40 protein-coding genes and 4 pseudogenes (1 of these 44 running past the window's edge) are annotated in these 57,671 nt (G+C 67.1%); 30 read left to right on the top strand and 14 right to left on the bottom strand.

Annotated features, from left to right (window positions below):
* Window positions 1–2,051, bottom strand: partial view of a M64 family metallopeptidase gene (locus B9C43_RS51570; RefSeq protein WP_160097341.1) — the 5' portion only. It extends 481 nt beyond the left edge of the window; 2,051 of the gene's 2,532 nt are visible here — the first part of the coding sequence; its start codon is at window positions 2,049–2,051; the stop codon falls past the left edge of the window.
* Window positions 2,052–3,411: 1,360 nt separating this feature from the next.
* On the opposite strand from B9C43_RS51570, the gene B9C43_RS51565 reads away from it, so the two are divergent.
* Genes B9C43_RS51565 through B9C43_RS51520 form a run of 10 tightly spaced genes read left to right on the top strand, consistent with a single transcriptional unit; the run spans window position 3,412 to window position 26,940 of the window.
* Window positions 3,412–6,951 carry a non-ribosomal peptide synthetase gene (locus B9C43_RS51565; protein ID WP_084434570.1) on the top strand — a complete coding sequence of 1,180 codons (3,540 nt, stop codon included), beginning with the start codon at window positions 3,412–3,414 and terminating at the stop codon, window positions 6,949–6,951.
* Window positions 6,952–6,992: 41 nt separating this feature from the next.
* On the top strand, window positions 6,993–7,916 hold the full coding sequence (locus tag B9C43_RS51560; RefSeq protein ID WP_051898016.1) for a TauD/TfdA family dioxygenase: 924 nt from the start codon (window positions 6,993–6,995) through the stop codon (window positions 7,914–7,916).
* A gap of 18 nt (window positions 7,917–7,934) precedes the next feature.
* Window positions 7,935–10,196, top strand: a complete 2,262-nt coding sequence (locus B9C43_RS51555; RefSeq protein ID WP_084434568.1) for a non-ribosomal peptide synthetase — start codon at window positions 7,935–7,937, stop codon at window positions 10,194–10,196.
* Window positions 10,193–13,948 carry a beta-ketoacyl synthase N-terminal-like domain-containing protein gene (locus B9C43_RS51550; protein ID WP_143447205.1) on the top strand — a complete coding sequence of 1,252 codons (3,756 nt, stop codon included), beginning with the start codon at window positions 10,193–10,195 and terminating at the stop codon, window positions 13,946–13,948. The genes B9C43_RS51555 and B9C43_RS51550 overlap by 4 nt, the downstream gene beginning before the upstream one ends.
* 15 nt (window positions 13,949–13,963) lie before the next feature.
* On the top strand, window positions 13,964–19,018 hold the full coding sequence (locus tag B9C43_RS51545) for a non-ribosomal peptide synthetase (RefSeq protein ID WP_084434567.1): 5,055 nt from the start codon (window positions 13,964–13,966) through the stop codon (window positions 19,016–19,018).
* An 11-nt stretch (window positions 19,019–19,029) separates the two neighbouring features.
* Window positions 19,030–20,790 carry an ABC transporter ATP-binding protein gene (locus tag B9C43_RS51540; RefSeq protein ID WP_200826090.1) on the top strand — a complete coding sequence of 587 codons (1,761 nt, stop codon included), beginning with the start codon at window positions 19,030–19,032 and terminating at the stop codon, window positions 20,788–20,790.
* Complete coding sequence (locus tag B9C43_RS51535) at window positions 20,790–22,448, top strand: ATP-binding cassette domain-containing protein (protein WP_084434565.1); 1,659 nt, start codon at window positions 20,790–20,792, stop codon at window positions 22,446–22,448. Before B9C43_RS51540 ends, B9C43_RS51535 begins: the two co-directional genes overlap by 1 nt.
* 27 nt (window positions 22,449–22,475) lie before the next feature.
* Window positions 22,476–22,691, top strand: coding sequence for an MbtH family protein (locus tag B9C43_RS51530; protein ID WP_235039332.1), 216 nt, complete (start codon window positions 22,476–22,478; stop codon window positions 22,689–22,691).
* Window positions 22,688–23,920, top strand: coding sequence for a cytochrome P450 (locus tag B9C43_RS51525; protein WP_084434564.1), 1,233 nt, complete (start codon window positions 22,688–22,690; stop codon window positions 23,918–23,920). The genes B9C43_RS51530 and B9C43_RS51525 overlap by 4 nt, the downstream gene beginning before the upstream one ends.
* On the top strand, window positions 23,917–26,940 hold the full coding sequence (locus B9C43_RS51520; RefSeq protein WP_084434563.1) for a non-ribosomal peptide synthetase: 3,024 nt from the start codon (window positions 23,917–23,919) through the stop codon (window positions 26,938–26,940). The genes B9C43_RS51525 and B9C43_RS51520 overlap by 4 nt, the downstream gene beginning before the upstream one ends.
* 61 nt (window positions 26,941–27,001) lie before the next feature.
* Here the strand turns inward: B9C43_RS51520 and B9C43_RS51515 are convergent, their stop codons facing one another.
* From B9C43_RS51515 to B9C43_RS51505, 3 genes are all read right to left on the bottom strand, one after another.
* Window positions 27,002–28,048 (bottom strand): amino acid--tRNA ligase-related protein, encoded by a 1,047-nt coding sequence (locus B9C43_RS51515; RefSeq protein ID WP_200826089.1) that lies wholly within the window; start codon window positions 28,046–28,048, stop codon window positions 27,002–27,004.
* A gap of 35 nt (window positions 28,049–28,083) precedes the next feature.
* Window positions 28,084–29,442: an FAD-binding oxidoreductase gene (locus B9C43_RS51510; protein WP_200826088.1), complete on the bottom strand. Its 1,359-nt coding sequence runs from the start codon at window positions 29,440–29,442 to the stop codon at window positions 28,084–28,086.
* Between the two features lie 625 nt (window positions 29,443–30,067).
* A complete protein-coding gene (locus tag B9C43_RS51505; protein ID WP_084434562.1) occupies window positions 30,068–31,417 on the bottom strand; it encodes a dihydroorotase in 1,350 nt (449 codons plus the stop codon).
* Between the two features lie 328 nt (window positions 31,418–31,745).
* On the opposite strand from B9C43_RS51505, the gene B9C43_RS51500 reads away from it, so the two are divergent.
* Window positions 31,746–32,063 (top strand): hypothetical protein, encoded by a 318-nt coding sequence (locus tag B9C43_RS51500; RefSeq protein WP_143447204.1) that lies wholly within the window; start codon window positions 31,746–31,748, stop codon window positions 32,061–32,063.
* An 81-nt stretch (window positions 32,064–32,144) separates the two neighbouring features.
* On the opposite strand, the gene B9C43_RS51495 is transcribed toward B9C43_RS51500, so the two are convergent.
* The gene (locus B9C43_RS51495) at window positions 32,145–32,972 is read right to left on the bottom strand and encodes a trypsin-like serine protease (RefSeq protein ID WP_160097339.1); all 828 of its coding nucleotides are present in this window, start codon (window positions 32,970–32,972) and stop codon (window positions 32,145–32,147) included.
* A 218-nt stretch (window positions 32,973–33,190) separates the two neighbouring features.
* Here B9C43_RS51495 and B9C43_RS59235 point away from each other — a divergent pair, with 218 nt between their 5' ends.
* Both B9C43_RS59235 and B9C43_RS51490 read left to right on the top strand, forming a co-directional pair.
* On the top strand, window positions 33,191–33,358 hold the full coding sequence (locus tag B9C43_RS59235; protein WP_160097337.1) for a hypothetical protein: 168 nt from the start codon (window positions 33,191–33,193) through the stop codon (window positions 33,356–33,358).
* Window positions 33,359–33,376: 18 nt separating this feature from the next.
* Complete coding sequence (locus B9C43_RS51490; protein WP_084434559.1) at window positions 33,377–33,814, top strand: alpha/beta fold hydrolase; 438 nt, start codon at window positions 33,377–33,379, stop codon at window positions 33,812–33,814.
* 85 nt (window positions 33,815–33,899) lie between these two features.
* Here the strand turns inward: B9C43_RS51490 and B9C43_RS51485 are convergent, their stop codons facing one another.
* On the bottom strand, window positions 33,900–34,790 hold the full coding sequence (locus B9C43_RS51485; protein WP_084434558.1) for an AraC family transcriptional regulator: 891 nt from the start codon (window positions 34,788–34,790) through the stop codon (window positions 33,900–33,902).
* Between the two features lie 162 nt (window positions 34,791–34,952).
* Between B9C43_RS51485 and B9C43_RS51480 the strand changes: the two genes are divergently transcribed.
* The 5 genes from B9C43_RS51480 (at window position 34,953) to B9C43_RS51460 (ending at window position 39,919) form a co-directional block, all read left to right on the top strand.
* Window positions 34,953–36,026, top strand: coding sequence for an aldo/keto reductase (locus tag B9C43_RS51480; RefSeq protein WP_084434557.1), 1,074 nt, complete (start codon window positions 34,953–34,955; stop codon window positions 36,024–36,026).
* 18 nt (window positions 36,027–36,044) lie between these two features.
* Window positions 36,045–36,803, top strand: a complete 759-nt coding sequence (locus B9C43_RS51475; RefSeq protein WP_084434556.1) for a glucose 1-dehydrogenase — start codon at window positions 36,045–36,047, stop codon at window positions 36,801–36,803.
* Between the two features lie 44 nt (window positions 36,804–36,847).
* Window positions 36,848–38,500: a CocE/NonD family hydrolase gene (locus tag B9C43_RS51470; RefSeq protein WP_200826087.1), complete on the top strand. Its 1,653-nt coding sequence runs from the start codon at window positions 36,848–36,850 to the stop codon at window positions 38,498–38,500.
* A 137-nt stretch (window positions 38,501–38,637) separates the two neighbouring features.
* Entirely contained in the window at window positions 38,638–39,678 is a 1,041-nt protein-coding gene (locus B9C43_RS51465) for a 2-oxoglutarate and iron-dependent oxygenase domain-containing protein (protein WP_033392430.1), read from the top strand.
* Between the two features lie 34 nt (window positions 39,679–39,712).
* Window positions 39,713–39,919, top strand: a complete 207-nt coding sequence (locus tag B9C43_RS51460) for a hypothetical protein (protein WP_084434554.1) — start codon at window positions 39,713–39,715, stop codon at window positions 39,917–39,919.
* Between the two features lie 42 nt (window positions 39,920–39,961).
* Here the strand turns inward: B9C43_RS51460 and B9C43_RS51455 are convergent, their stop codons facing one another.
* Complete coding sequence (locus B9C43_RS51455) at window positions 39,962–40,510, bottom strand: hypothetical protein (protein WP_143447203.1); 549 nt, start codon at window positions 40,508–40,510, stop codon at window positions 39,962–39,964.
* Window positions 40,511–41,313: 803 nt separating this feature from the next.
* Here B9C43_RS51455 and B9C43_RS51450 point away from each other — a divergent pair.
* Genes B9C43_RS51450 through B9C43_RS51430 form a run of 5 tightly spaced genes read left to right on the top strand, consistent with a single transcriptional unit; the run spans window position 41,314 to window position 44,908 of the window.
* Window positions 41,314–41,526, top strand: a complete 213-nt coding sequence (locus B9C43_RS51450; protein WP_033392432.1) for a hypothetical protein — start codon at window positions 41,314–41,316, stop codon at window positions 41,524–41,526.
* Between the two features lie 7 nt (window positions 41,527–41,533).
* A complete protein-coding gene (locus tag B9C43_RS51445) occupies window positions 41,534–42,100 on the top strand; it encodes a MauE/DoxX family redox-associated membrane protein (protein ID WP_143447202.1) in 567 nt (188 codons plus the stop codon).
* A complete protein-coding gene (locus tag B9C43_RS51440; protein WP_084434551.1) occupies window positions 42,097–42,648 on the top strand; it encodes a TlpA disulfide reductase family protein in 552 nt (183 codons plus the stop codon). Before B9C43_RS51445 ends, B9C43_RS51440 begins: the two co-directional genes overlap by 4 nt.
* Window positions 42,645–44,447 (top strand): ABC transporter ATP-binding protein, encoded by a 1,803-nt coding sequence (locus tag B9C43_RS51435; RefSeq protein ID WP_084434550.1) that lies wholly within the window; start codon window positions 42,645–42,647, stop codon window positions 44,445–44,447. Before B9C43_RS51440 ends, B9C43_RS51435 begins: the two co-directional genes overlap by 4 nt.
* Window positions 44,444–44,908: a S26 family signal peptidase gene (locus tag B9C43_RS51430; protein WP_084434549.1), complete on the top strand. Its 465-nt coding sequence runs from the start codon at window positions 44,444–44,446 to the stop codon at window positions 44,906–44,908. Before B9C43_RS51435 ends, B9C43_RS51430 begins: the two co-directional genes overlap by 4 nt.
* A gap of 120 nt (window positions 44,909–45,028) precedes the next feature.
* Here B9C43_RS51430 and B9C43_RS51425 read toward each other — a convergent pair whose 3' ends face one another.
* The 4 genes from B9C43_RS51425 to B9C43_RS51410 form a co-directional block, all read right to left on the bottom strand.
* Window positions 45,029–46,414, bottom strand: a complete 1,386-nt coding sequence (locus B9C43_RS51425) for a CHAP domain-containing protein (RefSeq protein ID WP_160097335.1) — start codon at window positions 46,412–46,414, stop codon at window positions 45,029–45,031.
* Between the two features lie 22 nt (window positions 46,415–46,436).
* On the bottom strand, window positions 46,437–47,882 hold the full coding sequence (locus B9C43_RS51420; protein ID WP_084434547.1) for a glycoside hydrolase family 19 protein: 1,446 nt from the start codon (window positions 47,880–47,882) through the stop codon (window positions 46,437–46,439).
* Between the two features lie 39 nt (window positions 47,883–47,921).
* Window positions 47,922–48,806, bottom strand: a complete 885-nt coding sequence (locus B9C43_RS51415; RefSeq protein ID WP_084434546.1) for a hypothetical protein — start codon at window positions 48,804–48,806, stop codon at window positions 47,922–47,924.
* A 108-nt stretch (window positions 48,807–48,914) separates the two neighbouring features.
* Window positions 48,915–51,905, bottom strand: a complete 2,991-nt coding sequence (locus B9C43_RS51410) for an AfsR/SARP family transcriptional regulator (protein ID WP_235039330.1) — start codon at window positions 51,903–51,905, stop codon at window positions 48,915–48,917.
* 230 nt (window positions 51,906–52,135) lie between these two features.
* Here B9C43_RS51410 and B9C43_RS51405 point away from each other — a divergent pair.
* The 3 genes and pseudogenes from B9C43_RS51405 to B9C43_RS60320 form a co-directional block, all read left to right on the top strand.
* Window positions 52,136–52,293, top strand: a pseudogene (locus B9C43_RS51405) (glycosyl hydrolase family 18 protein); the annotation flags it as partial.
* A 21-nt stretch (window positions 52,294–52,314) separates the two neighbouring features.
* Window positions 52,315–52,893 carry a hypothetical protein gene (locus B9C43_RS51400; RefSeq protein ID WP_084434544.1) on the top strand — a complete coding sequence of 193 codons (579 nt, stop codon included), beginning with the start codon at window positions 52,315–52,317 and terminating at the stop codon, window positions 52,891–52,893.
* 89 nt (window positions 52,894–52,982) lie between these two features.
* A pseudogene (locus B9C43_RS60320) lies at window positions 52,983–53,027 on the top strand (hypothetical protein); the annotation flags it as partial.
* Window positions 53,028–53,422: 395 nt separating this feature from the next.
* Here B9C43_RS60320 and B9C43_RS51390 read toward each other — a convergent pair.
* On the bottom strand, window positions 53,423–54,010 hold the full coding sequence (locus B9C43_RS51390) for a helix-turn-helix domain-containing protein (RefSeq protein ID WP_084434543.1): 588 nt from the start codon (window positions 54,008–54,010) through the stop codon (window positions 53,423–53,425).
* 440 nt (window positions 54,011–54,450) lie between these two features.
* Here B9C43_RS51390 and B9C43_RS51380 point away from each other — a divergent pair.
* Window positions 54,451–54,606: pseudogene (locus B9C43_RS51380) on the top strand (MBL fold metallo-hydrolase); the annotation flags it as partial.
* Between the two features lie 103 nt (window positions 54,607–54,709).
* Here B9C43_RS51380 and B9C43_RS59225 read toward each other — a convergent pair.
* Complete coding sequence (locus B9C43_RS59225; protein WP_235039341.1) at window positions 54,710–54,913, bottom strand: hypothetical protein; 204 nt, start codon at window positions 54,911–54,913, stop codon at window positions 54,710–54,712.
* Between B9C43_RS59225 and B9C43_RS59220 the strand changes: the two are divergent.
* The 3 genes and pseudogenes from B9C43_RS59220 to B9C43_RS51370 form a co-directional block, all read left to right on the top strand.
* Window positions 54,821–55,033 (top strand): annotated as a pseudogene (locus B9C43_RS59220) (TSUP family transporter); the annotation flags it as partial. The gene B9C43_RS59225 and the pseudogene B9C43_RS59220 overlap by 93 nt on opposite strands.
* A gap of 180 nt (window positions 55,034–55,213) precedes the next feature.
* The gene (locus tag B9C43_RS51375) at window positions 55,214–56,041 is read left to right on the top strand and encodes a DUF1684 domain-containing protein (RefSeq protein WP_235039338.1); all 828 of its coding nucleotides are present in this window, start codon (window positions 55,214–55,216) and stop codon (window positions 56,039–56,041) included.
* A gap of 59 nt (window positions 56,042–56,100) precedes the next feature.
* The gene (locus tag B9C43_RS51370; RefSeq protein WP_084434540.1) at window positions 56,101–56,460 is read left to right on the top strand and encodes a nuclear transport factor 2 family protein; all 360 of its coding nucleotides are present in this window, start codon (window positions 56,101–56,103) and stop codon (window positions 56,458–56,460) included.
* A gap of 326 nt (window positions 56,461–56,786) precedes the next feature.
* On the opposite strand, the gene pip is transcribed toward B9C43_RS51370, so the two are convergent.
* Window positions 56,787–57,668, bottom strand: coding sequence for a prolyl aminopeptidase (gene pip / locus B9C43_RS51365; RefSeq protein ID WP_084434611.1), 882 nt, complete (start codon window positions 57,666–57,668; stop codon window positions 56,787–56,789).
* Window positions 57,669–57,671 lie beyond the last annotated feature (3 nt).

Genomic DNA, 57,671 nt, shown 5'->3' with positions numbered 1-57,671 from the left:
AGGTCGGCCGCGTACGTCGTCGGGTCGCCCTTCGTCAGCGGAAGTTGAACACCCTCAGATGTCGGCGCGAACCTCAGCAGGTTCGCCCGGACCCCGGCGGTCTTCAACATGTCCCACTCGGCGGCGCTGCTCGGCTTGATGAAGACCTTGATCGCGCTGCCATCAGCCGCCGAGGCTTTCACCAGCCGGGCGGAATGGGCGATCCGGGGCAGATCGATCCATTTGACCAGCCGCGGGTCGAACAATCTCTCGGTGGGGTTCGCTCGGATCTTGCCAAGCCTGGCCAGATTGTCGGACGCAAGGTCCTCGGCGCGTGCGGCATCGGGGTCGTCATTGGTTTTCCCCGCTTCTTCGTACTCGTCGCCCAGGTTGAAGGAGTGCCCGAACTCGTGCGCCACCGTGTCCGCGACCTGCGTGAAATCGATGATCGACGTGCCCGGTATGGCGCGGTGCATCACCGCCGGATCCAGATCCGGATCCGTGGTGTACTCGTAGCGAATCGATTTGTCCGAACCGGTCGTTTGCGCGGCGATTGTCTGCACGTTGATGTTCGTCCCGCCATGGAACGGGTCGAAAGCGACAACAGTGATCAGGCCACGACTACGCTTGAACTTGTCTTCCGGCACCCAGACGTTGCCGATGGCAGTGGTTGCATGCCGCAGGTTGCGGACATAGTCCATCAGCGACGTGTGCGGGTTCTCCGCAGAGGAGCCCGCGTACCGCTCAGGCGGATGCCGACGAGGATCAAGGGTCACGAAACGGGTGGCAACGGTGTCGTAGAAGCTGTACACGCGTTTGACGAAGGGTTTCAGCTTCGGATCGCTGGGGTCGTCAGCCCCGGGAGGCTCCACCCCGTCGGTGTCGGAATAACGCTCGGCCCAGCGCCGGCCGAGCTGAAAGCCGAAAAACGTGTCACGCGCAGCGAGAATGCCCGTGGAGCTGTGCGCCCGCCACGCCAGGAACAACCTGTCACTGACATTCGCTGGCGTGAAATCGTCGAGGCTCTGAGAACTCCACAGGTTCAGGAATGCTTGTTTGTCGCGCGTGTCACCGGGGATGGGCAGACCCACACGCTTCACGAGCTGATCCATGGTGTAGGTATTCGGCGGGTCACCGCCGGCGATCTTGCCGTTGAAGGGAATCGGCAGTCCGGTCACACCGGTGATCATCGTGTTGTCCGTGACACGGAAGCCAGGCGTGAGTGCCGTCTGGATGGAAGCCGCATAGCTGCGGAACACGTTGAACCGCGCCTTGAGCCGGCCATACGGCTCGTGCCGTCGCGTATTGAACATCTCGTCCACGACGACGTCCACGGTACGTTCGAACCTCTGTTTGTCGGCCTCGTGAAACCCCTCCGGCAGAAAAATAACGTTCTGCATGTCGTCGACGTTCGACAGATCATTGCGGCGCACCACATCGACGGCGCGCGGCTTGGCATAGTCGACCACGAACACCGTGAGTGATTTGTCCTTGTCCGGGGCGCCGGGAAGTTTTCCGTCGATGCTGGTCGCTTCCATCAGGTCGACCGTTTCGACAAGACCACGCACCCGGCCCTCGTCAGCGACAACGACTTTGCCCGGATCTCGCGACGACAGGGTGACGTAGCCGTGGCCGGTGATGTCCCCGACCTCGTCGACGCCCTCGTTCGCCTTGAACCGCGCGTAAATGGACGGCTGGGCGTGCGCGATTTTCGGGTCCAGCGCCGTGGTGATGCTGTCGTTGCCGAACCACCAGTTCAGCATTTCGGAGTGGACCTGCAGCCTGCCGACGATGGACTTGTCGGCGACCTGAACCTGGAAAAGGTACACGCCCACCTTTGTGGCGGTGATCGCGCCATCCAGATCGATCCTCGGCAGGCCGTTGCGACGTTGACCGACGAGATTGTTGGGCGCGAAGAACTCGAACATCGGGTTGTTGACCAGAGTCAGGAGATACTGCCCAGGCGCCGGCTCGGTGCGGACGTACACGCGCGGTTTGAGTTTGATCGGTCCCGACAGCAACATGTGCATATCGCAGTGCGGAAACAGCACCAGGTCGGAAAACTGTTGCATTGCCAGGACACCCCCGTCGGCAAGGACTTGATCTCCACCCTGACCATGCTCCGTTCGGCCGTCAACCATCCGGCTGATGGACTACCCCTACGGGCAGCCCACCTCTCACTAACAGCCCGGTCCCCCACGTGAGTGTTTGTCCAGAATCAACGGCTTGTCGCGACCGCCGTGATACGAACCTGCACGAGCGGCTTCATCCACAAAGGACCGTCCCGGCGGGACCAGTGAACACCGACGCCAAACCGGTTCCGTTCCAAGTACTTCAGCGCAGTTCATGACATCGCCTCCAGCTTGACGCGCAACTCAACCCGCCAGTCTCCCCCACGTTGTCGTCTGCAATGGACAGTGCAGGCAGCCTTGCCGCGGCCTCGGCACCACGGCGCCTTCCTGATTGCAGCAGACGATCAACCAGATCTCCGCAACGCCGTAGGTGCTGGACGTCATCAACAGAGATACTCGACGACTCGCTATGGCGTCGTACGAGCGACCTACTCCGCCAACACCACCCCGGGAGTCCTTGTTCGCCGCCTGCGGTAGCGGCGGTCTCGCCGATCTGGTACTCAGCCGGGCGTCCGATATGGGGTCATGCAGTCTACCCGCACCGAACCTCCATGTCATCGCTGTCGCACCGGGTTTCAATACCGCCCGAATTGGAAAAACTTACCGTTGCGACCGTCAGCGGCAGCGGTTAGCCTCAAAACGTGACGCACAGTGGCGCTACATTAGGTGCGCGTGATGCAAATCGACGTACCCCGCCACTGACCGCGACTCTAAGGAGGGGCTGGCCACTTCAGTAGATCTTGGTTCGGGTCGACCAGATTCCAGTGGCACAGCGAAGGGAGGGAGTGCGCGCATGCGCGAACAAGAACCGCCGAGGCGAACTGTCTCAGTCCGACTCGGCTGACCAGCTCATGGCGAAAAGGGTTCAGCTTCTATGGGCTTACGCATGTGAACTTCTTTCTCCCAGGTCCGACCGGGGTGGCCGGCCAGCACAGGGACCTGGGGACTGAGCACGGCCGATGATCGTTGCCGCGCACAGATGGGGATGCCGGCCACTGGGGGTAGGGCGGCTGGGCTACGCGCAGCCATGCCCTTGAGATCCGCATATCAGGGGGACACCGAAAATGCCTCGCCATTCTGTCGATCTTGACAGATCGCCGAATTCATCGCTGCCCGAAAAGGGCAATATCAGTATCCAGTTGCGACAGTCGCCGATTCGATCACTTCCACCCCGATTCGCCACGTCCGAAGCGCGGGAACGGGTGCCCGGTTCACGCCCGTGCCTTCGACGCACCGGCCGGGCAGCCTGAACTGTATCGATGAATTATTGAGCGGCGCTGGATCGACTGGGGATCATGTCATGTCACGCACTGGGTTCGACCATGCCACTTATTCCGGCGATGTCGTCACCGTTCCACTCGACGTCGAGGCGGTGACGCGATTCGCGGCAGTCCGCGGGATCGGGGCCGATGTCGTGGTGCTCGCGGCGCACGTCGCGGTGCTGTCGAGGTACTCCGTCCGTGCGGATGTGGCGATCACCTTGCGGGACACCGAGTGTGTGATCGTCATCGACCTGGCGGACGGACCGGATTTCGACGAGCTGGTCGGCCGGGTGCGATCCACGGTCGCGGGCAGCCGAGTCGCCGTCGTCGGGCATCCGGACGTGGATCTCCTGCTGACCGGGCCAGACCGGGCCGGGGTAAGGGGCCGGATCGCTCATCGGCATGCCGGACATCTCGCTCGGGCCGTCCTGGCGGCCGTTTCGGATTCCAAGGCAAGAGTTGCCGATCTCCCGCTGCTCACCGACGCAGAGCACGACCAGGTGACCCGCGTGTTCGCGCACGGGCCGCAGCCCACATGGAGCGACGCGACGATCCACGCTCTTGTCGGTGAGCAGGCACTTCTGCGGCCGGACGCGATCGCGCTCGAGCGCGGCGACGAGCGCATCACCTATGCCGACCTGGACACCCGATCGCGCCGAATGGCCATGCGGCTCGTCGATCACGGTGTGCGCCACGGTGATCTGGTCGGACTGTGCCTGCCGCGCAGTCCGGACATGGTGGTCGCGATGCTCGGCATAGTCAGGGCGGGCGGTGCTTATGTGCCGCTCGACCCGACGCACCCGCCCGGGCGCGTCGCCCATCTGCTCGCAGACGCCCGGCCCGCGATCGTCGTGACCAGTGCCGAGACACAAAAGGTGCTGCCAGGAACGGGTTTCGACCTCCTGCACGTCGAGTCGTCGCAGGCCTGTCCCGAGGTGCCGCTGCCGGAGGTATCTCCGCGCGACCTCGCCTACGTGATCTTCACGTCCGGATCGACCGGCAAACCAAAGGGAGTGCTCGTCGAGCACCGCGGCGTCGCGAACCTCATGCGTGCGGTCCGCGCGCCGTACGACTTTGGGCCGCACACCCGCATCCTGCAGTTCGCCGCCGCCACCTTCGACGCGTCGGTTCTGGAGATCTTCCCTCCCCTCAGCGTGGGCGGCACGGTGGTCTTCGCCGCCGCCGGGGACGCGGCAGCGGGGCTTGAACTGCTCGACTTCCTGCGCGCCAAGAGGATCAACAGCGTTCACCTGCCGCCGTCACTGCTCGCCGAGCTCCCCGAGCACGATTTGCCCGGCCTCACCCACCTCTACACCGGGGCGGAGACGTGCGGTGCGGACGTGGCCGTCAGGTGGAGCCGCGGCCGCCGTTTCGTGCATTGCTACGGCCCCACCGAGACCAGCGTGCTGGCAACGCTCACCACGACGGTTCGGGAGAACACCGCCCCACCGATCGGCACGCCACTGCCGGGCGTGGAAGTGCTGGTGCTCGACCGGAATCGGCAGCCGGTCCCGGTGGGCGTCATCGGCGAGATCCACATCGGCGGCGCCGGTGTGGCCAGGGGCTACCTGCACAACGAGGCGCTGACGGCCGAACGGTTCCAGCCGCACCCGCTGACCGGGAACGCGAGCGAACCGATGTACCGGACCGGGGACCTCGGCAGGTGGTCGCCCGACGGCGAACTGGAGTTCGTCGGCCGGGCGGACGGCCAGGTGAAGATCAGGGGGCACCGCGTCGAACCTGGCGAGGTGGAGGCCGTGCTGGCCGCCATGCCCGGTGTCCGATCCTGCGCCGTTGTATCCAAAGAGGACGGTTCCACCGCACGGCTCGTCGGGTTCGTGGTGCTGGACGGGAACACCACCGTCGAGCGGGTACGGGCCGACATCGAGCGCCGGCTGCCCGCGTATCTCGTGCCGTCCGACATCATCGCGCTGGCCACACTGCCCACGACTGTCCACCACAAGGTCGATCGCGCCGCGCTGCGCTCGTGGACCTCGACCGGGCGGCCGGCACATCTGCCCTACTCCCCGGCCAGCCCGGGAGCGGAGGCCACGCTCGCGGAGATCTGGGCAGAAGTGCTCGGCGTGACCCCGGTCGGGCGGCATGACAGCTTCATCGACCTCGGCGGGACGTCACTGCAGGCCGTGCGGGTCGCGGCGAGGCTCGCGCAGCGGTCTGGCGCCCGAGTGCCGGTCGCGGCCCTGCTTGGCGGCGCCGCGCTCACTGACGTGGTCGCCGCGATCACTGAGCAACCGGCAACCCCAGTCGCGGCCTCGCCGGCAGCAGAGATGACGGTGTCGCCGGGGCAGCGGCGGATCTGGTTCGTCAGCCAGTTCGAGCCGATGGCGAGTGTCGCCTACAACGAACCGGCGGCCGTGTGGGTGATGGGAAGTTTGGACACGACCGCGCTCACCCATGCGCTCAACGACGTCGTCGCCCGGCATCCCTCCCTGCGGACGACCTTCGTCCTGCGGTCAGGCGAACTGCAGGCGTCGATCGCCGACCAGATCACGATTCCCGTGCCGGTGGTCGACGTACCCGATCGGGAGGCGGCGATGCGCGAGGCTCGCCTTGTCGCGGGCACTGCCTTCGATCTCGCGACCGGCCCGCTGCTACGTGCGTCGGTCTTCCGGGTCGGCGCACACGAGCATCTGGTGACGTTGGTCTTCCATCACCTCGTGTGCGACGGCCTTTCGGTGGACGTCGTCGACCAGGATCTCGCCGAGGCCTACGCCGCGCGCCTGCAGGGCAAGCAGATGCACGGCCACGTCGAACCCGGTATGAACGCCTATCTCGCGTGGCACGCGACCCGCAGTAAGTCCGAAGTAGACAATGAGACGGCGGAGTGGCTGGCCACACTCGCCGGTGCGCCGACCGTCGTGGACCTTCCGACGGCTCGGCCGAGACCGCCGCGGATCACTTATCGGGGCGGCAAGCGATCGCGGCCCCTCCCGCCGCACGTGTGGCACGCCGCCGAGGAACTGGCCAAAGCGAACCGGGTCACGCCGTACGTCGTGCACCTGGCGGCCTTCGGGCTGACGCTGAGCGGCCTCACCGGCAGTGGCGACCTGGTGATCGGGTCCTCCGCGGCCGGGCGGCCGACCCCGGACACCGAGCGGACGGTGGGGTTCTTCGCCAACACGATGGTGCTGCGGCTGGACGTGAACCCCGCTCGCTCCGTGCCGGACTACATCGCCGGCACGGCACGCATGGCAGCTGACGCACTCGACCACCAGTACGTGCCGTTCGAACGACTCGTCGCCGGGCTCGTCACCGGCCGGGACGCCAGCAGACCACCGTTGGTCCAGGCCTTCTTCGCCTTCCACGGCAGGCAACGGGCACGAGCCGCCTTCACCGGGACGTCCGTGACACCGGTGCTGATCGACCGCGGCGCCGCGAAGCTCGAGTTCGTCGTCGAGGTCGAGGAGAACGCGGCAGGCGCCGCCGTGTCAGCCGAGTTCGCCAGCGACCTGTTCGACACCCCGACGATCGACGGCTGGCTCGACCAGTATGCCGACCGGCTGGCACGACTGACCGAGAACCCGGCCGGCCACGTTGCCGACCTCATCCGAGACTGAAGGGACGACGATTCGTGCAGCGCACACGCACACTCCCCCACGTGATCGACGCGCCGGACCGGCGTCCGCTCGACGAGTGGCTCACCGGCGCGTGGCCGGAGCTGCTCAGCCACTTGGACCGGACGGGAGCGGTGCTCTTGCGCGGGTTCGGTGTTCCCGACGTCGACGCGTTCCGCCGCGCCGTGACGAGTGCGACGCCGGACCTGCTCGACTACGAAGAGCCGTCCACGCCTCGCACCGAGCTTTCGGGGCGGGTGTTCACGTCGACGGAGTACCCAGCGGACCAGCAGATCCCGCTGCACAACGAGATGTCGTACCGGCGAAGCTGGCCGCAGTACCTGTGGTTCTGGTGCGGTGTGGCGGCCGAGACCGGCGGGGCGACCACACTCGCCGACTACCGGCGTGTGCTCGACCGCCTGTCCGACCCCGTGCGCGAGGCGTTCGCGAGCCGCAACGTGATGTACGAGCGCAACTACAACACGGGATTCGACCTGACCTGGCAGCACGTGTTCCGCACCGAGGACCGTGCCGAGCTCGCGGATCGGCTGCGCGAACAGGGAATCGAGTTCGAGTGGCTGGACGACGATCGCCTGCGCACCAGGGAGGTCGTGGAAGGCGTGCTGACTCACCCGCGCACGGGCGTGGCGAGCTGGTTCAACCAAGCCAATCTCTTCCACCCGTCCGCTCTGCCGCCGGATGTCCGTGCCGCGTTGCACGACGCCCTCGGCGAGGACGGCATGCCCAGGAACGCTCGTTTCGGTGATGGCACACCGATTCCTGACGACATGCTCGACGAGATCCGCGCGGCCATCGACGCGGAGACCGTCCGGCCACCGTGGTGTGCCGGGGACGTTCTGGTGGTCGACAACCAGTCCATCGCGCATGGCCGTGAGTCGTTCACCGGCCCGCGACAGGTGTGCGTGGCCATGTCCGGGATCGCCCGGTCACGCCTCGCCGAGCACTGAGCCGGGGGGAAGCGAGAAATGTCTGCACCCGATCCCATCGAGTGGCCGATTCCGCCGGTGCCGGACGGCACCGGCCACGGCGAACTCGTCCGTGATCTCACCGCCGCACAGCGTCTCAGCTCGGACGACGCGATGTGCCTTGTCGTCTGGCGCCTGGTGCTTGACCGGTTGTTCTCGTGGGCCGATGTGCCGGTGTCACTGGGCTCCGGGCAGTACTGGGACGTTCGGTTGCGGCCGGAGACGTCGATCTCCGCCCTCGTCGCCGAGGCACAGGCCGTACCGGACATCGCTGAGAACCGGCAACCCGGCCGGATCCGGTTCGCCGGTCCAACGGAAGGCGCAACTCTCACCCTGCGCGTGACAGAGCAAGCGGTTGTGCTCGGTTATGACCGCGCCCTCGTTCCGCAACACACCGCCGAAGAGCTCATCAGCTGCTTCGTGTCCCTTGTGGACAGTCTTGGGACACATGACACGGTGGCCGACGCACGGGTGCGGCTGCGCGGCATCATTGTCGGCCGCAGGCCTGAGCACGTGGACATCCCGCGTGATGATCGCAGCGGGGCAGACGCGTTCTCGGCGGCACTGCGGGCCGGTCCGGACCGGCCCGCAGTGCGACACCACGACACAGTGCTGTCCTACGCCGAACTGGCCGAACGGGCAGGCGGCGTGGCTGAATGGTTGCGAGCGCACGGGATCGGAGAATCCGGTGTCGTGGCCACCGTGCTGGAGGCGTCGGCGGCGCCGGTCATCGCCGCGCTGGGCAGCTGGGCGGTGGGAGCCGCGTACGCGCATCTGGCCCCAGGCGATCCGGATTCCCGCATCACCGATGCTCTCGCGCAGATCAACGCGGACGCTGTCATCTGTGACGAGTCCTCAGCGCCCAGACTCGCCAGAGTGGGCATTCCGCTGCTGCGGATCGCCGATGCCGGGCGGGCGCCGTACCGGCCGGTTCCTTGCCGGGCCGACGACCGCGCCTATCTGGTGTGCACATCGGGTTCGACCGGGAGACCGAAGGTCGTGGACGTCCCGCACCGTGCGCTTGTCGGATACGTCGACGCGCTGCTCGACCGGATCTCGTCGTCCACTGTGGAAAGTTTCGGGATCACCACGACGTTCGCCTCCGACCTCGGCAACACCAGCGTGTACGGAGCGCTGTTCGCAGGTGCTCGGCTGGATGTCTTCGACCGGGATGTCGTCCTCGACCCCGTCGCGCTGCGCACCGAACTGGACCGCTATCCGGTCGACTGTCTCAAGGTCACGCCGTCCCACCTGGCCGCACTGGCGACCGGCGGTGACCTGGCCGCGGTGCTGCCCCGGCGGGTCCTCATCGTCGGCGGCGAGTCGTTCCCGCCCACGCTGGCGCGCCACATCCTCACTGCCCGGCCGGATATCGCCCTGTACAACCATTACGGCCCCACGGAGACGACCATCGGCGCGCTGACCCATCACGTCCGGTCAACCGGTGGCGAGAGGATCCCTGTCGGTGCGCCGCTGAACGGTGTGCGTGCATCCCTTGTGGACGGAGTGGGCGAACCGGTGATCGACGGAGTGCCGGGGATGCTGTGGCTGGGCGGCCGGGGATTGGCGACGGGATACTTCGGCGACCCGGCGGCGACTGACACCGCGTTCACCCGCTCGACTGACGGCATCCGGTGGTACCGAACAGGTGACCGGATGCTGCGCAACGCCTCTGGCGAGCTGGAGTTCCTCGGCCGTGTCGACCGGCAGCTCAAGATCAGGGGGCATCGGGTCGAGCCGGGTGAGATCGAGGCCGCGCTGACAGCGTTGCCGGGCGTCGCGGACGCGGTCGTGACCGCGGACGAAGGTGAGCTGGTCGCCTACGTGGTCGCGTCGTCCGTCTCGGTCCTCGCGCCACTGCGGAACAAGCTGCCCGCCACCCTGATCCCGCAGACCGTGCACCTGGTGGCCGCGATCCCGTTGACCGCCAACGGGAAAGCCGACCTCGCCCGGCTGCGTGCACAGGTCCTTCCCACCGCCGCACGGGAAACCGACGCGCCGCGCACCGGCACCGAGCAACTGGTGGCCGAGATCTGGCAGACCGTGCTGAAGCGGTCCGGGATCGGGCGGCACGAGAAGTTCCTCGAAGCCGGCGGCGACTCGCTCAAGTCGCTCGTGGTGTACGGCAAGCTGCGCAAGCACTATCCGGCACTGACCATCGCGACGCTGTTCAAGCACCCGTCGATCGCCGGCCTCGCCGCCGCTCTCGACGACGCTACGCCCGCCGACGCCAGGATCGCCCCAGCCGTGGTGGAACTGTGAGCGCCCCGCCGCGCGCGGTCGCGGTCGTCGGGGTCGCCTTCGAGCTGCCCCAGGTCCAGGACTGGGCGGACATGGCGGATCTGCTGGCGTCGGGACGGGACACCGTCCGGCCGCTGCCGGAGTCGAGGGCCAAGGTCACCGGCGTGGTGCCCGGTCCGGCCGACCGGGAGGCCGGCTGGATCGAGGACGTCGCCGGTTTCGATCACCGCTATTTCGGCATGTCCCGCGCGGAGGCCGAGTTGACCGACCCCAGGCAGCGCCGCGCGTTGCAGTTGGCGGTCGCGGCGATCGGCAACGCCGGCTACTCGCCGCGGGAGCTGCGCGGCGGGCGGGTGGCCGTGTACGTCGCGGCCAACGGCGGGCCGCGGACCGATCTGTACGACCTGCTGCCGGCGGTGACCCAGGACAGTGGCCCGGCCTGGGTCGGCAATCTGCACGCCAACGCGGCGGGCCGCATCGCCTACGTGCTCGACCTGCGTGGCCCCGCGCTCGCGGTGGACACTGCGTGTTCGTCGTTCCTGGTCGCCCTGCACGAAGCGCGGATCAAGCTCGCGCTTGGCGAGGTGGATTTCGCGCTGGTCGGCGGATTCGCCCTGCACCTGGGTTCCCCGCCGCAGCGGATGGATGACGAGCACGGCCTCGGCGTCGAGTCACCGACTGACAGGTGCAGGCCTTTCGATCACCTCGCCGATGGTGCGGGCTACGGCGAAGGCGGCGGTTTCGTGCTGCTGAAAAGGTTGAAAGACGCACAGGAGGACGGCGACTTCATACACGCCGTCGTCCGTGGAACAGCAGTGAACTCCGACGGCGGACGCGGGAACGGTCTGACCGCTCCCAGCCCACACGCCCAGACCGAGGTGATCAAGGCGGCGTGGCGCGACGCCGAGACCGCCCCCGCCACAATCGGGTACATCGAGGCGCACGGCACCGGCACCAGGATCGGCGATCCACTGGAGATCGAGGGACTGGCCGACGCTTTCGCCGGCGCGTCACACCCGCACGGCTGTGAGATCTCCTCGGTGAAGGCGAACTTCGGGCACCTTGGCGCGATGTCGGGCTTCGCCGGTCTGGTCAGCGTCCTCACCCGCTTCAGGACGGCGACGTTCTTCCCGACCGCCGGGTTCACCGCACCGAATCCGTTGCTTCCGTTGGAAGGCACACCCATTCGCATCGCGCAGCGCGTCTCGCCCTGGGAGTCGCACGACACACCGAGGCGGGCGGGAATCAGTTCGTTCGGCCTGTCCGGGACCAACGCGCACGCCGTGGTCGAGCAGTACGTGACGCGGCCCTGGCCGGACACCACCGGCGCGAGGGTGGTGGTGCTGTCCGCGCCGACCCCGGAGTCGTTGCGAGAGCATGTCTCCGCGACACGCCGGGCCGTCGACGCCGTCGGCACCGACCTCGACGCGGTGAGCTGGGTGTCGACAACGGGCCGGGAACACTTCGCCTACCGCTGTGGCTGGCGTGTGTCGGACACCGCGGAACTCATGGCCCGGCTCGACGAGGTGACGGCGGGTGAGTTCACCGTGCCGGAGCCGGTGTCCGTGGTCTTCGCGTTCGGCTCCGGCGACGCCGATCAGTCCGATGTGGACGCACTTGCGCGCGCGTACCCCGGATTCCGCCGGGTGGCTGAACAGGCCGGGAAGCCCGTCGGCGCGAACGAGGTCGCCGTCCTGCGCATGGTCGGCGAGTACGAGGTACTCGGTGATCTCGCGATCCACCCGGACCTGGTCCTCGGCCACGGAATCGGGACGGCCACGGCCCGGTACGCCCGCGGCGAGGCGGGACTGCGCGAGACCATCAGTGCGGCAGGCGCCTTGGCGCACGCAGCGGCACCAGACCGGCAGCGGCTGACTCAGGCGCTCGCGGCGGTCAGTAATCCGCTGGTGGTCGACCTCGCTCCTGGCAGCGCGCTGTCGTGTGCGTTGTCGGAGTTGCTGCCTGCGGACCGGATCGTGCGAGTCGACCAGGCAGCAGGTCCACGGCAGTGGTTCGATCCGGTGCTGCTCGCACTGTTTCTCGCGGGCCGAACTCCACGGTGGGAGCAGAGCGACGACGTGCCCCGGCGTCGCGTCGAACTGCCGGTGGCGCCACCCGACCAAACGCCGTGCTGGCCGGGCACCGTCGCGGCGGAGTCCATTGCCGAAGGTGAGCGGCCGGTCGGGCCCGCTGACGTCGTGCTCACCGTGGTGCGCGAGGTTCTCAAGGAGCCAGGGCTCACCCTGCGGGACGATTTCCTGGGCGCGGGCGGCAACTCGGTGATCGGCGTCGAGGTCGTGACCCGGCTCAACGACTGGTTCGGCATCGACCTCGACGTGCTGGACCTGTTCGACAGCGCCGATCTCGCGGCGCTGGCCGACACGGTCCGCGACCAGACTCCAGCCGCTTCCCGCCCCGCGGCCGTGCTCACGGCACAACCGGCCGAGTCCGTGGAAGGCCCGCTGTCCGGCCAGCAGACCGCCATCTGGGCGGCCGGCCAACTGGCGGATGACAGCGCGACCTACGTCGTGCCGGGTGCGCTGCTGTTCGACGAAGAGGTCGACGCAGCGGCGCTCATCGGGCGGCTTGGGCGGATGATCGACCGCCACCCGATGCTGCGCGCCACGCTCGCAGACGGGCCGGACGGGCCTGTGCAACGTATCCTGCCGCGACTCGACGTTCCGGTGACAACGACAGAGCTCGACCTGCGAGACGTGCCCGCGGACGCGTTCAACGCCGTGCTGTGTGAGCGGCTGACGCCGCTGGCGTGCGCGCCTCTCGACCCGAACACCGCTCCCAGCGTGAAGTTCACCGTGGTCCAGGTCGACGCCGCGGACCGCCGCCGCACGGCGCTGCTGTTGTCCTTCCACCACCTGTTCTTCGACGGCTGGAGCTGGCGGCCCGTGTTCGCCGAGTTGTCCGGCACAGCGGTCTCCCCCGTACGCGCCTACCTCGACCACGTCCGCGAGCAACACTCCACAATGGACTCCGAGCGTGGCGGGGAACTGCGGGACTTCTGGTCGACGTACCTGAGCGGCGCTCCGGCCGAGATCGACCTGGGTTTCCTGGAGCGCGAGGGGGTGGACCAGGTCGACGACTCGATCACGGTGACCGTGCCACGACCGACTCATCAGAATCTGGTCCGGTTCGCGCGCGAACAACGGGTGACGCTGCACATGGTGTTGCTGTCAGCATGGGTGGCGTTGCTGTGGCGGCACAGCGGACAGCGAGATCTGCCGATAGCCACCCCGGTCGCGAACCGGACCCCGGCCGACGCGGACGTCATCGGCTGTTTCGTCAACACAGTGCTCACCAGGGTGCGTCTTCAGCCGGACCAGCCGGTACGAGCGCTGCTCGCCGAGGTCAGGGCAAGGACTCTGGCCGCGCTGGCGCACCACGAACTGCCGACCGACGCGCTCATCCGGGCCGCACGTCCCGCAGGCGACGGCGGGCCGATCTCCAACGTCATGTTCGACTACCAGAGCGGCGTGCAACCGCTGCGCAGGCTGGGCACCGACGGCCCCGCGGTGCAACTGCTCGACGTCGGGCCGGTTGGAGCGAAGTTTCCGCTGAACTTCAGCTGTATCGACTACGACAACCGCCTTGACGTGCGCCTGGAATACACCGACGCGGCCGCTCGCGACCTGGCGGCGGAGTATCTCGCCCTGCTTGACCGGATCACCGATCCGGACGCGGATCTCTTCCAGCTCTTCGGCGAGGACACCGGTACCGCGTCGGCTACCGAGCCGGCACTGCCGGACTTCCAGTTCTGAGCAGAAAGGCGCACGATGCACAGCACCACCGCGCTCGCTGCGGCCGCCCCTGCTCTGGCCGACCGCGAGTTCTGGCTGGAGCGTCGCGACGAGCTGCGGGCGGCAGCCGTCGCCACGGCCGATGCGGTCGGCGTGTCGGTCGCCGACACCGGCGAAGCACACGCCGAGCTACCCCCGCCGGTCGCCCGCAGGCTTGCCGAGGTCACCGGCGGCGAGCCGCTGCTGCGGTGGACGGTGGTCGCCGCCGCCGCCGCGCTGACCGCGCGCAGGTTCGGCATCGCGGGCCAGATGCTGTTGCTGGCAGGCGATCTGCCGGTGATCGCCCCACTTGCTCCACTGTGGACTTTCCGGGAGCTGCTCGGCGCGGTCCGGGCGGGGATCGGACGTGCCCGTGCCCACCCTGATCTGCCGAAGGCGATCGCCGAAGTGCTGGCCGCCCACCCGTTGGTCGCCGTACACGAGTCCGGACCGCGCCCCGCAGCCGCAGTGACCATCTCGTTGCGGGACAATGGGGTCGAGGTGTCCGGACGACTGTCGGCCGCCCGCGCCCGGCACCTTGCCGACAGCATCGCCGAGGTGATCGCACGCGGGCTCACCGCGCCGGACACCCGCGTGGCCCGAATCGGCGTCATGTCGCCCGAGCGCACCGCTGTTGTGATCGACGGCTTCAACGACACGCCCGGCCTGCCGCCCGCAGCGCCCTACCGGGAGCAGGTGATCGCCCATGCCCGCGCTCGACCGGACGCGATAGCGTTGCGCGACAAGGACACTGAGATCGACTATGCGCGGCTGTGCCGGTCCGCGGCGGGTGTCGCCGGCTGGCTCCACGCGGCCGGTGCTCGTACCGACGACGTCGTCGCGGTCGTCGGCAGCCGAAGCGCGTGGTTCGTGACCGCCGGGGTCGGCATCCTCTTCGCGGGCGCGGCCTATCTCCCCGTCGACGCGGCGACTCCGCCGGAACGGCTCAAGCGTGTCCTCGAGGGTGCGTGCGCTGTGATCGCCGACGATGGTCAGCAGCTACCGGACAACCTCACGCAACCGGTCCTGCGGCTCGGTGAGATCGAAGGCCTGCCGGTCACGGATCCGTCGATCATCGACCTACCGCACGGCCGCGCGCTGGCGTACCTGATCTTCACATCCGGCTCGACCGGTGTCCCCAAGGGCGCCGCGCTGGAGCACCGGTCGTTTCTGAACATGATGGCGATCCGGGTACAGAACTGTGATCTGCGGCCTGGCGTCGAACTCGCCCAGACCGTGCCGCTGACCTCCGACGTGTCGGTGTGGCAGATGTTCGCCGGTCTCACCGCGGGCGCCTGCGTGCACGTCGTCGACGACGACACGGTGCGTTCGCCGGAAGCACTCACCGCGCTGACCGCGGCGCGCGGATTCGAATATCTGGAAGTCGTACCCGCCCAGCTGGAGTTGCTGATCGACCACCTGCTCGACGATCCCGGCCGCGCCGCGGCGGTGCGGGCGGTGCTGCGAGGAATCATCTGCAACGGCGAGGTGCTCGGCACCGACCTCGCCCGCCGGTGGCACGAGTTGATGCCCGGGATCACCTTGTTCAACGCCTACGGTCCGGCCGAGTGCACCGACGACAACACCCAGGGCACGGTCCTCGAGACCGACGGCGCCACGGCCACCGTCGGCCGGCCGCTGTCCAACATCCGGGTCTACGTACTGGACCGGGACTGCCAGCCTGTCCCGCCAGGCGTGCTCGGCCAGATCCACATCGGCGGGCTCAGTGTCGGGCGGGGCTACTTCCGCGCGCCCGGCCTGACCGCCACATCCTTCGTACCGGACCCGTTCTCGCCCACCCCCGGGGGCCGTATGTACCGGACCGGCGACCTCGGCCGGTGGCGGCCGGACGGCGAGCTCGAGTGCCTCGGCCGGGCCGACGGCCAGGTCAAGGTGCGCGGCCGCCGGGTCGAACTCGGCGAGATCGAACACGTCGTCGAGTCCGGTCCCACGGTGGCCAGGGCGGTCGTCGAACTCGTCGGCGGCGACGGTGTGGCCCGGCTGGTCGCGTTCGTGACGCCGATGCCTGGCGCGACACCGTCCGCCCAGACGGTGCTCGAACACGCGCGGCAGCACCTTTCCGACTACATGGTTCCGTCCGAAGTGCTCGTCCGCGACCGGCTTCCGTTGAGCAGCAACGGCAAGGTCGACCGGAAGGCACTGCGTGAACTGGCCAGGCGGCACCTGGCCGACACGGCCGCGCGCGGCGATCAGGTCGCACCGCGCACCGAGGTCGAGCGGCTGCTGGCCGATCTGTGGGCCAGGCACCTGAAGCTGCCGTCGGTCGGGGTGCACGACGACTTCTTCGCCCTCGGCGGCGACTCCATCATCAACATCCGAATCCTGCAGGCGGCCGGCCGGGAGGGCGTCGCACTGCGGCCCAAGTACATCTACGACCACCGCACCATCGCCGAGCTGGCCGCGGTCGCACGCGCACGTGACGCGGTCGCCCAGGCGGTGGCGGACGGCGAAAGCGCACCGCTCACACCGATCCAGCGGTGGTTCTTCCACCAGGACTTCAGCGAACCGCACCACTGGAACCAGTCCTACTGCCTGCGCGCCACCCGGCCGCTGGATCCCGGGGTTCTCGCCAAGGCACTGGGAGCGCTGTCCCGTACGCACGAGCAACTACGCGTCCGGTTCACCGGCGACGAAGAGCTACGGCAGGTCGTCACCCCAGCCACCGGCGTCGTGCTCTGGCAGGCCCGCCCAACGTCCACACCGGACAGATTCGAGTTGGTCGTCGACGGTACGGTCGTCGCGACCGGCACCGTGTCGGATCTTGCCGACCGGCTGCACGCGTCGCTGTCCCTTGACACAGGCAGACTTTTGGGCGCCTTGCTCATCGACGACGATCCGGACGGGCCACGGCTGTTGCTCACCATCCATCACCTCGCCGTCGACCGCGTCTCCTGGCTGGTGCTACTGGAGGATCTCGCTTCCTACTACCTGGCCATCGCGGGTGGCGACGAGCCATCCCCTCCCCCACGTACGGCGGGGTTCGTGCATTGGGCGCGGGCTCTGGCCGCGCAACCCGACCCGCACCACGCTCAGCTTCCCCAGCAGGACGAGGTGTTGGTGCCGGTGCACGACGAGGTGCCCAACCTGGTCGCGGATCGGCAGACGGCCGTCGTGGACTGGGATCACGACGCCACCACCCGGCTCACCCGGGTGGCAACCTCGACCAGCGACGAGGGCTTGCACGCGGCGCTGGTGGCCGCCTTGGCCCGCGCGGCGGCTGTCACCTGGGGCGAGGGCACTCTGCCGATCGAACTGGAAGGCCACGGCAGGCTGGAGTCCGACCGCCTGCCCGACATCAGCCGCACGGTCGGCTGGTTCACTGTGCTCAGCACCCTTCCGCTGCCCGCGCGGCGGGACGGACAGCCCGCCGCGGAGGTGGCGGCAGCGGGCGATCTTCTCGCCAGCGTCCGGCACGAGGCGATGGCGGAGCGCACGGCCAGCCCGCAGATCGCGTTCAATTTCATGGGCCGGGTCGACTCGTCGTCCGACGATCCCGACGAGTTGTTCACCATCACCGACGACATCGGCTGGAAGTGTTCGCCCAAGGGACACCGGCCGCTGGAGTGGGAGATCAACGCGGGTGTCGTGGACGGGCGGCTGACCGTCCACATCGAACACGTCCCGGCCCGGCATCCCGACGGCACGGTCGAGGGCTTCCTTGACGCCTTCCGCGCGTTCCTGGCCGAGTTCGCCGCGCAGACCCCCAGCGGGGAACTGGTGGACGATCTCGTCCCGCTGACGCCCACCCAGCTCGTCTTCTTCGCACGCGAACTGCCTTCGCCCGACCGCTACAACCACGCGGTGCTGCTTGCCCTTCGCGAACCGGTGAGCACGCAACAGGTCGAGCACGCCGTGGCCGCACTCGTCGAACGGCATCCCGCGCTACGGACGCGGATCGTGTGGACGCCACGCGGGCCCCGGCAGGGCGCGGCCGATGCCGCGAATGCCATCCCGGTGACCGAGGTCGACCTGCGTGGTGCCGGCGCCGACCTTGCCGGGGCGGTCGAACGAGCGGCGGACGAGCTGCATGGCGGGATCAACCTGCGGACCGGCCCGATCGGCCGGATCGGGTTGATCCGCACGCCGGACAGCACCGCCGACGAGCTGCTTGTGGTGCTGCATCACGTGATCATGGATCCGTTGTCGTGGGACATCCTCGTGCCGGAGCTGTCGGCGCTGCTGGACGGGCAACGGCTCGATCCGCCTGGTCCCGGCTATCACGACTGGGCGCGCCGGTTGGCCGAGTACGCCCGCAGGGCCGACGCCGGCGCCGAGGCCGCCCGGTGGCTCGGCCAGGACTGGACGGACTGCGTTTCCTGGCCGGACAACAAACTTCCGGGCCTCGAGGAGCACACCGGGACGGTGTTCTCCGAGTTCGACGTGGACGAGACCGACGAGCTGCTGCGCTCGGCCCGGCTGGCCAGGATCACCCCGTTCGAGCTTGTGCTGGTCGATCTCGCCCGCGCCGCCGAGCTGTGGCTGGGTGACCGGCCCGGCGGGCACATACTGATCGAACTGGGCGGGCACGGCCGTGAGGACCTGTTCGCCGACCTTGACGTCAGCACCACGATCGGCTGGTTCACCACGTCGTACCCGTTCCGTCTGCCGTTGCCCCGCGGTCGCGACCAAGCCGACCACACCGCCGAGGTGGTGGACGCGATCCGTGCGGTGCCACGGCGCGGGTTCGACTTCGAGCTCGGCAAGTACCTGCACCCGGATCCGGACGTGCGGGCAGCGCTCGACGCGATTCCGTCGCCCCAGTTGCGGTTCGACTTCGACGGTGAGCTCCGGTTCGCCAACGCGGCCGCCGACGGCGCGACACCGATGCTGTCAGCAGGCCGAACAGCGGGAACCGGCCGGTGGAAGTCGCCGGACACCCGGCGTGAGCACCTGCTTGACGCGGTGGCCTACGTGCACGATGGCCGGCTCAACGTCAGGTGGCAGTTCAGTACGGACGTTCTCGACCCCGCCGACGTCGCGGAGCTGGTCGACCTGTTCGCTCAATCGTTGCGATCACACGGCAGGAAATGAGGATGGCCTCGGTGACATCGACAACCGGGCCCCGGCTGGCCCTTGACGGCCTGCGGGGCTCGAAAGGCCTTGTGGTCAGCGGATTCGCCGTACTGCTTGTCAGTGTGGCGTGCGAGTTCGCGGGACCGTTGCTGATCCGCGACTACGTCGACCGAGCGACTGGGGGACACGCCGACGCGGGCGCGCTCTTCTCGACCGCGACGTGGTACCTGGCCGTGGCGGTCGTGGGAATCCTGGCGAGCTTGGCCATGGGTTACTTCGCCGCGCAGTCCGGCTGGCGCGTCGCCGACCGGTTGCGCGTGCGACTGCTGCGGCACGTGCTCGGCGGGCGCGTGCTCGATCTGGAGTCGCGGCCGCCCGGCGAGGTCCTCGAGACCGTCGAGGGCAACGCGGACATCATCGGCAAGTCCATCGCCGAAGCCGGGTTCCGGATGATCGGCAACCTGCTCATGGTCGCAGGCATGATCGCGATCATCTTCGCGGTCGTCCCCGCCGCAGGGCTGGGAGTCACGCTGCTGGTGGTGCTGGTGGCCATCGTGCTCGTGAAGCTCACGCACCGCTCGATCGGACTGTGGAAGACCGCGCGCGCTATGAAAGCCGAACTGTTCGGGTTCATCGGCGACGGCCTCGCGGCCAGGGACGACCTGCTGCCGCTCGGCGCGTCCCGGTGGCCGGGAACGCGGGCCCGCGGCAGCCTGGAGAACCTGCTGGTCGCCGAGCGGAAGGCGTATGTGGGCGGCCGGGCGTTCTGGCCGCTGACCCAGCTGTTCTTCGCGGTCAGCCTCGGCATCGGATTCGCCGTGGGCCTGAACATGCTGGGAGTGCAGCAGATCAGCATCGGTGGGCTGACCTTGATCTACCTCTACGTCGACCGCGTGCGGGGGCCGCTGGAGGAGCTGTCGGCACAGGTCGACCAGATGCAGCGGTTGTTCGCGGCCCTCGGTGTCGCCGCGAACGTCCTCAGCACTCCGTCGCTCCATCAGGAGACGACCACGTCCGCGCCCTCCCTGCTGCCGGCCGGAGGCGCGCGCGGTGTGGCTTTCACCGATGTGACGTTCAGCTATGACGACGGACCGCCCGCGCTGCGGAACGTGACCTTCGACGTGCCGTCCGGCGAGGTGCTCGGCGTTGTCGGCCGGACCGGTTCGGGCAAGACCACGATGGTCAACCTGCTGTGCGGACTCGCAAGTCCCGACGAGGGCCGCGTGACACTCGACGGGGTCGACGTCCACGAACTCGCGCCGCACGAACTGGCCAGGCACGTCGTGGTCCTCAGCCAGCGGTCGCATCTGTTCACCGCGACCGTCCGCGACAACATCACCCTGTTCGACGACGCCCTGCCCGACTCCGTGCTCTGGACCACGCTGAGCGACCTCGGCATCGAGCAGTGGGTGCGTTCGCTTCCCGAGGGTCTCGACACTGTCGTCGGTACCGGCGGTCAAACCGTGTCCGCAGGGCAGGCGCAGCTCATCGTCGGGGCACGTGCGCTCGTCCGGCCCTCCGGGTTGCTGATCATCGACGAGGGCACCTCCCGTCTGGACGAGGAAACCTCGCGACGGTGGTCCGCACTGATCGAGCGGGCCCGCACCGATCGGACCGTGATCATGATCGCGCACCGGCTGGAGACGTTGCGCTACGCCGACTCCCTGCTCGTGCTGGCGCAAGGACAGGTGCGCGACCGGATCGGCCGCGCCGAGGTTCCGTCCTATTTGGACGCACAGTCCGCCCGGTCGTGGATGGACGACCTCGTTGAGCCGATGAGGGGTGCGTGATGAGCGTGACAGCAACCCGTGCCACCTTCGCCGCCGACGTGCTCCGGCTCGTGCGCCGGATCCGTCCGCTCTATGTCTTCTCGGCGAGCGTGTGGACGCTGATTCACGGCCTGCCACTGCTGGTCGGTGTGGGTATCGAGCTTCTGTTCGACCGGGCCGCCACGAACCCGGCGGATCCCTTCGTCTGGTGGATGCTCGCCCTCACCGTGGGATCCATGGTGCTGCGGTCGCTGTTGCTGTTCGGCGGCCTGAACCTGGACTTCACGCTGATCTTCCGGACCAGTGCGCACGTGAAGACGACCGTCATCGACGCGGTCTCGGACCGTTCCACGTCACACGGGCCCGCAGTCGGGAACGGCGACGTGCTCAACCGGTTGCGTGACGACAGCGACGAGATCGCCGAGTTCCTCAGCTGGACAGCGGACTTCGTCTACCGCACGGTCCTGCTGATCATCGCCCTCACCGTCCTGCTGACCACCGACGTCCTGGTCACCCTGTCGCTGCTGCCGTTGCTCGGTGCCCTGTGGGTGGCCAAGATCCTCAAGAACCGGTTGAGCGGGCTGTCCCAGGACACCCGGGCACGTCAGGGGCGCATCGCCGAGCAGACGACCGATCTGATCACGGGCATCCGGGACCTGCGCCTGGCCGGCGTGGAGCAGCACCGGGTGGACAGGCTCGCCGAGCAGTTCACCGGCCGCAGGCGCGCGCAGGCCCGCCAGCAGGTCGTCGCCGACCTGCTCGGTGGGATGTTCCGCAACATCGTGGTGATCGGCAGTGCGTTGGTGCTGATGACGGCGAGCGCCCGGATGGCAAGTGGCGACTTCACCGTCGGCGAACTGGCGCTGTTCCTGACCTACACGAGCTGGCTGGCCGAACAGATCTTCTTCTTCGGCCGCGCTCTCGCCCGCTACGAACAGGGACGTGTTTCCCGGGACCGGCTGCTCGACGTCGTCGCAGGTCTCCCCGGTCTCATCAAGCCGCCCGCGCCCGCCGAGGTGGCGCCGGTCGGGTTGCAGGAGTTGCGAGTGCGCGAGTTCCAGTGCGTACCAAAGGGCCGCGACGCGACACCGCCCATCGAACTCGACCTGCGACCGGGCCAGATGGCGGTGATCACTGGCGCGGTCGGGTCTGGCAAAAGCACCGCACTGCGCGGTCTGCTCGCGCTCGACGGACCGACGCGGGGCTCGGTGCGCTGGAACGACACGGACGTGACGGGCGACCAGGCGTGGTGGCGTGCACCGAATGTGGCGTACGCCCGGCAAAGCGCGGCCTTCTTCCGGGGCACAGTGCGCGACAACCTGGCGCTGGGCAGCGATGCGGTCGACGACGAGCTCGCAGTCCGCGCGTTGACGGCCGTGCAGTTGCGTCCCGGATCGGCGGAGCTGCCGGACGGACTGGACACGGAGATCGGGTCCGGCGGCACGTTGTTGTCCGGCGGTCAGCGGCAGCGGCTCGCGCTCGCCCGGATGCTCTGCCGACCCGCCCAGCTCTATCTCGTGGACGACTGCGATTCCTCTTTGGACGGTGACACCGCACGCGCGGTGTGGACCGAACTCGTCGCGAACTGGCCAGCGGCCTGGATCGTCGCCTCGCACAACCGCGATGTCCGTGCCATGGCCGACGTCGTCGTCCATGTCGGCCATGGCACGGACAGGTAGTGGTCATCCATGAACGGAGGAGGTTTCGTGTCGCAGGACGAACAGTTCACCGTCCTGGTGAACATCGAAGACCAGTACGCCACGGTCCCGGTGTCGTGGCCGGTTCCCGAGGGCTGGCGGTCCGCGGGATTCGAAGGCACCCGAGAGGAATGCACCCGGTACGTGGACGGCCAGTGGACCGACATGCGCCCGGCGTCGCTGCGCCGCGCGATGGACGGCGATCCGCACGGTGTGACGCCATGAGCGCATCGGCGCTCGAGTCCGGCGCGTTGTCCGATGTGGATTTGACCGACCCGGTGACGTACCTGCGGCCGGACCTCGACGACATCTGGCAACGCCTGCGTCAGGAGCAGCCGGTCGTCTGGCATCCCGGCGGCGGCTTCTGGGTGGTCACCCCGCATCGCCTGGTGACCGGTGTCTACCGGGACAACTCCGTGTTCACCTCGACCGAGGGCAACGTACTGGCGACTCTCCTCGGCGGAGGGGATTCGGCCGGTGGGCGGATGCTCGCGGTGTCCGACGGCGAGCGCCATCGGCGCGTCCGGCGCGAGCTGATGAGCGCCTTCACGCCAGCCGCGCTGGCCTCCGTCGAGCGCAATGTCGTGGCGGGCACCCGCCACCTTGTCCGCACGGCGGTGGCCCGCGGCACCTGCGACTTCGCCACCGAGGTGGCCGAACACATCCCGCTGGCGGCGATCTGTGATCTGCTCGACGTGCCCGCCGCCGACCGGGACACCCTGTTGTCCCACACCAGTTCGGCGCTCTCCTCTGCCGCGCCCGACGCGACCGATCTGCAGGCGCGCCTTGCGCGCAACGAGATCCTGCTGTACTTCGCCAAGCTCGCCGCGAAACGCCGCCGGGCGGCGCCAGCCGACGACGTGATCGGGCTGCTGGTGCGGATGACCGAGCCCCCGCTGTCGTTGTCGGACGACGAGGTGCTGCTCAACTGCTACAGCCTGCTGCTCGGCGGCGACGAGACGGCACGGCTGAGCATGATCGGCGCGGTCAAGGCGCTCGCCGAGCACCAGGAGATCTGGCAGGCACTGCGCGGCGGCCGGGTTGACCTGGCCAGGGCGGTGGAAGAAGTGCTGCGCTGGACGACCCCGGCCATGCACTCGGGGCGCACGGTGGTCGTCGATACCGAAATCGCGGGTGTGGCAGTGCGTCGCGGCCAAGTCGTCACGGTCTGGCCCCGGTCGGCCAACTTCGACGAGGCCGAGTTCGCCACCCCGCACCGGCTCGACTTCGACCGCTCCCCCAACCGGCACCTGTCCTTCGCGTACGGCCCGCATTTCTGCCTTGGCGCGCAGCTGGCCCGGATCGAGATCGGGGCACTGCTGTCGGCGCTGACCGAGTTCGCCGACGAGATAGTTCTCGACGGCGCGCCGAAACCCATCTTCTCCACATTCCTGTCCGGCTACAGCAGCCTGCCCGTGCGGTTCGTGCCGCGGTCCCAGGGGAGCACGACATGACGATCTCGCACGCCGTCCGCACGCAGACCATCCCGGTGCACGAGTCCATCGACCGCGTGGCAACGGAGTCGGGCGACCGGATCGCGGTGGTGTCCGGCGACACCCGCGTCAGCTATCGCGATCTGGCCCGCCAGGCCGACCAGGTCGCCGCCGCACTGGTCGCGCACGGCGCGGGCGCTGAGCGGATCGTGGGTGTCCACTTGGAACGGTCAACGGCCGCGATCGTGGCTTTGCTCGGCGTGCTCAAGGCCGGATCCGCCTATCTGCCGCTGCCGGTGAACCACCCGGCGGACCGGTTGCGGTACCTGCTCGACGACGCGGGGGCGGACCTCGTGGTGACACGCACAGGGCTCGTGGACGCACTTCCGGCACGCAAAGCCGTGCTGATCGACCGTCTGGCCGAGGTGCCACCGCCACAGCAGTGGCCTGCCGTACGACCGGACAACCTGGCCTACGTCATCTACACCTCGGGGACGACCGGGCGTCCGAAGGGAGTCTGCGTCACCCATCGCGGGGTGGCCAATCTCGTCGCCCCGCACCAGGACTATGTCCACTTCGGACCAGATGAGGTCTTCCTGCAGCTGGCGCCGCTCGCCTTCGACGCCTCCGCGTTCGAGATCTGGGGCGCGCTCGCCAACGGCGCCACGCTTGTCCTCGCCGCACCCTCCTACGACGCGATCGAGGACCTCCCGACGGTACTCGCGCGGGAGGGCGTGACCACGCTGCTGCTGACGCCTGCACTGTTCCACGTCGTGCAGGACACCCGTCCGGAGGTCCTCGACGCGGTACCCCGGCTCATCGTGGGCGGAGACGTGATGTCCGTACGGCACGCGCACGCGCATCGCGCCCGTGGCGCGAACAACTCGCTGCGCAACGTGTACGGCCCCACCGAGGCGTCCACTCTCGTCAGCAGCTTCCCGGTGACCACCGCGGACGAGCGGCTGCCGATCGGCGCTCCCATCGCGGGCGCTCGGCTGCACCTGCTCGACGCGCACGGCAGGCCCGCCACCGAAGGCGAGATCCACATCGGCGGGGTGCCTGTCACTCGTGGATACCTGAACCTGCCAGGGCTCACCAGTCTCCGGTTCGTGCCCGACCCGTTCACCGACGTGCCCGGAGCCCGCTTGTACGCAACGGGTGACAGCGGCGTGCTCGACGAGCACGGCCGGATCGTGTTCACAGGCAGACTCGACGACCAGGTCAAGGTGCGTGGCCACCGAATCGAACTCCAGGAGGTCGAGCAGGTCCTGCTCGACCACGCGGACGTGCGGGCGGCGGCTGTGGTGCACGTGCGCACCCCGGACGGGGTCGATCAGCTCGTCGCCCACCTCGTGTCCGCCGCGGCGGACACGAACATCGAGACCGAGGTCGCAGCACACGTGGCCGCGATCCTGCCCGACTACCTGCGACCGTCGCGGTACGTGATCCGCGACCACCTCCCGCTGACCGCGAGTGGCAAGGTCGACCGGGCGGTGCTGGCCGACGCTCCGGCCGGCCCCGAGCCACGCGCCACTGGCACGACCGCACCTGGTGCCGAGAGCACGCTGGCCGAGATCTGGCAGAGCGTGCTCGGTGTCCCGGCCGTTGGTCCGGACGACGACTTCTTCGCACTCGGCGGCGATTCGCTGCTGGCGATCCGGGTCATCGCGCAGGCCGAGGAACGCGGCCTGCCGCTCACTCTCACCACCCTGTTCACCACACCGGTCCTGCGTGATGCATGCCGGGAACTCTCCGGATCGGCACCCGTCGAGCAGACCACCGGCACGGGCACCGTCTACCCCGCCACCCGGCTGCAACTTGGCCTGCTTTACGAGAGCCTGGTCAGCGAAGGTTCCCTTTATGTGGACTTCGTTTCGCGCCGCATCGACCTCCCGCTGCACCCGGATCTGCTGAACGAGGCCCTGCACGCGATGGCGGTCCGGCACGAGATCCTGCGGACCGGTTTCGATCTCGGCGGCTATGACGAGCCGATGCAGGTGGTGGCTGCCGAGCCGAGATTGACCGCGACGGTCGAGGATCTCCGGGGACTCGACGCCGATGAGGTTGCTCTGCGGCACGAACGGATGGCCGAGACACTGAGCGCGCTCTTCGATCCGGAGTCGGCGCCGCTGATCCGGGTGCACGCCGCGCATCTCACCGAGAACTCGTTCCGGCTCTCGTTCGCGTTCCATCACGCGATCCTGGACGGGTGGAGCGAGTCGATGCTCCTGGTAGAGCTGTTGACCGTCTATCACGGCCTGCTCACCGGCACCCCCGTGGAACTACCGCCCACCGCTCCGTTCGCCGAATACGTGCGGCAGGAACAGGAAGTGATGCGCTCCCAGCAATGCCGCGATCACTTCACCGGCGTACTCGGCACCGATCCGGTCGTCAGCTCGGTGCAGGCCACAGGTGTCCGATATCAGGCGAAGCGACTCGTGCCGCCTGCTGTGGCTCGTCTTGCCGCGGAAAACGCCACCCGGCACGGCATCCCGATCAAGAGCCAGCTCGTCGCCGCCTACTGCGCCGCCGTGTCAGATCTGTCCGGTGTGGACGATTCAGTGGTCGGGCTTTCGGTGAACGGCCGGATCGAGGGCGTGGGCGGCGATCGAACGCTCGGCCTGTTCGTCAACCACGTGCCGATCAGGCTCCGCATGGCAGGCGCCAGCTGGGGGTCCCTGGCGAGGGACGCGCTGCTTGCCGAGACGCAACTGCTGCCGTACCGGCGCTTTCCCTATCAGGAGCTGGAAAAGCTCGCCGGTGGACGACCGTTCGACATGGCGTTCAGCTACACCCATTTCCATCCGCAGGACGAGTTGACCGAGCTTGGCATCGAGTTCGGGGACCAGGAGTTCCGAGACCACAGCAGTCTGCCGTTGCGTGTCGAGGTGTACGACACACCGGATGCGGACGGGTTGGTCGTCGAGGTGAGCGCGAGCAGGGGCCACTACGGAGCCGACTATGTCAACGCGCTGGCTGACCGGATGTTGTGGGCCATCGAGTCGGTGGCGGCGTCGTGGGACGAAAGCGTCCATCACTGATCGGGCAATGGACCATGGGTGCAGGGTGACCGTGCGCCCATGGTCCTGCCTCCCAGTCGAATCAGGGCCGGACGACCGCGGGCGGCCAGTCCTTCTGTTCTCCCACACGGGAGATCAGCGGGATGTCACGGATGTCGTCGTGCCGCAACACCCACATCAGGAACCGCTCGACGCCCATACCGAAGCCGGCGGTCCGCATCGGGGCTTCCTGCAACATGCGCACGTACCAGTCGTATTCCAGCTCGTTGACGCCGTGGATCGCCATCGACTTGCGCAGTTGCTCCACATTGGAGTGTCGCTCACCGCCGCCGACGACCTCACCGATCCCGAAGAACATGTCCGCGCTCTTTGTCGTGCGCGCGTCCTCGTCGCCGAACGCCTGATAGAAGGGCACAGCGAGGCTGTCGAAGTGGTGGACCCAGAGGAACTCGTCGACCCGTTCCATCAACAGCTGTTCGCCCTTGCGGGTCAATGACCGCCATATCCCCTCGTCCTTGACGGTTCCCTCGACGTCATCGACGATTCGGACGGCTTCGTCAAAGGACAACTCCTCGAAGGCGCCCACCCGGTTGGCCATCCGCTCCACATGCGAGACGTCGCCACGGCTCTCCGCCAGGCGCTCGCCGACGCGGTCGAGGATGGCCGCGGCCAGCGCCTTGACATAGCCGCTGACATATCGGATCAGGTCGTCCATACCGCCGATGATCTCGGCCTCGCTGTGCGTGTACTGGCCAAGATGCGTCTCGTCCGGTTCCTCGCCGCGAAACGACGGCATGATGTTGTAGCACCCGCTGCGAGCAAGCCGGCAGCCGTACTCCAGCGCGAACTGCATGGAGTCGGCGAGGAAGGTGTTGACTCCGCTGACGGTGACCGGAACGGGTTCGGAGTCGCTGCCTAACGCCGTCGGACACGTGATCGTTCTTGTCGTGACAGGCAGGTACAGCGCCTTGAGCCCCTGCGAGCTCGCGTAGGACACCGTCGCGGACAGCACGACATCGTGCAGTTCGGCCACGAGCGGATACCAGGGTGACCGGAGCGCTTCGATCAGTGCGGACGGCTCATTGGAGTCCGAAATGGCCGGTGGGCGCACGGGTGCGGTGGCAGGCACGGCTTTCTTCCTTTCTGTTGCGGCTTGGCTCGCCGTCACGGGCGGTGGCGCAGAACGTTGTGCGGGTCGTAGCGCTGCTTGACTGCCGCGAGCCGCCGGTATCGGGACTCACCGAAAACTTCGAGGAACTTCCCCTCTGGTTCGTCCTGGACGTAGTTCACATAGGCACCGCCGTACCGCCAGGCGGCCAGGCGTTCGACGCTGTGCCGTGCCCAGTCGACGTTCTCGCCGTCGTCGCGGATGTCGGTCCACTGCGCGGAAGCCGTGTAGATGTACGGTGCCGCCCGGCCGGGGAACGCCGAGTCCTCGTCCATGACGTCGTCGATCGCACCACGCAGGTACTCGAAGTCGATACACGACCGGCTTGACCGGATGTCCCTTGCGGCGCCGAGGAATTCCTCGATCGGCCGACCGGTGAGATCAGCGAGGTAACAGGACTTGGTGTAGTACCTGTTGCCATGCGGTTCGCTGTGATCAGCCAGTGCCTGCAGCTGGGCGTAGGTCAGCAGTTGGCGGCGCGTTGCCGCCGGGACTGTCGCGTCGAACAGCGGCTTGGTGGCGGCGGGACCCTCGGCAGGTGCGCCGAACCACCCGGCTGTCAGAACCAGCACGGGCTTGCCGTGCAGCGACTGGGGAATCCAGTCCTGAGCGCCTGCCTGCTTCAACGCCCCGACGGTGTGCAGGTCGGCCGGCTGCTTCTCGGCGAAGTCCCGGTACGCGGCCAGCGCTTCGCCCGCGTTGTCCAGCGCGTAGACGCCCGTGTGCAGATGGACCTGACCGACTGGGCACAAGCGGAGGGCGAACCGGGTGACGACACCGAAGCCGCCGCCACCGCCTTTCAACGCCCAGAACAGGTCCGGATGCGTTTGCGCGTCGGTCTGGACGATCGAACCGTCCGTGAGAACCACTTCCGCGGCAACGATGTGATCACACGTCAGTCCCCATTTACGGGCCAGCCAGCCGTATCCGCCGCCGAGGGCGAGTCCGCCGAGACCGGTGTGCGAGACCACACCGGCTGGGCACGCGAGACCATGTGGCGTGGTCGCCGCGTCGACATCGCGCAGCAAGCAACCGCCCTGCGCGTACGCCAGTCCGGCGGCGGTGTCCACGATGACTTCCCGCATCAAGGAAAGATCGATCAGTACCGCGTCGTCCGCGAGCGCGGCACCGGCGACATTGTGGCCGCCGCCTCGCACGGTGACCTTCTTGTCCGCAGCAGTCGCGTACCTCAGCACGGATGCCACGTCCTCGGCGCTGAGGCAGCGAGCGATCAGAGCGGGACGCCTGTCGTGCATGGCGTTCCAGATCCGGCGCACCTCGTCGTAGTCCGGCGCGCCGGGCAACACCACCCGATCGCCCAGTTGCGAGCGAAGGCGAGCAAGGCTGTCGTTCATGAGTTTGCCATCCATCCGGCGTGGCCCAGCCGGCATCGCTGCCGGAAACCGGGGCTTGGACTGGTTTCGCTGACGCCGACGATTGTCCGCCGCACACATCAACTCGTGCCGCGGGGAAGACCGGTCGGAAAATCGGGCGCCGCGGGATCCGATCCGAGTCGATCAATTCAATGAGCATATTATTTGACCCGAAACGGTCACACTGTCGAGGTGATATGCGTCCTGGCGAACAAATACTCTGCCAGGCACACACAGGAACACCGAACACAGTGCCGAACAGTCAAGGTGCGCGACGAAGAACCAGCACATACCCGTGCTGTACCAGCGGTAATATCAACAGGACTATCGCTGCGACAACAGGCGTAACAGATGTTCGCAGGCGCGGCGTTGCAGATGAGTCAAGATTTCCCCCAACCCGGATAACGATCTGGGCCAACCCCTGCAATAACGTTACCCAGCCGCCGGATCGTTCGCAACCCACCTTAAGGTTGAACCGAAGCACAACCGTCAACAAATGCCGGGGCCAGCACAGAAAGTGGACACTTCACAAGGTACAAGCGTCAGCTTCAGGCACGACTTAAACCAGGCAACGCGGCCATTCGAGGGAACCGGCAAAACCCGTCCATTATGGACTTGCCTGCGCATTGCGACCCAGGAACGCACCGTCTCGGCCGTCCGTCGGTTTCCCCTCCTGCGCGACAAGCCGCCCGCGCAGAAAAGTGCGCACGACCCGGCCGATGATCCGGCGGCCGTCGAACGGTGTCCATCCAGCCTTGGAAAGCACCGCGTCGTTGCTGAGCGTCCACGTGTGGCCGGGATCGACAAGGACGAGATCCGCGTCGGCACCCGGGCCGATCCGGCCTTTGCGCGGCCAGAGTCCGTACAGCCGGGCAGGAACCTCGGCGTAGACGCGGGCGACGTCCTCGACCGCGAGATGACCGCGGGCGCAGGCGTCCAGCAGCACGGGCATGGTGCTGTCCAGCCCGGGCAGTCCGAAGTGCACGTTCCAGATGTCACCGGCCGCCTTTTGCTCCAAAGTGGACGGCGCATGGTCGGTGGACATGTGCGTCAGGGTGCCCGACCGGAGCAACCGCCACAGCTCCGCCTCGTCGGCGTCGGTGCGGGCCCTGGCGGGCGGGGTGAACTTGCGAAGCGCGCCATGTTCGTGCACCTCGTGCTCCCGCAGCAAGAAGTACTGCGGGCAGGCCTCCGCGCCAAGCCGGGCACCGGCTGCCCGCTCTCGCTGGATGTAATCGGCAACCTCAGGATGGCTGACGTGCGCGACCACCGCCCGCGCCCCACTCCTGCGCACGAGAATGGCAGTGACCGCCGCCGCGACGACCTCGGCGTCGCGATCACGCCATTCCGGCACCACGCTGCCGTCAGTTCGACCGGACCGCCTGAGCAGGCGTTCGGCGTCAGCGGTGATGCTGTCGTCCTCGCAGTGAACGAGGCTCACCGCGTCGACCATGGCGGTCGACGCGAGATGGTGGCGCAGCGCTGCGGCGTCGTGTCCAGGAATGCCGTGTGTATCGCACGTGAAGACTTTGAAGAAGGCGACACCGGCCTGCCACAACGCAGCGACATCGGTGGCCGACGGCCAGGCATGCGCAGCGAGTCCAAAGTCGACATTGGCACGGCCGCTCAGGTACGCCTGCTTGTCCCGCAGATCGTCGACAGTTCGGACCGGTTGGCCATGACTGTGTTCGATGATGGTCGTCACCCCGGCCGATGCGGCAGCGCCCGTGCCGGTCGGGAAGTCCTCACGGTCCGTGCTGCCCGGGTCCATCAAATGCACGTGGGTGTCGACCCCGCCTGGCAGCACCAGCAGACCTGACGCGTCCACCTCTTGCCTGGCAGCCGGTCTGTCGTCGCCGACGTGGACGATCCTGCCGTCGACGACCGCGACGTTCGCACGACGGCGCCCGTTCGGCGTAACCACGAATCCACCAGAGACCAACAAATCGACAGTCATACGGCGAGTATCCCCAAAGACAAGGCCCTGCCGCACGCACAGGAGACCCACTGCGGATCGCAACCGGAGACGGCCAGCCGCTGGTCGTTCCTCACTGTCCGAATCGGACTGACCGGGCGGGGAGGACACGTGATGGTCGCGGGGATCGGCGACGGCACGGTCGATGCCGCACGAGAAGTCGTGAAACCACGCTGTTGCCAGTTTGAAGTCACGCCCAGCCACGATCTGTGTGGAGTTTTTCGCTAAAGGACCGCTGTTGGTTACCCACCGGCAGTGAACCGCGAAATCGGGAGGAAACTCAGTGCGTCAATCGCTGAAGCGTGCGGCTGTGACGGCATCAGTCGCTGCCGCGGCCCTGGTCATGATGCCCTTGGCCGCATCGGCAGAGACCTGCAACGGAAACACCTGTCGCACCAGCCCGGACCGGCGCTACGAAGGCGGGACCTTGTACGTCGACTTCGACGTACACGGCTCAGGAAACGCCGAGTACGTCGTCACGTCCGACGGAAGCGTGCTCTGCCGGGCCAATTTCGACGCCCAGGCTCCCGCGCAGTCGCGGCTGTGCACCAGCGGCGGGCGGCATGGCTACCTTGAGGGCTTCGTCTCCGGCCCGCAGGGACCGTCGATGATCGGTCTGCGCTGGTAGACGCTTGCTGACCGGTCGCGCGTAACAAGAAGGGTGCTTTGCCGCTGTGACACGGCAAAGCACCCACGGGCCAGCTGGAAATCAGAACTTCAGCAGCGCGCCGCTGGCCGTCTCGACGAGCTTGTCCCCGGCCGCCTTGCCGCTGGCGGCCGTGCGGCCTTCGCCACCCGACGTGCAGAAGGGGTGGTCTTCCTGGAGCGCGCTAATGAGGAAGTCGAGGTGCGGCTGGATCTCCACCAGGTGGCCGGGCGTGGCCACGACACCGACCTGGAGGTCGACGCCGGCGACGTTGGCGGGGACGAACACGGGCGCTCCAGCGTCGCGGGCCTCTGCGTGACCGTTGATGCCCTCGACCGTCATGCCCTCCTTGACATCGTCGCCGCCTGGGATCACGTCATTGACCGTCTTGACCTTGGCGGTGGCTTCCTTGAGGTCGCCGCCATGGCCGTAGCCCCGGACCGTGACGGTGTCGCCGACACTGGGAAGCCTGCCGGATGGCCGCGCGAAGTCCGTGGAGGCGACGGCCTTGGACAGATACAGCACCTCGATGTCCGAGACCTTCCACGTGCTCGGGTCTTCGGGGTTGCCGCTGGTTATCCGGCCGAGGGTGCCGCAACCCGTAGCCTGTTCTCCCTGACCCAAGCGGGGGTCGCCGACGCGCACGGTCAGATCGCTCGACTTCCAATCCTCCACGTCCGCAAGACAACGCGTCGACGTGATGACACGGCGGCCATCCAGCAGCGATCCGCCGCACACGACCTCGCCCTTGTAGAAAATCTGGACCGTGCTCTTCGTCTCCGTGGCTGCGGTGCCGCCTTCGATGCCGTGCGCGGCTGGCGCGGCGACCACACCGGTGAGGACAATCGCCAGAGCCGCGATCGCTGTCGTCCGTACTCCCCTGATCAGCATTGTGGATCCCCTTACTGTGGCGTGACTTACCGCCGCCACACAACAGGGTGTAGCCGAAGAATCACAACCACTTCCATGCCGCAGTGCACGAAATGTCATCAACCCCTGCGCGAAGATCGGCAGACCCCTCAGTACATTGACTGCCTTTCAACGGTTCCATGGGTTTCCTTCCTTGAGTCCATGTTGGATGCTGTGCATCGTCAGCTGGAGGATCGGCCGTGCTGCTGCGCATGGCTCACCTCGGCCTGACTAATACCTTCGCCCTGCTTCGCCTGCTCCCGATGAGGACCCGGGACAAGGACATCGAGATCCTGGTATCGCGCCACCAGACAGAAGTACTGCAACGGCAACTCGGCGACAAAGGTGCGATTCGGCGCGCGCCTTGACCAGCTTCGCGGGCAACGTTGCGACCGTCCTCATCGGATCGTGGGAGGTGGTCAGGCCGAAACACGAGGAGCGGCACTGGTTCCACGAACTCGCACTTCCTGTTCTTCTCCCCGACGGCGACCAGCCAGGCCTCGGCCGACGCGTTCCTTGGCCGCCTCGACGAGCGCACCACCGACCGCGACGTCGCGGCCACGAACGAGACCATCGGGGCCCAGGTCACCGCGCTGGCCAAGTGGGAGCAGAGCAGCACGCCGGCTGGCCTCCGGAACGTCTCGCAGCCCGTCCTGGTGGTCAACGGGGACAACGACGTCATGATCCCGACCATCAGCTCGTTCGCCCTCGCGCAGGTGCTGCCGAAAGCTCAGCTGAGCATCTACCCGGACTCCGGCCACGGAGCGCTCTTCCAGCACCACGAGCTGTTCGTCCGGCAGGTGCTGGACTTCCTCCGCGACTGACCGCCGCGGAGCAAACACCGAGACCGGCCCGGCCGGGCCGACCCACCACCGGTCCCGCCGAGCCGGCCACCTCGCCCGCTCCCGGCTACTCCCGCACGATGTCCATGGTCTGCAGGCGAAGCGCGTCCTGCCTTGGCGGCGCGCCGAACATTCGCCGGTACTCACGGCTGAACTGCGACGGATTGTCGTAGCCGACTGAGTATCCGATCGCGGCGACGTCATGGGGTGCCGCGATGAGCTCGATGCGGGCCTTCTGCAGTCTGATGTGTTTCTGGTACTGCACCGGGCTCATCGCGGTCACCGCACGGAAATGCCGGTTGAGGGAGGACACACTCGTGCCGATGTCCGACGCCAGGTCGTCGATCCGGATCACCTGGTCGTATCGAGACCTGATCCACGCGATCGCCCGTGCCACGAGTGCCAGGCGGCTGTCGGCTATCCCGACCTGCCGGAGCATGGCCGCCTGCGGCCCGTTCAACAGCCACCAGTGGATCTCCCGGCGCACGCCGGCCGCGAGCACCTGGAAGTCGCGTGGCCTGTCCAGCAGCCGCATCAGCCGGACGATGGCGTCGAGCAGATCGTCGCCCGCATCGCTGACTGCCATGCCTGGCCCGTCATGCGGGCGGATCGTCGTGGGGCCGCCGTCCACCAACAGCTGCGCGACAGTCGCGGGTTCGAGACGCAGCCCAAGAGCGAGAAACGGCTCGGTGGCGCTGGCTCGGATGATCTGCCCGACCACCGGAAGGTCAACGGTCACGACGGAGACCTGGCCGGGGTGGTGTTCGAAGGCATGCTCGCCAAGGACAGTGCGCTTGGCTCCTTGCGCGACCACGGTGAGCATCGGTTCGGTGACCGTCCCCATCGGCGCGGTCATCCGGTCCGTGGCGAAGACCAGGACGCCCTCGATCCATAGTGGACGATGTTTGTCCGTGGCGAGCCGCATGATCCGGCGGCCGAGTTCGTCCAGGCGGTCCATGAGTCGAGTGAACCACGGCCGTCAGCGCGCGTCCACTACAGCGATCCGGCCAAAGTTGAGCGGATCGTGCAGTGCAACGCGCACATCGGTCTAGGTGATCACGACGCGACCACATTGAATGGACTACGTACTCTCATTGTCCTAACTGGATGGGGATCCACGATGTCGCTCGATTCCTACGTCACTCTCGGCCGGTCAGGCCTGCGAGTCAGCCCGATCACCCTGGGCACGATGACCTTCGGCGACGACTGGGGCTGGGGTAGCAGCGCGGAGGACTCCGCCAAGATCCTCGCGTCCTATGTAGATCACGGCGGGAACTCCGTCGATACCGCCAACATGTACACCAACGGACACGCCGAGAAAATCATCGGTGACTACTTCGCCGGCCAACCGTCGCTGCGTGATCGGGTGGTGCTCGCCACGAAGTTCTTCTGCAACATGTACGAGGGAGACCCGAATGGCGGCGGGCCCAGCCGTAAGGGGATCGTGCAACAGCTGGAGAACTCGCTGCGCCGCCTGCGGACCGACTACGTGGACCTCTACTGGCTGCACAACTTCGACCCGGCCACACCGGTCGAGGAAACCCTTCGCGCACTGGACGACCTGGTCGCCGCGGGAAAGATCCGGTACATCGGGTTCTCCGACGTGCCTGCGTGGGCGACCGCGGAGGCGGCCACGATCGCCCGGTTGCGCGGATGGACGCCGATCATCGCGCTGCAACTCGAGTACTCCCTGCTCGAGCGCACCTCGGAAGGCGAACTGATCCCCATGGCACAGGCCATGGGCATGGGCGTGATGCCGTGGTCGCCGTTGAAGGGCGGTTGGCTGTCCGGCAAGTACTCCAGCGCCAACACCACATCGGTGGACACCACCCGCGGACGAGCACCGGGCGAGGCCGAACTGGTCGTGATCGACGCCCTCAACGCCATTGCCGAAGAGGTCGGCGCTACCTCCGCCCAAGTGGCGCTGGCATGGTTGCGAGGGCGACCAGGCGTCGTCTCCACTGTGATCGGCGCACGCCGGATCGACCAGTTCGAGACCAATATCGGCTCCCTCGACGTGACCCTCACCGATGCCCAGCGCGCCGCGCTGGACGAGGTATCGGTGCCCAAGCTGAACTTCCCCGCCGAGAACAACAGGCTGCTCGCACCGAGCCTGCAGTTCGCAGGGGCCACTGTGGACGGTCGACCGTCGACCGTTTCCCCGTTGCTGCACGCCAACAGCGCACGCTACTGACGAACCTGAGAGAAACACATGACACAGCAGTTCGCAGGCAAGACAGCCCTGGTCACGGGTGGCGGATCAGGCATCGGACGTGCCACCGCCCTGGCGCTGGCGGCTGAGGGCGCGCTGGTGACCGTCGCGGGCCGCACAGCGGACACGTTGCAGGAAACCGTACGGCTGATCCAAGCCCGCGGCGGAGCGGCACGACACGTCGTCGCTGATGTACGCGAGGAAGCTGCGATCGAAGCCGCTGTCGCCGCCGCGATCGGCGACAGCGGCAGGCTGGACTTCGCGGTGAACAACGCGGGTTACGACGGGGAATACCAGCTCACCCAGGACTACTCGACCGCCATGCTGGACGCGATGATCGCGATCAATGTCCGCGGTGTCTTCCTGTCGATGAAGCACGAGCTCAAGCAGATGGTCGCTCAGGGCTTCGGTTCGGTGGTGAACATGTCGTCGGGTGCGGGCCTTGTCGGCGTGCCCGGGTTTTCCGGATACACCGCGACAAAGGCAGCCGAGATCGGCATGACCAAGAGTTCGGCGTTGGAGGTCGCCGCGCTGGGCATCCGTGTCAACGCCCTGTGTCCCGGGATGGTCGACACTCCGATGATCGCGACGATGGACCCCGGCACGGAACCCATGAAGTCGATCATCGCCGCACACCCGGTCGGGAGGATCGCCCAGCCGTACGAGATCGCGGATGCCGTGGTGTGGCTCTGTTCCGACAAGACCGGGTTCATCACCGGCGTGGCGTTGCCCATCGACGGCGGCTACACCGTGCCGTAGCGGTACGTCCGGTCGGACCCATGAACCCGAACCAAGGAGCTCCAATGCCCAAACCTGTTGGGATGGCGACAAATCTTGTGAGCGCGGCACTCGGCCGTCTGTGGGGACTGCCCGCCAAACGTAACCGGGTCCGAGTGGCCAGGGCGGTCGAAGTACCGATGCGGGACGGCGTAACCCTGCTCACGGATCATTACATCCCGGTCACTGCCGAACGTGTGCCCACCATTCTGGTGCGTTGCCCTTACGGCAGGGGGTTTCCCTACAACATGTTGACGGCACAGCTGTTCGCCGAACGCGGTTATCACGTGTTGTTTCAAAGCACGCGCGGCACGTTCGGTTCAGGCGGTACGTTCACGCCTGCCGTCAGCGAACCTGACGACGCGCACGACACCGTTGCCTGGCTGCGTAAGCAGGATTGGTTCGACGGCAGGCTGGCGACGGCAGGTGGCAGCTATCTCGGTTACACACAATGGTCGCTTGCCATGGATCCGCCACCGGAACTGACCGCGATGGTCGTCATGATCGGTGTACACGACATTGGCCGGGCCGCGTACCGGCAGGGGCCGTTGGACCTGTACAACATGCTTTCCTGGTCGGAGCTGATTTCCCACCAGGAACGAGTGGGTCCGGTACGAGGGTTGGTCAGAATGGTGCGGGCCGAACGCCGACTGGCGAGCACGGTGGCTCGCTTGCCTTTGCGGGGCGCGATGGACGAAGTCGGCGGGAACGGCGCCCCATGGTACGACGAATGGGTCGACCACACTGACGTGACCGACCCGTACTGGCGGCCTTTCCGGGTCACCGAAGCACTTCAGCGGACCACAGTGCCGACCTTGTTGATCGGCGGATGGCACGACTACTTCCTCGACCAGACACTGGAGGAGTACAGCGCCCTGCGCTCGCGTGGCATCGACGTCGCTTTGACGATCGGGCCGTGGACACACCTCACCGTCGACAACAAGATCTCCATACCCCAGGCCATTTCCTGGCTGGACGCACACGCGGCGGGCCGTTCACCGGTGCGTCGTGAAGCTCCTGTACAGGTGTTCGTCGGCGGTGCCGGGCAATGGGAGAACTATGCGGACTGGCCACTACCAGGTGCCGAGTCCACGTTCTATCTGCGGTCAGACGGGAAACTCGCCGACTCGGCTCTCGTCGAGCCCGGCGCCACGAGTTTCCGGTATGACCCGGCAGATCCGACTCCCTCGGTCGGCGGCCGGGTGATGGCGCCCAGCGGTGGAGCGAAGGACAACCGGAAACTGGAAGCACGGGACGACGTTCTCGTCTTCACCACGGAGCCGCTCCCCCAAGCTGTCGAAGTACACGGCGCGCCAACAGTGGAACTGCATGTGACATCCGACAACGCGCACGCCGACCTGTTCGCCCGCATCTGCGACGTCGCCCCCGATGGCCGGTCGTTCAACATCACCGACCAGATCGTCCGATGCACCGATGCGGACACTGTGCCAGGACAAGTCCGGACCGTGCGGATCGCCCTCGATCCCACGGCACACCGGTTCAAGCCGGGGCACCGCATCCGGCTGCAGATCTCCGGTGGCGCGTTTCCTCGGTTCGCGCGCAACCTCGGCACCGGCGAAGCACCGGGTACGGCTACTGCCATACGGGCCACCCGGCACACCATTCACCATGACGCGACACGGCCATCTCGTGTCTCCTTGCCTATCGCCGTGGCTTGAAGATCAGTGCCTGCGCCGTGGCGCCTTAGAAGTTTGTCCCGATGGGCTAAACTCCGCGCGTGACCGCGTTTTCGTGAACCGATCATGCCGGTCATCCGTGTGTCCGCCGCACCAGGACGCGCGAAAGGATACGACAAATGGCCGATCTTCGTACATTCGGACTCCCCGATCGTGTTGTGGGAACCGATTCGGATATCACTCTCGCTCATCAGATGATCGACACGTGGCAGGCCGACGGGATCTTTCAGATCGCCTGCGATGACCGTCAGGCAGCGAAGGTCACCGAAGCGTTGATGGAGAGCAGGCGCTTCTTCGCTTCGGCCACCGAAGAGAAAGCAAAGTGCGTCAGTCCACTCAGCTACGCCGGGTACATCGCGTCCGGTGAGGAAGTGACCGCGGGCGAAGCGGACTACTCGGAGATCTTCACCGTCTGTCAGGACATCCCGCCCGACGACGTCCGCGTGCAGGCCGACTGGCCGTGCCACGGGCCGGTTCCGTGGCCCAGCGAGGGATACCAGCGGACCATGCGGGCCTACATGGACGAAATGGGCCTGATCGGCGAGAAGCTGCTGCGCCTCATCGCATTGGGACTTGACCTGCCCGAAATAGACGCACTAACCCGGCTCGCCGAGGGTGGCTGGCACCACATGCGAACTTTGCGATTCCCGGCACGCAACTCACTCACCGCGCGCGGTATCGGTGCGCACACCGACTACGGAATGCTCGTGATCGCCGCGCAGGATGACGTCGGCGGGCTGTACATCAGACCACCTGTCGAAGGCGAGAAACGAAACCGCAACTGGCTGGACTCGGAAAGCTCGGCCGGGATGTACGAGAACGAAGAGCCGTGGACGTTCGTCACGCCGGTTGCCGGCACGCTGACGGTTTTCCCGGGTGACATCCTGCAGTTCCTGACCGACGGCGTACTGCTCTCCACGCCTCACAAAGTACGGTTGAACGACCGCGAACGGTACACAATGGCGTACTTCCACGAGCCGAATTTCGACGCCGGGATCCGTCCACTGAGCGGCTCGGACGCCTTCATCCACTACGGCACGCATTTCACGAACATGTTCATGCGCTGCTACCCCGATCGGATCACCACCCGTGCGATTCTCGAGGCGGACCGGCTGTCGGTGTTGGCTCGCCTGGCCGAACGGGCCAGCGCCAGGACATGACCGGCCAAGAGTGCATCCTGGGTCTAGGCCGAGAGTGACACCGGTTCTGCCGCGGCTCCATCGGCGCAGACCTGCCACGGTCAACCCACCGCACGACCTCGCGTTGAACGCGCCGCCCGCCCCGACGCGGAACGCCGCATCGCCGTCGCGCGTTGAACGCGCGACGGCGGTCGCCGGGCTTTCGAACCTGCGTGCCCGGCTCGCGACCCCAGTCGCCCTGCGGGACTTCGGCATGCCCTGAACGGAAATCGGCCGCGCCGCCGCTAGATTACGAAGACCCCTGCTACTTACTGGCGGGCAATTGGTAGTCGCTCACGTTCTTGACCTTACGCAGGGACAACGACTCCACCGCGACCGCGCGCGAGCCGCTGAGGGTTAGCGCGGTGCGTTCGTGACGGGCGTGCGCTATCCAGGCGCCGTGGTCGTCCTGCCAGTAGTCGAAGGCGAGGGGTGTGCCGTCCACCTTGACCGTCACCGACTTCATGGCAGGCGGGCTCGGCGGGAGTTTGTCCGTCGGCACGTCGATGATGTCCTCGTCAGGGCCGAGGGCAGGCATCGTGACCAGCTGCATGTCGTACAGGATCGTTATGAGTTTGCGGTGTTCAACTTCGGTGTTGGCCTGGTTGCTCGCCACGTAGACGGTCTCGGCCGACGCCGGGTCCAGGGACGGACCGAACGCCAGAACGACATTGTTCGTCCCCACCGGCGGCCCAGGTGCGTCCGCCGAGTACCCCGAAAGATACCGCTCGCCCCGGTAGCTGTCGTCCAGTTCGTAGGCGTTGAAGTTGGCCGGATTCGGGTGATCCACGTGCGGCGGCGACGTGGGGGTCACCCGGCCCGGATGCGAACAACCTACGAGAACCAACAGCGCAGCAAGCGCCGCTGCGGCACGCTTCAAAATCCTCACCCCAGAAAGAAACCGGCACGCCCTGATGCGAGCGCGCTAGGCCGGATGGTACCTGGCCGGATTGCCCGGTGTGCCACGCTTCTTGCCAGACACGTCCAGCTCGTGGGGCGAGGGTGGTCATCTCCCGAAGGGGTTGGGCGAGTCCGGAGGCAGGGGTACCGACCTGGGCTGATTCCGTTCACGCTAGTGGAAGTCCTCGAAAGCAGGACACAATCGCCGTACTTGCAGCGGACCAGGGCATCGGTAGGCCGCAGCTGCGGACCGACATCATGTTGCTTCTCAAGGAGAATGCGAGCGACTGTCCTACATGGACACCAGCAGCTCGGCAGCCGGTCGCGATCCGAACGGCGGATGTGGATCCGTGTGTCACGTGACGCAGATCGGGTGGCGCACATGCGATCCCACGACCAGACTGCCCAGCCCACGCGCGAGTCCCATACAGATTCGCCACCGTCGCATCCGAGTCCACTGCTCCGGCCGTGACAACAACCTGGATGAGTCAATTCTGGCCCAGTCGAAGATGCGCGGAGGAGGTCGCATCTACAAGGTTGCAAGCGCCTTTGGTAGCGCCAAACGCCGCAACCCCTTCACTAGGCAGCGGGTATTCAATCCTGATTGAACGGTCTGTTCAGTGACCTCCCGCTCCGTCTAGCGTGCGGTGTCTAACTTGGATCCCTGAGGTGCCGCACCCGGCTCGACGGCCCGCGGCACACGGAAAGGAACCGGCAATGATAAAACTGCTGGAACGGGCGGGTGAACTGCTGCTGGAGCGGTTCATCCCACGAGTCGAGGCGCAGGCTGGGGAGACCTGGCGGGAAACCTGCGAGTGCCGTTACGACAGCGCCGGCATCGGGTACCTCTGGTGGCGCGACTGTCGCTACGCGCCAGGCAGCGGAGAGAAGCGGTGCGGCCCCTGCTGGAACAGCGCCATCCGTTGCTGACGACGCGGTGAATCAGGTTACGCCGGGCTGCGCCGTGCTGATGTGCGTGGTGTTCGGAGTCTCGGCGGCGGGCAAGCTCGGCGGCGGGCGGTGGCGCGCCTTCATGGCGTCGACGGGACTCCTGCGTCTGCTGCCGCCGAGCCTGCGGACCTGGGCGGCAGGTGCGGTGGTGGTGGCCGAACCGGCCATCGCCGCCGCGCTCGCCGGCGCCGTGGTGCTGGGTGACCCGCTCGCCGAGGTCGCCGGATTCGCCGGTGCGGCGGCGTTGCTGATGGTTTTCACGGGGGCGATCGTGATGTCGCTGCGCCGGGGCGATCGGACACCCTGCCGGTGTTTTGGGGCAGGCGCCACACCATTGGGGTGGCCGCACGTGATGCGCAACGCGGTGCTGCTGATCGTGGCCGGTGTCGGGCTGGCAGGTGCGGCCGCAGGTGGCGCGCCACAACCGGGAGCCGCGCTGGTGTCCGGCGTTGCCGGTGGCGCGTTCGGCCTGCTCCTGGTGCGGTTCGACGATCTTGTTGACCTGTTTCGCCCGGCGACCCGGGTCGGGGATGGCGTAAGGGGAAATCGATGACCGTGGTAATCATCGCGGTGACCGTGCTCGGCGTACTCGTGCTCGTCGATCTCGTGCTCACCCTGGGCGTAGTCAAGAGGTTGCGCACGCACGCCGCGCTGATCGAGCAGGCACTGTCCACAACGGACCCGATGCCGCCGATCATGGCGCCCCGGGGTGCCAAGGTGGCGCCGTTCGAGGCTCGCACCGTTGACGGGAAGACGGTCTCCCTCAGCGACCTGCTCGATCCCACGCTCGTCGGGTTCTTCTCCACCGACTGCCCGGCCTGTGGCGAGAACCTGCCCGCGTTCCTCGATCGGGCCCGCGTCCTTGGGCGCGATCGGGTGCTGGCCGTGGCCCACGGGGCCACCGATGAGGTGGCCGACCTGGTCGCGAAGCTCGGCGCGGTCGCCAGGGTGGTGACCGAGGCGCCGGACGGGCCCCTCGGCAGGGCGTTCTCCGTGCGAGGTGTCCCGGCACTGTGCCTCGTCGACCCGGCCGGAACGGTGGTGGCGAGCGCCTCGGAGATGGCCGGGCTGCCCACGCCGGCGGACGTCTCCCGGACATGATCGGGGGCGCTGCCACCGCGTTGGGCGTGGCGTGGCGTGCCGCGCCGGCGTTACTGCTCGGGCACCTGGCGGCCGGAGCGCTCACCGGGATCGTTCCAGTGGCCGCTGCGTGGTTCACCAAACTGGTGCTCGACCGGCTCGTCGCGGGCCGGACGGACGACCTGGTGTGGCCGGCGCTCGCGCTCGCGGCGGCCGGTGTGCTCACGATCGTGGTCGTCCAGGGCTCGCAGTACCTGTCAGCCGAGCTCGAACGCCGGGTGGCCATGCTGACCAGGGACCGGCTGTACACCGCGACCGGCCGCATGGCCGGGCTGGCGCGCCTGGAGCAGCCCGCGTTCCAGGACCGGCTGCGGATGGCGCAACTGCACAGCGACAGCGGCCCGCGGCTGATCCTGGAGTCGATCGTGGGCGGCGTGCAGTCGCTGATCACCCTGCTGGGCTTCCTCGGATCGCTCGCCACGCTGAGCCTGGTACTGGCCGCGGCCGCGTTGGTCGCCGCGGTGCCCGCACTTGTCGCTGAGATCCAGCTCAGCCGCCGGCGGGCCACCATGCTGACCGCGCTGAGCCCGACCGAACGACGACAGTTCTTCTACGCCGACCTGATGACAAGTCTGGACGCGGCCAAGGAGATCCGGCTGCTCGGCCTCAGCGCATTGTTCCGCAGGCGCATGCTGACCGAATTCGCGCACGTCAACGCCGAACGGCGCCGGATGGATCGGCGGGAATTCGGCGTGCAGGGGCTGCTTGGGATACTCGGCGCCGCCGTAGCCGGAGCCGGGCTGGTCTGGGCGATCCTCGCCGCTGGCCGCGGCCTGCTGACCGTCGGTGACGTCGCGGTGTTCCTGGCCGCGATGGCCGGTACCCAGGCCTCGATCACGGCCATCGCGGGCAGGCTCGGCACAGCCCACAACGCGCTGCTGCTGTTCGGCCACTACCAGGAAGTGACCAGCGCCGAGCCCGACCTGCCCTGCCCGCCCGACCCGGCACCGGTGCCCACGCTGAGTGACGGCATCGAACTGCGGGACGTGTGGTTCCGGTACAGCGAGGACCACCCGTGGGCACTGCGCGGGATCAACCTGACCATCCCGTTCGGACAGTCCCTGGCGCTGGTCGGCCCGAACGGGGCGGGCAAGAGCACGCTGGTGAAACTGCTGTGCCGGTTCTACGACCCGACCCTGGGCTCGGTGTTGTGGGACGGGGTGGACCTGCGCGACATGCCGGTCGAGCAGTTGCGCACCCGCATCGGCGCCGTGTTCCAGGACTTCATGTCCTACGAGCTGACCGCGGCGGAGAACATCGGGCTCGGCGACGTGGACGGCGCGGATGAACTGCAACCTGACACCGCGATGAAGGACCGGGTCGAGGACGCCGCCCGGCGGGCGGGCGTCCACGACATGCTCACCGGCCTCCCTCGTGGATACGACACGATGCTGTCCAGGTTGTTCCATGACGAGGACGACGACACCGGCGTTCTGCTGTCGGGTGGCCAGTGGCAGCGGGTCGCCCTGGCCCGCGCGTTCCTGCGAGACCAACGGGACCTGCTCATCCTCGACGAGCCGGCCTCGGGCCTGGACGCCGAGGCCGAGCACGAGATCCACACTCGTCTCGCCGCCCACCGGGCCGGGCGCACAAGCGTGCTGATCTCCCACCGTCTCGGGTCCGTGCGGGACGCGGACCGGATCGCAGTGCTGGTCGACGGTCGGGTCGAGGACCTCGGAACGCACCGCGAACTGCTCGGCAGGGATGCCACCTACGCCCGGCTGTTTCGCATCCAGGCCAACGGATACGCCCCGGCATGACCCGCTCCGGCCGGACCTACGGGGCCTGGCTGCGCACCAGGCTGGCGCGCCGCTGGGTCAGCGTGACGGTGGAGGGCGACAGCATGCGCCCGACCTTCAACCCCGGCGACCGGGTGCTCGCCCGGCGGGTCAAGACAACGCCGCAGGCCGGTGACATCGTCGTGGTCGAGGCCCCGGTGCTCTTGGGGAACCGGTCGACGTGGCATCTGCCGCCACCTGGCCCCGGCGACCTCGACCGCCGGTGGCTGATCAAAAGGGTGGCCGCGGTCGGCGGGGACCTCGTGCCGGCAGCCGCGGCCGGGGTTCTCGCCGCCGGTGAGGTGGTGCCTCCGGGAAGCCTGCTCGTGGTCGGCGACAACCCCGCGCACAGCCACGATTCCCGGCACCTCGGGCCCATCCCGGTGGACCGGGTCATCGGCCGGGTGGTGCCGTCTCGGCGAATCCGTTCGGATTTCTCGTGACATGTCACGAAAACAAGCGCGACCGGCCGCACATTGCGGCTCAATCGCGAGCAGGTGAGACCCTGTTGGGCCACGACCGCGCGGTCGTGGCCCAACAGAATCGAACCCAGCAGCGTTGAATCAGTAGTTCGTCAACTGGAAGTCGCTGACACCGTTGGTCTGCTCGGTCCACGCGCCGTGCGGGCCGCCATCCTTGACCGTCAGGGAACCGTTGGTGCGCAACACACCCACGCGGCCGGCGGGGGCGTCGACCTCGATCTTCGCCGCATCGCCCGCCTGGTCGAGCCAGCCTGCGTACAGGTTGCCGTGCTTGACCGAGGCGAGGCCGCTCTCGAACACGACGCCAAGGTAGTCACGGGACAGGTCGATGTCCGTGACGCCAGAGGTCTGCTCGACCCAGGGGGCGTGCAGGCCGCCTTCCTTCACCACGAGGGATCCGTTTTCACGGACCACGGCGACCCGGCCATGGCTGGCTTCCAACTCCAGGTCCGCGGCACCAGTCATCTGCGGGACCCATGGCGCCCACAGGTTGTCTTCCTTGACCGAAACCGTGCCGTCATCGGTGATCACGCCGATGTAGGTGCCGGAGAGCTCGACCTCCTTGACGTTCGATGCCTGTTCGACCCACGTGCCCTGCAGGCCGCCCTCCTTGACGAAGACCTTGCCGTCGGTGCCGAGCACCGCGACGCGGCCCTTGTTGGACTCCAGCGCGAAGTCCTTGACGTTGCCCGCCATGTGCAGCCAGCCCTGGAACAGGTTGCCCTGCTTGACATACAGGTCACCACTCGGGCTCAGCACGCCGACCATGTCGCCGTGCGCCTCGGACTTGACCATGCCACCGCCGTGCACGTCGGTCCACTGCGCGAACAGGTTTCCTTCTTTGACCGAAACCTTGCTGGTGGCGAAGTGCACGCCGATCCGTGGTGTCGCGGGTTTCACCGGGTCGGTCAGGCCGACCGGGCTGACGAACGCGGAAATCCGCTGAGATCCGATGAACTGGCCGACCCGGCCACCACCGGTGGCGAACTGGACGGTCGAGTTCATCGGGCCAGTGCCGCCGAAGTTGCCGTTGATCGTGCGGATCGTGCCGTTGGCGTACACGGTGTCGACGAGTCCGACATGGGAGGCCCAGCCGTTGCCGTTGTAGTCGAAGACCACCGCGTCGCCGATCTGCGGGACGTAGTTCGGGTCGGTGTGCAGCGTGCCCTTCTGCTGGCCGTACAGGTAGAAGCTGCCCGCCCCCGCGTTGAGCCGGTCGACGTTGAGCTTGCTGCTGCCCCACACCCATCTCGCGAAGTCCGCACACCAGGCGTGCCTCGCGGCGCAGCTGCCCGCGAAACCCTGGCCGCCGAGACTGTTGGTGCTGCAGGTCTGTTTGCCCAGGTTCGCGGCGGCCAGATCACGGACGTCGGTCCGCGTGTCCGCGGCGGCCGGCACCGTGCCGAGCAGGCCCATGACAGCGGCGGCGAGGATCGTGGTGAGCGTGCGTTTGGTCTTGGTGTTCATTTCTTCTCCTCCTTCACGTGTTTCAGCGAAGACATTTGATGGAGGCCTCGGGGACCGGGAGCGAGCCGCCATTGAAGTAGGCGAGCGCCTTCTTGTACGAGGCACAGCGGTTGAGCGACTCGGTCGGGTCGAGCCTGGGGTGATAGCCGATCGCCCGTCCGACGCCGCCCATGTCGTACACGTCAGCGGAAGCGTTGATGTTGCGCTGGACCGTCCAGTACCAGCGGGCGATCTTGGCGCTCCACTCGATCTTCGCCGCGTCCTCCGGGTGGTTGATGAAGTCGTGGCCGAAGTAGTTCGTGGCGGCGCGGTAGTTGAAGTCGGCGGTCAGCTGGATGAAGCCGCGGCCCTTGTAGAACTCGCCGCTGCCTGCTTCACCGGCGTTGTAACGGAAACCGCTCTCGTGCTTCAGCGTGGCGACCCACGCGGCCTTGCGGGTCGGTGAGGTGATGCCCGCGGCCTCCATCTGCTCGTTCAGACTCGGGATACCCGCTGCCACGGTCTCCGTGGCGTACGCGGAACCGTAGATGTTGACCAGATCAGCGGCTGAGACGTGCCTGCCCGCCGCCGCGGCAGGCGGTGCGGCGAGCTGCAACTGACGCGTGCCGTTCATCTGCTCGGTCCATGCGCCGTAAAGGCCGCCGTCCTTCACCGCGACGGTGCCGTTGGTGCGCAGCACCCCGATGCGGTCACCCGCGATCTGCATGTTCTGCACGTCGGCTACCTGGTTCACCCAGGTCGCGTACAGGCTGCCTTCCTTGACTGTGGCCAGGCCGTTGTTCAGCACGACACCGATGTAGCTGCCGGACAGTTCAAGCTGCTTGACGTCGGGGGCCTGCGCGGTCCAGTCGCTCCACAGGTTGCTCTCCTTGACCAGGACGGAACCGTCAGTGCGCAACACACCGACCCGGTCAGCTGACAGCTCCAGATCAGCGACATCGCCGATCTGGTCGACCCAGCTCGCGTGGAGATTGCCTTCTTTGACCGAGGCGAGGCCGTTGTCGAACACGACGCCGACCCGCGTCGCGGTCAGCTCCAGATCCTTGACGCCGTTGGTCTGCTCGATCCAGTGGGCGTAGAGGTCACCCTCCTTGACCGCGACGGAGCCGTCGGTGCGCAGCGCGCCGATCCGGTTGGCCGTCATGCGGAAGTCCTTCAGACCCGTCGCCTGCTCGGTCCAGTCGCTCCACAGCGTGCCTTCCTTGACCAGGAGCTTGTTGTCCGTGGTCAGCACACCGATCCGGTCACCCGCGATCTCGAACTTCTGGACCCCGCTCAGCTGCGTTGTCCATGTCGCGAACAGGGTTCCTTCCTTCACCAGTAGCGTGTCGCCGTTCAGCACACCGATTCGGTGGGCACCCGGGGGCAGTTCACCCGCGGTCGCGGTTGTCTGCATGGCGGTGAGCGAAATTCCGATGACGACAGTGGCCGTGATCAAACGGCCGAGAATGTTCTTGAGCGAAAACACGTCGGCTCCTTGCCGGGATTGGTCATGGGTGAACGGAATTCACGCGCCCGGGGCGGCGAGACCGATCTGCTGCGCGCCCGCGGTCTGATCGACGAAGGAACCCTGGCCGACCTTGACGGCGACGGTGCCGTCGGTGCGCAGCACGCCGATGCGGTCACCCGCGAGCTCGACGGCGGAAGCCTCGCCTGCCTGCTCCGACCATGCTCCGAACAGGCCGTCCTTCACGGCGACCGAGCCGTCCGTACGGACGACGCCGATGCGGTCGCCAGCCAATGCGAGCTTGTCCACGCCGCTGGCCTGCTCGATCCAGGTGCCTGCGAGGCCGTCCCGCACCGCGATCGAGTTGTCGGTCCGGACGACGCCGACGCGGGTGCTGGTCAGCTCAAGGTCTTTGGCCCCAGCGGTCTGCTCCACCCACGACGCTGTGAGGCCACCCTGCTTGACCAGCGCTGTCCCCGCGGTGGTGACAATGCCGATCCGGTTGTTCGTCACCTCGAAGTCGGTGACTCCGGTTGCCTGCTCGACGAACGGACCGTGCAGGCCTTCCGTGACCGCGAGCGAGCCGTCAGCCCTCAGTACCGCGATCCGGTTGCTGGACAACCGGAAATCCTGCACGCCCGTTGCCTGCAGCGCCCACTCGGCGGTCAGTTTCCCTTCCTTGACAAGCAGGCTGCCGTCGGTGGTCAGCGCGCCGATCAGGTCGCCCGCGATCTCGAACTTCCGCAGGTCGCCAAGCTGGCTCGTCCACGCGGCGAACAGACTGCCCTCCTTGACCGACAAGTGACCGTTCCGCAGTACGCCGATCCGGTCAGCTCCGGCTGGGAGCTCGCCAGCCGAGGCCGCGAACTGGCTGCCGGCCAAGGCGATCCCGGTGATCAGCGAAGCGGCGATGACGCGACCGAGGATGTTCTTCGTGACCCTCATCGTTGTCCTCTCATCGGTGTTGTTCACGCGGTGGGGGAAGCTTCGCGGCGACGACTGAAAGAAACCTCAAAGCGGAACCTGAAACCGGGGACGACGGTGCGGGCTGGTCTAAAAAGTCTCCAAAACCCGCAGGGGAGAACGACGAGGTTCGTGGGCCTCCCGGCAGCCGTGCAGCTGGAAAACGCTAGACGCTTCAGCCCATGCGGTGTCAGCGGCTGCTGTCTCGCCGAGGCCGTCCAGCGTCGTGGCCAGGTCGCGCAACGTGCGCGCCCGCCACACTGGCAGGCCGAGCACGTCCCACCACTGGATGGCACGTTCGAGGTGATGCCGGGCGTCCGCGTGCCGGCCCACTGCCAGATCCAGCTCGCCGATGGTGCGGAGCATCAACGCCTGGCCGAACCCGTCCTGCATCTCGTTGCAGGTATGCATGCACTCCAGCAGGTCTTCGCGCAGTTCGCCGCCGCGTCCCTGCCGGATACGGACCTTCGCAAGCGCCTGCACGGCGTACGCCGACATCAGCCGGTCATCAAGGCCGCGCAGGACATCGACGGCGCGGGTGCACCAACGTGCCGCGTCGTCAAGGCGTCCGGCGGCCCGGTGCACGATTCCCACCGACCGCAGGGCAATGGCCCATCCGCTTCGGTCGCCGAAGCTCTCGTACGCGGCGCAAGCCTGCGTGCACGCCGTCAGCGCGGCGTCCAGCTCGCCTTGCTCGGTCAGCACCCGGCCAATGCCGTGCAACGCTTGGGCGATCGCGGGCCGGTCGTCAAGCAGACGCAGTTCGGTCAGTACCTGGTCCAATGAGGACTGTGCGGCAGCGAGCTGACCGTGCTCTCGTTGGACGGTGCTGAGCGCGAGCCTGGTGATGGCCTGCCCGTGCCGGTCTCCGCTGCGTTCGTAGGCGACCAGGGCCTGATCGTAGTATTCGGTGGCCTCGATGAAGCAGTCCTGTTCGTACCGCAGCCATCCGAGCCCGGCGAGCAACCGTGCTTCACTGAGGCGGTCACCAGTTCTGCGGACGGCGGTGAGCGCGGCGGAGTGCGTCCGCCACCACTGTCCGAAGAGATTGCGCACGGCGAACCGGGATGAGCACAGCGCGGCCGCGAGCCGGGTCGCGACGTCGGTCAGGTCCAGTTCGCTGACCCGTTCGACCAGCCCGACCAACGCGTTCTCCTCCGCGTCGAACCATGCCTCGCGATCGACCACGATCTCGTTGAGATCATGTTCGTCAAGGTATTGCTCGAGAATCGGGGCTCGCACCACATCGAAGGTCGCGCGTGGCATGCCGTGCCCGGCAGCGACGACGAGCCCGATCCAGCACTCCGCCGCGCGCGCCACCGCGGTGCGGATCGTCTCGACGGTTTCCTCGGCTTCGCCGCGTTCCCGTGCGAACGCGCGGGTCAGATCATGGACCTGATAGCGCAGTGAGCCGCTGTCGTCCGTTGTGGACACATCAAGCAACTGGGCGTCGACAAGTCTCTCGACCGCCTCTTCCGCGTCGGCGGCGGAACAGCGTAGCAGCGGTGCCAGCACCCAGCCGCCGAACGACGACACATCGAGCAAACCAAGCCTGCGCAAGGCCATCCGCTCGCGTCCGGGCAGTCCGTCGTAGCTCAACGCGAGACTGCCGCGTACCTCCAGGTCCCCGATGGCGAGCTCCTGCAACACGCGGTGCCGCTTGCGCAACCGGTCAGTCATGCGGCTCAGCCGCCAGCGTGACCGCGCGGCAAGCCTCGCTCCAGCGATTCGCAGTGCCAGAGGCAACCTGCCACACAACCGTACGATTTCCCTTGCTGCGTCTCGTTCGTTCGCGACGCGACCGTCCCCCACTACCTTGTCCAGCAACTGCAACGCTTCCTCTTCGGCCAGCACGTGCAGACCCAGTTGTGCCGCGCCATCGAGCGCACTGAGCCGCTCCCGGCTCGTCACGAGCACAGCGGAAGCGTGTCCGCCGGGCAGAAGTGGCCGGACCTGCCGTTCTCCGACCGCATCGTCCAACACGACCAGGATCCGCCGGTCGGCGAGCATCGTGCGATAGAGGTGCGCGCGCTCGTCCGGCTCGTCAGGAATCGCGCTATCGGCCACACCAAGTGCACGCAGGAACCCCGCCAGCACCTCAGCCGGGTCGGCGCGCACGCCGCGCAGCGCCGCGTAGAGCTGACCATCGGGAAAGTGCTCGCGGACGCGGTGTGCCACGTGTACGGCGAGAGTGCTCTTGCCCGCGCCCGGTTTGCCGTAGATCGCGCACAGCCGCGACCCGGCCGTTTCCTCAGCCAAGCGCTTGCGCAATGTCGCGACCTCGGTGACACGCCCGGTGAAGTCGGCGATGTCGAACGGCAACTGGCTCGGGACGGCGATTTCCTCGCCGGATTGCTCGGCTGGCCCGTCTTCCGACCGCAGAACCTGTTCGTGCGCGCCCCTCAGGACAGGCCCGGGCTCAAGTCCCAGCTCCTCAAGCAGCGCTCGTCTGCCCTCCTGGTAGCACTCCAGTGCGTCAGCCGGGCGCCCCGCCTGGCACAGAGCCAGCATCAGTTGCCCACGTAACCGTTCGCGCAGCGGTTGTTCGGCGACAAGCGCGGTGAGTTCGGCCACGAGTGCCTCGCCGCGTCCCGTTGCCAGGTCGGCATCCACCCTGTCTTCAAGCGCGGCCAGGCGTAACTCGTCGAAACGCGCCCGCTCGTTCTCAGCCCAGGTGCCTTGCGCCCCACCCAGTGCGGGCCCTCGCCACACGGCCAGCGCCGCCTGGAAATGCGCCACGGTCTCGCCGGGCCTGCCCGCTGCCCAGGCGCGGCGTGCCGCAGCCGCTTCGCGGGTGAAGACATGCAGGTCAACCTGATCGGGCTCGGCGTCAAGGCGGTAGCCGCCACCGGACCGTACGATGATCTCGTTGCCCAGTACACGGCGCAATGTGGAGATATAGGTGTAGATCGCGTCTCTGGCCCGGTCCGGCGGACTCTCGCCCCAGATCGCGTCGATCAGCTGCTCCAACACAACCATGCGGCCCGTCCGCACCGCCAGCATCGCGAGCAGCGTCCGCGGCTTCGGCCCACCAAGCCGAACGGACGATCCCGCGACTATGACCTCGATCGGACCCAGCACGCGGAACTCCATATGCCCCCCTGGCCGGCGAGAGCACTTCCGCGCGACCCCGTCCGGCGATCATCGAGGCTATGGACGGGCTGACAACGCTGTCAATCAACCGTTCCCGGGTTTCAGCGGTCGCTGAACATGACGCTCATGATGTTCGGCCTCCTTGGCGACTGCGACGATCGTCTGCGGCCCGCCTGTCCTGGTCGAGAATGCGGCCATCCGGTTTGACCGGGAACGCGGGCGCGTTGCGCGGCAACTTCAACCAGTTGCGCAAGCTCAAGAAGTCGCACCCGCGGATCAAGGTGATCTTCTCGTTCGGCGGCTGGGCCTGGTCCGGCGGCTTCGGCCAGGCCGTGCAGAACCCACCGCCTTCGCGAACTCCTGCTACAACCTGGTCCGTTTTCGGTAATTTCGAAGGGTGTTACGCATCCTGATCGCGATGCTGGTCCTCACCGGCTGCGCGACAACGCCGACACCAACTCCAACACAACCGACGCCACAACAGCCGACGGGCACTCTGCCCTCGACGCCCGTCGAAGTCCCGACCGAGTCGCCGCCACCGCCTCCGGCAGACTGGTTCGAGGTCCTGGTGAACTCGTTCGGCCGCCGGACCCCACCGTCGGGAGAAGGCGAGTGGAGGACGTTCAGCCACCGGCACCAGACCACGACGATGTACGTGACCTTCCACAACATCGGCGAAGAACCGATCACCGCACCGAAGATCGAGTTCTCGCTCGAACAGCGACAGCCGACCAGCGAACCCGGCCGGGGACTGGAGACCCACTTCACCGGGGCGAGCGGCGACGACTGGCGGTGCACCGGCGCCGAGGCATCGATCACCTGCACGAGCGAGGCGACCGTCGAACCTCGTGCGTCGATGCCGACCATCGACATCGGGGTCAAGGCAGTCGCCCCCGTGAACACGCGCACGCATTTCATCGCGGCCTTCGGCGATCTGCGTTACGAAGCCATTGTCCACTACGACACCAGCACATAGGTACTGGTCAGAGACGCAGGGATCGGAAGGCCCTGACCGCCGCGCGGTGGCGACCCGCATGTTCGGGGTCGGCTGACGCCGAGCCGTCGATGCGTGCGATCGCCCGCGAGGCCGGAGTTGGCATCGCCACGCTCTACCGGCACTTCCCGACCCGCGAGTCGCTGGTCGACGCGGTCTACCGGGACCAGGTCGCTCGACACGCTGCTCGCGATGATCGAGTCGGGGGAGATCGCCCACGCCCAGATCCTTATACCGTGATTCGGTTCGTGCACGTCTGCGGAGCGCTGGATGTGTCTGCACCGGACGTGCTCGGCTTGTCGCTCCAGTGCGTCCAAATCGACTTGTATCGCAACAGCATCCAGCGGTCACTGTGGACAGTGAGGGGGCGCGGCACGAAGCCGTGCGCCCCGCAGCGGCTGCTCCAGGCGCTGGCTCGGTGTCGGGATTGGACGGAACTGGCGCGCAGCCTCGTGGTGTACGAGGCGGCTGACCCCGCGCACGCCGACCACGCGCGGGCAATCCTTGCGGGTCAGGTCGCCTTGGGTGCGGCGCGGATGTGGGCACGTTCACCCTGTCTGCCGATAAGGCAGAGGTATTCGACCGGTTGGGTGGTGGCGGCGCCGAACCAGTGTGGTGTGCGGGTGTCGAATTCGGCGGCTTCTCCGGGGGACAGTGTCAGGTCGTGCTCGCCGAGAGTGAGTCGCAGCTGTCCATTGAGGACGTAGACCCATTCGTATCCCTCGTGGCTTTGCGGGTGGGGTTCTTGCGGGCGCTTGCTGCTGGGGATTACGAACTTGTACGCCTGGATGCCGCCGGGGCGTCGGGTGAGCGGCAGCACGGTCATGCCGTTCTTACAGGTGATAGGTCGCAGGTGAACACGGGGATCGCCGGTGGGCGGAGCGTCGACGAGCTCGTCGAGCGGAACGCCGTGCGCCCGGGCGAGCGGTAGCAGTTGTTCCAGCGTCGGCCTGCGGTTACCGGACTCAAGGCGGGACAGGGTGCTGATGGAGATGCCTGTCCGTGCCGACAGCTCGGCGAGTGTCGTTTCGCGTTCCTGGCGCAGAGCGCGCAGCCGAGGGCCGACCGCGTCGAGCGCCCGGTCGATGTCGTCGTCCATTGGCCAAGTTTGCCACATTGGCAAACAGATTTGCATGCCCGTAATCGACGTTGCACGGTTGCTGTGGAGGTGATCGCCGTGACCGATGCGCCAAGCGACACATTCGACGTAGTGGTGCGTGTAGGTGAAGTTGCGTCTTTGGAGATCGCCGACGACCGTCTGGTGGGCGTGCGACTGGCCAGCGGCGCGGTGGTCGCCCGCGAAGCGGTGGCGGTGTCGCCACGGATGGTCGCGCGAGCCGGTTTCCTTGCTGGCTTGGGGATCCAACCGACGTCACATCCTATGGGCGAGTACATCGAGGCGGATCGGACCGGCCGCACCGCCGTGCCCGGCGTGTGGGTGGTCATTCCTGGGTTTGACAGATTGGCAACTTACTTTGGGCACGCGGAGCGGAGCCGCACATCACGCTCGCGACGCTCTGACAGGGAAGAAGACGGAGCATGCTGGACGTACAGGTAGTCGAGACATCGTCGCTGGGTGACCGCAGTTATCTCGCGCACGACGGCGAATCTGCCGCGGTGATCGACCCACAACGCGACATCGATCGGATCCTCGACCTGGCAGGCAGGCTGGGTGTGCGGGTCACGTGGGTGCTGATCTGCTTGGCAGGCAACACTCCGCGGAACTGGCTCGTCGGCAGCGCAATTCAGCGCATCGTCTGGCTACTGCCGTAGCGGATATCGAGCCGCCGCCGCGGCCTCATTGCTCGCCCGCGCACACAAAACCGTGGTCCTCATCGACGACGCCTTCGATCACGCGGACGCGGCCGGGATCCCGATGGTGGCCTGACCAGTGCTGGTGACCGCCGCGCTGGCCGGGCTGCTCATCGGGCTTGCACTGGGCCTGCTCGGTGCGGGCGGTTCCATTCTCGCGGTGCCTGCCCTCGTCTATGTTGCCGCGCAACCACTCTCCGCGGCTGTTCCCACCTCCTTGCTGGTAGTCGGGGCATCGGCGGCAGCAGCGGTGGTGCCCCGGTTACGGGCTGGCATCGTGCACTGGCCCGTCGCCCTGATCTTCGACGCTGTGGGCATTCCCGCCACCATCGCGGGTGCGACGTTGGGACAGTTGATGCCACCCCGCCTCCAGCTATTGGACGGTTTGCCGATTTGGCAAACTTATTTGCCAAATCGGCGAAACGTTGCAAACCTGCATGTACGACCAACAACACGCCGACGAAAAACACGAGCGTCGAAGGAGGAAGTCATGCCTGGCGAGCAGGGGAAGGCGTCCACGGAATACGTTTCCGAAGAAAGCGCACTGGCCGAACACGAGACGTGGCGGCGAGAGCGGTGGGAAGAGGTTTCCGGACCGCGGGGATTGGCGGCGACCACCGTACTGGCGAAGATCACGGAATCGGAACAGACCATACCGGGCGTACCTGGCCACTGGAGCCCACCCACCGCGGGAAGTGTGCGATTCACCGCGACATCCGAGGACGGAGTGTCGGTCGCAGGCGAACCTGTGGACGGCACCGTGGAACTCGCCTCGCGGACCAGCATCGAATTCCACGATGGGCGTTTCGGCATCGTCGGCGTCTACGACGGGATGGGGGCGTTGACCGTCTGGGACCCACACGCCCCCACGCTGACCCGGCTGAAGGAGATCGCGACCTACCCATTCGATCCGACCTGGATCATCGACGGCGAGTACGTCCCGGCACCCGCGGACCGGGTGGCCGACGTGACACGATTGACCAACCCGCCGAGCAAGGACACCATACCGGCGCCTGGTGACATCATCGTCGAACTGAACGGCGAACGGCACAGGCTGGTCGCGGTCGAGTACGCCACCGGCGAACTGCTTCTGGTGGTGTTCACCGACTCCACCAGTGGCAGCGCGACACCGGGAATCGGCCGCTGGCTGATCCTGCCGAAGCCCGAGGGTTCAACCGTCCGTCTGGATTTCAACCGGGCGATTGTCCCCAACCACGTTTTTTCCGACTTGTTTCCCTGTCCGCTGCCGCCTGCGGGGAACCACCTTCCGCTCCGTGTGGAGGCGGGCGAACGGGGCCCGGTCCACGCCGACGAATGATCCGAACCCCGGCAAGGGTACGCCGCACGACCACTTTCAACGAAGGAGAACCTGGCATCATGACGGAGACGTTGCGCGAGACAGTCGTGCGGTATCTACGACGTTTTGAACAGGGTGACTACGCCGGCATGCGGGCGATGTTCACCGACAAGGCCACCGTGTGGAACGGCCAAGGGGAACAGGCGATCGACGACACCATCGAAATGCTCCGTGCGGGCGCCGCCAACATGCAGTCACTACGGTACGACATCGTCCGGCAGTTCGAGCAGGACAACGAGGTGCTCCAGCAGCACGTACTTCGTATCGTGCTGAACGACGGCAATCGGATCGACATGCCCGTAGCGATGTACTTCCGATTCGAGAACGGTCTCATCGACCGCATCGAGGAGTACGCCAACTTCACACCGCCGGAAGAGTAACCACTACCGACGACGATGCTCCGCGTCAGGGCTCACCAGGACGCGGAGCCGATCGCGCGGAACGACCCATGCATGTCCAAAGACGCTTGAACAAGGGTCATTCGGGCAAAGTATACGAGCGACCCTCCAGATCCAGCTGTACGAACGCGGTCGTGGATGCGATGTCTCCGTGTCCTGCGGCGAGACGGTCCGCCCGCCCACGTGTTCGGCTTCGGAGGTCATCTGCGCGAGCTTCGCGACCGTGACTGTCCTCTTTTGACACTGTCCGGCCGCGTGAACGCCGTGGCCGCGTGCTGCACATCGAGCCGGCGGTGGGTGGGTCTGCGCTAGCCGCGGAACCGATCCGTCGCTTCCAGCAGCGCCTTGAGGATGCCAGGCTCGTCGTAGGCGTGCCCAGCATCCGGCACCAGCACCAGTTCCGCCTCCGGCCAGGCCTTGTGCAGATCCCAGGCCGACACCGCCGGCGTGGCGACGTCGTACCGTCCCTGCACGATCACCCCGGGAATGCCCTTCAACCGCACGGCGTCCCGGATCAGCTGCCCCTCCTCCAACCACCCGTTGTTGACGAAGTAGTGGTTCTCGATCCGCGCGAACGCCAGCGCGTACTCCGGCACCGCGAACTGTGCCACCAGCTCCGGCCGGGGCAGCAACGTCACCGTGGCGCCCTCCCAAGTGCTCCACGCGACCGCCGCCGGCCCGTGCACCGCGGGATCCGGGTCAGCCAGCAGCTTCGCGTACAACTCGACGGGATCGCCGTCGAGCCCAGAGATGGGCGCCATGAACTTCTCCCACAGATCTGGGAAGAAGTTCGCCGCTCCACCTCGGAAGTACCAGTCCACTTCGGACGAACGCAGCGTGAAGATCCCGCGCAGCACCAGCTCGGAAACCCGCTCCGGATGCGTCTGCGCGTACGCCAGTGCCAGCGTCGATCCCCAGGATCCGCCGAACACCTGCCAGCGAGAGATGCCCAGCGACTCCCGCAGCCGTTCCATGTCGGCGACGAGATGCCAGGTCGTGTTCAGGGACAGATCGCCCGACTCCGAAGCATGCGGCAGAGAACGACCACACCCGCGCTGGTCGAACAGGACGATCCGGTAGGCGGACGGGTCGAACAGGCGGCGATGCGACGGCGAACATCCGCCACCGGGGCCGCCGTGCAGGAAGACGACCGGCTTGCCGGAAGGATTCCCGCACTCCTCCCAGTACACGAG

It is taken from the genome of Kibdelosporangium aridum, from assembly GCF_900176515.1.
Lineage (GTDB): Bacteria > Actinomycetota > Actinomycetes > Mycobacteriales > Pseudonocardiaceae > Kibdelosporangium > Kibdelosporangium aridum.
The sequence above is the reverse complement of the archived record's forward strand: the minus strand, read 5'-3'. Positions and strand labels throughout refer to the sequence as shown.

What these genes read in the sequence shown, in the direction of transcription:
- B9C43_RS51565 (WP_084434570.1), top strand. Translation starts at nt 3,412, where the DNA reads ATGTCACGCACTGGGTTCGACCATGCCACTTATTCCGGCGATGTCGTC.
- B9C43_RS51555 (WP_084434568.1), top strand. Translation starts at nt 7,935, where the DNA reads ATGTCTGCACCCGATCCCATCGAGTGGCCGATTCCGCCGGTGCCGGAC.
- B9C43_RS51545 (WP_084434567.1), top strand. Translation starts at nt 13,964, where the DNA reads ATGCACAGCACCACCGCGCTCGCTGCGGCCGCCCCTGCTCTGGCCGAC.
- B9C43_RS51535 (WP_084434565.1), top strand. Translation starts at nt 20,790, where the DNA reads ATGAGCGTGACAGCAACCCGTGCCACCTTCGCCGCCGACGTGCTCCGG.
- B9C43_RS51525 (WP_084434564.1), top strand. Translation starts at nt 22,688, where the DNA reads ATGAGCGCATCGGCGCTCGAGTCCGGCGCGTTGTCCGATGTGGATTTG.
- B9C43_RS51520 (WP_084434563.1), top strand. Translation starts at nt 23,917, where the DNA reads ATGACGATCTCGCACGCCGTCCGCACGCAGACCATCCCGGTGCACGAG.
- B9C43_RS51510 (WP_200826088.1), bottom strand. Translation starts at nt 29,442, where the DNA reads ATGAACGACAGCCTTGCTCGCCTTCGCTCGCAACTGGGCGATCGGGTG.
- B9C43_RS51505 (WP_084434562.1), bottom strand. Translation starts at nt 31,417, where the DNA reads ATGACTGTCGATTTGTTGGTCTCTGGTGGATTCGTGGTTACGCCGAAC.
- B9C43_RS51495 (WP_160097339.1), bottom strand. Translation starts at nt 32,972, where the DNA reads ATGCTGATCAGGGGAGTACGGACGACAGCGATCGCGGCTCTGGCGATT.
- B9C43_RS51485 (WP_084434558.1), bottom strand. Translation starts at nt 34,790, where the DNA reads ATGGACCGCCTGGACGAACTCGGCCGCCGGATCATGCGGCTCGCCACG.
- B9C43_RS51480 (WP_084434557.1), top strand. Translation starts at nt 34,953, where the DNA reads ATGTCGCTCGATTCCTACGTCACTCTCGGCCGGTCAGGCCTGCGAGTC.
- B9C43_RS51475 (WP_084434556.1), top strand. Translation starts at nt 36,045, where the DNA reads ATGACACAGCAGTTCGCAGGCAAGACAGCCCTGGTCACGGGTGGCGGA.
- B9C43_RS51470 (WP_200826087.1), top strand. Translation starts at nt 36,848, where the DNA reads ATGCCCAAACCTGTTGGGATGGCGACAAATCTTGTGAGCGCGGCACTC.
- B9C43_RS51465 (WP_033392430.1), top strand. Translation starts at nt 38,638, where the DNA reads ATGGCCGATCTTCGTACATTCGGACTCCCCGATCGTGTTGTGGGAACC.
- B9C43_RS51450 (WP_033392432.1), top strand. Translation starts at nt 41,314, where the DNA reads ATGATAAAACTGCTGGAACGGGCGGGTGAACTGCTGCTGGAGCGGTTC.
- B9C43_RS51440 (WP_084434551.1), top strand. Translation starts at nt 42,097, where the DNA reads ATGACCGTGGTAATCATCGCGGTGACCGTGCTCGGCGTACTCGTGCTC.
- B9C43_RS51435 (WP_084434550.1), top strand. Translation starts at nt 42,645, where the DNA reads ATGATCGGGGGCGCTGCCACCGCGTTGGGCGTGGCGTGGCGTGCCGCG.
- B9C43_RS51430 (WP_084434549.1), top strand. Translation starts at nt 44,444, where the DNA reads ATGACCCGCTCCGGCCGGACCTACGGGGCCTGGCTGCGCACCAGGCTG.
- B9C43_RS51425 (WP_160097335.1), bottom strand. Translation starts at nt 46,414, where the DNA reads ATGAACACCAAGACCAAACGCACGCTCACCACGATCCTCGCCGCCGCT.
- B9C43_RS51415 (WP_084434546.1), bottom strand. Translation starts at nt 48,806, where the DNA reads ATGAGGGTCACGAAGAACATCCTCGGTCGCGTCATCGCCGCTTCGCTG.
- B9C43_RS51390 (WP_084434543.1), bottom strand. Translation starts at nt 54,010, where the DNA reads ATGGACGACGACATCGACCGGGCGCTCGACGCGGTCGGCCCTCGGCTG.
- B9C43_RS51375 (WP_235039338.1), top strand. Translation starts at nt 55,214, where the DNA reads ATGCCTGGCGAGCAGGGGAAGGCGTCCACGGAATACGTTTCCGAAGAA.
- B9C43_RS51370 (WP_084434540.1), top strand. Translation starts at nt 56,101, where the DNA reads ATGACGGAGACGTTGCGCGAGACAGTCGTGCGGTATCTACGACGTTTT.